We start from the raw sequence: 57,671 nt of genomic DNA, 5'->3' as shown, positions 1-57,671 counted from the left end.
TTCCAGACTGGATGGATGAATTGGGAGTTAAAGAATTAGGCGAGAAAGTTTGGGCAACTGAAATAGCAGCTCAAAACCAACCGGCAAGAGTAATTTTAAGGGTAAATACGCTTAAGACAACAAGAGAAGCGCTACGTGCTATTTTGATGGATTTAAACATTGAAACTGAAACATTAAAGAATCAACCAGACGCTTTAGTGTTAAAAGAAAGAGCCAATGTTTTCTTGACTGATGCTTTCAAACAAGGTTTCTTTGAAGTGCAAGATGCCAACTCACAATTAGTGGCGGCTTTCCTTGATGTAAAACCAGGAATGCGTGTTGTTGATACGTGTGCCGGTGCAGGTGGAAAAACACTTCACATTGCTTCTTTGATGGAAAACAAAGGGCAATTAATCGCTATGGATTTGTATGAAAGCAAATTGAAGCAATTAAAAATCAGAGCCAAAAGAGACGGTGCTTTCAATATTGAATACCGCATTATTGACTCAACAAAAATCATCAAAAAACTACACGAAAAAGCAGACCGTGTTTTAATTGATGCACCATGTAGCGGTTTAGGAGTTCTAAAAAGAAACCCAGATGCGAAGTGGAAATTGAAACCGGAATTTATTGACAACATCCGTAAAGTACAATCGGAAGTTTTAGAAAGCTATTCTAAAATTGTAAAACCGGGAGGGAAATTAGTGTACGCTACTTGTTCTATATTACCATCTGAAAATCAAGAACAGGTAAAACGCTTTTTGACAACTGACATTGGTAAACAATTCAATTTTATTAAAGACCAAAAAATCTTGGCTTCAGAGTCTGGTTTTGATGGATTTTATATGGCTTTGTTAGAACGAAAAGAAGCTGTAGAAAAAGCTGAAAAACCTGCAAAGGCGATTAAAACTGAAGAATCTTAAGGTTTCAAACCATAAATATAATTCACAAAAAAGTCCTCGAAAATCGAGGACTTTTTTTTATATCATTATTTTTTTAGCTCAATGTTTTTTTCCAATTTTAAACCTTAAACTAAAAAAAATTAAATTTTTTGGTTAATCATTCATTGAAATTAAAAACTCTTCATTATTCTTCGTTTTCTTGAAACGATCATTAATGAAATCCATTGCTTCCACCGGGTTCATATCCGAAAGGTATTTTCTCATAATCCACATGCGTTGCAATGTTTTTTGATCTAATAACATATCGTCACGTCTTGTACTTGAAGAAGTCAAATCGATAGCCGGGAAAATACGTTTGTTAGCAATTTTTCTGTCCAATTGCAATTCCATATTTCCTGTACCTTTAAATTCTTCGAAAATAACTTCGTCCATTTTTGAACCAGTTTCAGTCAATGCGGTAGCTATAATACTTAATGAACCTCCATTTTCTACATTACGGGCAGCACCAAAGAAACGTTTCGGTTTTTGCAATGCATTCGCATCCACACCACCACTTAATACTTTACCTGAAGCAGGCTGAACTGTATTATATGCTCTGGCCAAACGTGTAATGGAATCCAATAGAATCACTACATCGTGACCACATTCTACCAATCGTTTTGCTTTTTCAAGAACGATATTTGCAATTTTCACATGCTCTTGCGGTTCTCTGTCAAATGTAGAAGCAATTACTTCACCACGCACACTGCGTTGCATATCTGTAACCTCTTCCGGACGCTCATCAATCAATAAAACAATCAAATATACTTCAGGATGATTTGCCGCAATAGCATTGGCAATTTCCTTAAGCAACATCGTTTTACCTGTTTTAGGTTGCGCCACAATCATTCCACGTTGTCCTTTTCCTATTGGTGAAAACAAATCGATAATTCTAGTTGAAATCGTGCTTTGTTTTTCGGCCAATTTAAATTTTTCTGATGGAAAAACAGGCGTCAAATGTTCGAATGAAACTCTATCACGAACCACTTGAGGATCGTGTCCGTTTATTTTTAAAACTCTAACTAATGGAAAAAATTTCTCTCCTTCTTTTGGTGGGCGAACCACACCTTTTACGGTATCTCCGGTTTTAAGACCGAACAATCTGATTTGTGAAGTCGATAAATAAATATCATCTGGCGAAGCCAAATAGTTGTAATCAGAAGAACGCAAGAAACCATAACCGTCCGGCATCATTTCAAGAACGCCTTCACTTTCTATAATTCCGTCAAATTCAAAATCAGAAGCAGCAAAATTGCTTTTCTTATTTTTAAAATTTGGATTTTGATTCCCATTTCCATTCCCGTTTTGATTTGGGTTTTGGTTCGGATTCTGATTTGGATTCTGCTTATGTAATTGGTTTGGATTTATCTTTTTTACTGGAGCAACAGGAGCTTCTGTTTTCTCTTCAGTTGCTGTATCTGCAACTATAACATTCTCAGTGCTTGCTTCTTTTACTTCTTCTTTATCCTTTTTTAAAGCAATTTTCTTCTCGTAAGCTGATTTATTAAATTTAATAATTTTACCTACTTTTTTCTCATTCCCTTCAGATTCTGGCTTTGGAGCCGATTCTTCTTCTTTTGAAACAGCTTCAATTGGACGATTATTTTCAACTGGAGCATTTATTTCAGCTGCAACTTCTTCTTTTTCAAAAAGAGAATTTGGTACCGCTTTTTGAATTGCCGCTTTTTTTACAGGAACTATTCTAACTCTTTTAGGTTTATCGTCATCAAGGTTATTTTCTTTTTTTGTATCTGATGCTGAATCAACATTTACCACTTGATGCTCTAATATTTGACTAATTAATGTCTCTTTTTTTACACCGTTAAATTTTATGGTTTTAGCTAATTTAGCTATTTCTTGAAGCTCAGAAAGCTTCATTTCTTTTAATGCAGAAATATCAAACATGAATGTTCTATGAGTTTAATTAATTTTTGGAAAAAATGTAAAAGATAGGTAGTGAACTTTATTTTGAATCAACCGCAGTATGAAGTGCTTACGGTATTATGATGCAATAATACGAATAAAATTTAATCAGACAATAGTATTTATTAAAAAGAAAATATATTTTTGTAAAAGATATTTAACAAATGATACAAAGAATTCAGACCATATATTTACTACTTGCTTTTGTTGTTACAGGCATCTTACTATTTTTTATTCCGTTATGGACAATGAAAGATGGAAAAGACTTTTATTTCATGCAAAGCCAAGTATATACCATAATACTGGGATTGAGTACTACACTGACTTTGTTAAGTATTGTTTCCTATAAAAAAAGACAAAATCAATTTGTTATTGGCAGATTGAATATCATATTAAATTTGATTTTATTAGGATTGTTTGTATATCGTTCACTAAATCTATCTGGAGAAACACCTGCTGTTTCAGAGAAAGGTATTGGGATGTTTCTACCTGTAGTTGCTATCGTGTTATTAGTCTTGGCTAATAAAGCTATCAAAAAGGATGAAGATCTTGTAAAATCTGTGGACAGATTGAGGTAAACCTATAAACTTTAGTTTATTAGTGCGAAGAGAACCCGAATGTAACAATTCGGGTTTTTTTGTGTCTAATCTTTTTTATTTGGATTAAAAAAAGAATAAAAATCTTATAAAATGATATTCTCCTATTTTTTTTATAAATTTGAAAATAGTAATTACGATATGTTACAAAAAATTAGAATTCACCTTGCTGATGACCATCAAATACTTATTGATGGTATTCGTACGTTGCTACATACCCTTCCTGATTTTGAAGTAGTTGGATTCTCTCTCAATGGAGACACCATTTTCAATGAGGTTACCGAAAATAAAGCCGATATTCTTATTTTAGATATTAATATGCCTAAAAAAGATGGAATCGAAGTCATTAAGGAATTTGCCGAAAAAGGATTTCCCTGTAAAATTATTGTTTTATCCAGTTATGATGATTTAAGAATAATAAAGGAAGTAATGAAACTGGGCAGCAGTGGTTATTTGACAAAAAAATGTGCCGGTGAAAACATTGTTGAAGCAATTCAGGCAGTATCCAGAGGCGAAGAATATTTTTGTAAATCAGTACGGGAAAAAATCTTTAGTACCGTTACAAAAGACAATGTGAAATTAATTAAAAATGAGTCTGCCGTAAGTTCTATTTTAACGGATCGTGAGTTAGAAATCATCACCTTAATATCACTTGAATACAGCGGTAAAGAAATTAGTGACCAACTGTTTATCAGTGTGAATACTGTTGAAACCCACCGCAAAAATATAATGAAAAAACTGGACGCAAAAAACTCTATAAGTCTGGTTAAATATGCCATTAAAAACAAATTAATTAAATCCTGATTTGTGAATCACAAATGCGATTTACTTTTAATTAAAAACAACCATAAACAGAAAAATTAAATTATCTATGCCGTACAAACAAATTGTTATAGTATTGATTTTACTACTTAATTTCTCTGGAATCACTGTTTTTGCACATAAAAAATTACCCCAAAAGAAAGAAGTTACACAACTTGCAAAAGAAGCCAATGAGCTTATGAAAGCGGGTAATTTTGAAAAATCATTAGTAAAATCAAGACATGCCCTAACACATGCTATTGCTTTAAAAGACGACAATCTAATTGCTGCAACCTACAACACAATTGCAGCAAATTTTGACCAATTGTCTGAATATGAAAAAGCTTTTTTTTATTACAATAAAGGATTAATCTACGCCAATAAAACAAATAATGATGTTTTAAAAAACTGGTTAAATAATAACTTGGGAAACATTTATTGCTTTGACAAAAAACAATATGAAAAAGGAATTTACTACTACAAAAAATCGTTGCAATACAGCACAAAAATTCATGATTCAGCTCAAATAGTTTTTACTAAACTTAATATTACCTGGGCGTATTTTGACATTGGACGCTATGAAGAGGGTCTTCCCTATTTAAAATACATCAATAAACACCACAAAAAACATGGTGATGAATCAACCATTGTTGCACTGAACATGCTAAATGGAATGTATCATAGCTACAAAAATGACACTCAAAAAGCGTCGTTTTTTTTTCAGAATGCCATCCGATTAGGAAATGAAGGAAATGAAAAATCAGACTTGTCGTATTCACATCATGAGTTTTCTAAATTTTTATTAAAAAATGGAGATTATGAAAATGCATATAAGAATTTGGCACTTTACAATGACCTTACTGTTAAACTAAATAACGAGGAAAAGCTCAACAAAGCAAATGTTGCCGGAATAAATCTTGAGATTGATGAGTATAAAAGAGAAATCGACAAAATAGGAAACGAGTACAAAACCAAAGAATATTTACTTATACAAGAGCAATCCAGAAACAAAAAAATTGTAATTGTAATAATTGTCCTTTTATTATTTTTCTTTTTCCTTTTTTACATTTTCTCAGAAAACTCAAAGCTTAAGCAAAAAAACAGAATTAAAGACATACAAAGTCAACTGCAACAAAATACAATCAACGCATCTATCAACGGACAAGAATTAGAACGAAAAAAAATTGCTTCATTTTTACATGATAATATCAGCGCCTTATTATCCTCAGCAGGATTACACCTCAATGCATTTACCTCTCAAAACCATACTAATGCCGAAGAAATTATAAAAACTAAAGCCATATTAGAAGAAGCACACGATCAAATAAGAGATTTATCCCATGAATTGATGCCGACACTTTTAGCGCGATTTGGTTTATTTTACGCATTAGAAGATTTATGCGAGAAAAATTCAAACTCAGTAATTCAATTTAATTACTCAATTGTTGTACCAACAAAAACACGTTACAATGAGGATTTTGAAATGAAAATGTATTTTATAATAATGGAACTACTCAACAATATCATAAAACACAGTCGTGCCACTCAAGCCAATCTAACTATTCAAGAAAACAATAAATCACTCCAAATCAAAATCGAGGATAACGGTCGAGGATTTGACTCCGATAAATTTTATATCCTGGAAGGTTTTGGAATCAACCAGATTAAAGCCCGAATAAATAATCTAAAAGGAACTATCACAATACATTCAAAGCTTAATTCCGGAACAACTGTGGCTATTGAAGTGCCAATTTCCTATCAGAAAAAAACAACTACACCCGTTTTTCCATCTCAATAATTTCCATATCCTTGATTTTATCTCCCTCAATCACAAAACGCAACATCGTGCGCACTTGGTGAAAGCCACTTTTTCCGGCTGCTCCGGGATTCATGTGCAATAAATTATGTTTTTTATCAAAAATGACTTTCAGGATATGCGAATGCCCACAAATAAATAATTTTGGAGGATTCGATTCCATCTCCGCTTTAATATTAGGATTGTATTTCCCCGGATACCCGCCAATATGTGTAATCCAAACATCGACTCCTTCACACATAAAACGGTTGTGCAACGGAAATTCCAATCGAGCTTTTGCATCATCAATATTACCATAAACACAACGCAACGGTTTTAGCTTTTTAATCGCATCGGTTACAGCCAAATCACCTATATCACCCGCATGCCACACTTCGTCAGCCTGAGCTACATATTTCAAAATCGTATCATCAATGTGACTGTGCGTATCAGAAAGGAGTAGTATTTTTTTCATATTTATGGTATCATTACGAGGTACGAAGGAATCTGGAGCTAGTTCCTGCTATCCGTTACAATCTTTATTGTTTTTGGCAGCAAAAACAATAAAGGATTTTCACTTCTATCAGGGCTAGGATTTTGTGGTAAAAATAAACATTCGAATTCCAAATAAAAAATCAAATTGAAACTTAACAAACTTTGCGCCTTAGCGACTTCGTGGCAAAAAAATTAATAAGTATCTTTGTGGCTTCAAAAAAATTCACTTGAGATATTTCATCAAATTAGCATACAACGGAACCCATTATCACGGCTGGCAATACCAACCCAATGCTGCTTCCGTTCAGGAAACGATGAACAAAGCGTTTTCGGTGCTATTGAATACAACTATCAATCTTATGGGAGCCGGAAGAACGGATACCGGCGTTCACGCCAAAGAAATGTATGCTCATTTTGATTTTGAAACCCCATTTGACATTCCAAGTTTAGTGCATAAACTCAACTCCTATCTTCCAAAAGATATTGTGATTTATGCAATTATTCCGGTTCATGATGAAGCGCACACCCGTTTTGATGCCACAAAAAGAACCTATGAATATCATATCAATACGTTCAAGGATGTTTTCTCGCAAGAGCAAAGTTGGTATTTCCATCAAAAGTTAGATATCGATTTGATGAATGAAGCGGCGCAACTACTTTTCAATCACACTGATTTTCAATGTTTTTCAAAAGTGAATACAGATGTGAATACCTTTGACTGTACAATTTTTGAAGCCTATTGGACTCGAGGAACAGACAAACAAGAAAATGGGAACTTAATTTTTACCATTTCGGCCAATCGTTTTTTACGAAATATGGTTCGTGCCATTGTTGGAACATTGGTAAACATAGGATTACACAAGATTACACTGGCTGATTTTAATGCCATAATAGAAAGTAAAAACCGAGATAAAGCAGGTTTTTCGGTTCCGGCGCATGGTTTGTATTTAACCAAAATAGAATACGATTACATTACGCAATAGCCCTGATAGCAGTGAAAATCCTTTTATGTTTTTGTTGCCAAAAACATAAAAGATTGCAACGAATAGCAGGAATAGCTCCAAAAAATATGAAAGCAAAAGCATTTGATACCAGATTATTCAAACGAATATTAAAATTCACCAAACCCTATCAATGGCGTTTTAACGGTGTGATTATTTTTGCCGTTTCACTGTCGATTTTTGCGGCATTACGTCCGTATTTATTGAAACAAACCGTAGATGGTTACATTGCAACCCAAGACCAAAAGGGCTTATTATTGTATGTAATTCTGATGGGAATTGTACTTTTACTGGAAGTATTCTCGCAGTTTTACTTTGTGTATTGGGCAAACTGGCTCGGTCAGGATATTGTGAAAGACATTCGAACAAAATTATTTCGCCATATTTTAAGTTTCCGAATGAAATATTTTGATCACGTTCCTGTGGGACAATTGGTGACACGTTCGGTTTCAGATATTGAATCCATTGCCCGAATTTTTAGTCAGGGATTGTTTATGATTATCAGTGACTTGATGAAAATGGTTGTGGTACTGGCTTTTATGTTTTACATGAACTGGAAACTGACATGGATTGTGATTGTAGCGATGCCCATTTTAGTTTATTTTACTCGAATTTTCCAAAAGAAAATGCAAGTCGCCTTTGAGGAAGTACGTACCCAAATTGCCAATATGAATTCCTTTGTACAGGAACGCGTGACGGGAATGAAGATTGTCCAACTGTTTAATCGGGAAGAAATTGAATACGAAAAATTCAAAAGCATCAACGACAAGCACAAAAAAGCATGGATAAAAACCATTCTTTATAACTCCATCTTTTTTCCTATTGCCGATATTATTTCATCTTTAACCCTTGGTTTTATTGTCTTGTATGGAGGAATCAAGATATTAAACGGAGATAATTTCACCACTTTTGGAGATTTATTTTCGTACACGATGTTCATCGGGATGTTATTCAATCCATTGCGTCAAATTGCGGATAAATTCAACGAGATGCAACTGGGAATGATTGCCGCGAACCGTGTTTTTGATATTTTAGATACCGAAGATCAAATTCAAGATACTGGAGTTATCGAAGCGCCAATCTTTAAGGGAGACATCAAGTTTAAGAAGGTACGTTTTGGATATATTCCGGATGAAGAAGTGATAAAAGGAATTGATTTAGAGGTTAGTGCGGGGCAAACTATTGCGATTGTAGGCTCTACAGGTGCCGGAAAATCTACAATTATTAATTTGCTGAATCGTTTTTACGAAATCAACAGCGGTTCTATTTATATAGACAATCACAATATTGAGAATTACACATTGAGTTCCTTGCGAAAACAAATTGCAGTAGTATTGCAGGATGTTTTCCTTTTTGCCGATACTATTTTCAACAATATTACCTTGAACAATCCTGAAATTAGTCGCGAACAAGTTTTGGCTGCAGCCAAAAAAATTGGCGTCCATGAATTCATCATGAGTTTACCGGATAATTATGATTTTGATGTGAAGGAACGCGGCGTTATGCTTTCTTCGGGTCAACGCCAATTGATTGCTTTCTTGAGAGCGTATGTCAGTAATCCAAGTATTTTGATTCTGGACGAAGCCACTTCATCGATAGATACATATTCCGAAGAATTGATTCAGCGCGCTACGGAAACGATTACCAAAGGCAGAACATCCATTGTGATTGCGCATCGTTTGGCAACGATTGTCAATGCAGATAAAATTGTGGTAATGGACAAAGGATTGATAGTAGAACAAGGAACGCATCAGGAATTAATAAACCGTGAAAGTGGGTATTACAAAAACTTGTATGATTCCCAGTTTTCGGTAGCGAATTAGTTTTTTTCACAAAGCGACAAAGGCTAAAAAAACACAAATTTGATTTTTACCTTGCAGCAGTTTGTTTAAAACCAAGGTCTTTTTCTGAAAATTTGTTAGTTTGCTACTTTATTACTTTGAAACTTTCTCAAAACAGAATAAATCCTTAAATTCGCCCAATCAATTAAACAAGAAAAACACACAAAATAAAATGAATTTTTACGAATTCATTTTACCAATAAAAAACAAATAAAAAACTTTGAAATGAAATACGATATTATAGTTTTAGGAAGTGGTCCAGGTGGTTATGTTACAGCTATTAGAGCATCACAATTAGGCTTTAAAGTAGCCGTAATAGAAAAAGAAAACTTAGGTGGTGTATGCTTGAACTGGGGTTGTATTCCAACTAAAGCATTACTAAAATCAGCTCAGGTTTTTGATTATCTAAAACACGCTTCTGATTATGGATTGACTGTTTCATCATTTGATAAAGACTTCCCTGCTGTGGTACAACGCAGCCGTTCAGTAGCTGATGGAATGAGCAAAGGTGTTCAATTCTTGATGAAAAAAAATAAAATCGACGTAATTGATGGTTTTGGAAAATTAAAACCAGGAAAGAAAGTTGATGTTACTGACAAAGACAATAAAGTTACTGAATACAGTGCAGATCATATCATTGTAGCGACTGGAGCGCGTTCACGCGAGTTACCAAACTTGCCTCAAGATGGTGTAAAAGTAATTGGTTACAGACAAGCAATGACATTACCAACGCAACCAAAATCGATGATTATTGTTGGTTCCGGAGCAATTGGAATTGAATTTGCACATTTCTACAACTCTATGGGAACTGATGTAACCATCGTAGAATTTATGCCAAATGTAGTTCCTGTTGAAGACGAAGACATTTCGAAACAAATGGAGCGTTCTTTGAAAAAAGCAGGTATCAAAATCATGACTAACTCATCTGTTGAGAGAATTGATACTACTGGAGCAGGTGTTAAAGCATTTGTCAAAACAGCAAAAGGAGAAGAAGTATTAGAAGCTGAAATTTTACTTTCGGCTGTTGGAATCAAAACCAACATTGAAAACATCGGATTAGAAGAAGTAGGAATTGCTACTGACAAAGATAAAATTTTGGTGAATGCTTACAACCAAACGAATATTCCGGGTTATTACGCCATTGGTGATGTTACGCCAGGGCAAGCATTAGCTCACGTAGCTTCTGCTGAAGGAATCAATTGTGTGGAGAAAATTGCAGGATTGCATGTAGAACCTATCGATTACGGAAACGTTCCGGGTTGTACGTATGCTACTCCAGAAATTGCTTCTGTAGGTTTAACTGAAAAACAAGCTAAAGAAAAAGGATACGAATTGAAAATTGGTAAATTCCCATTTTCAGCTTCAGGAAAAGCAAAAGCTGCCGGAACACCGGATGGTTTTGTAAAAGTAATCTTTGATGCTAAATACGGAGAATGGTTAGGATGTCACATGATTGGTGCCGGAGTTACGGATATGATTGCTGAGGCAGTTGTGGCGCGTAAACTGGAAACTACAGGACATGAAATCCTTAAATCAATTCACCCACACCCAACTATGAGCGAAGCCGTTATGGAAGCTGTAGCTGATGCATATGGTGAGGTAATACATTTGTAAATAAATAATCATGCAACGTAGAGACGCACTGCAGTGCGTCTCCATAGAAAAATATAAAATCCGATTTGTGAAAGCAAATCGGATTTTTTTATGAAATCATTTCCAACACAAAGCATCCATTTTGTGGGAATTTAACATATTAACATTTATTTACAAAGCAGCGTTATGAACCTATTCAATTCTGCTTTATATTTGTATTTCAAGCCATTTTACTAACTCCATTTCGATTTTATTCCATCATAAATGAATACTGAAACCATCCGTTTTTCGAATACACTGCATGAAAACCAAAATAAAAATTGGGTAAGAGCCATCGATTCTACCAAAATTATCAATTGGATTGATGATTTATTCAAAATATTATTCCCCGAAAAAGCTTTGGAAACCATTCAAATCGAATTGCTTTTGGACCAAAACAAAGCCAATTTTATTGCTATCCTTTCGGAAATTGTAAAAGACAAATCAGCCAATGAAATTCTGGATGACGCCGAATCTTTTTACACCGTACTTCCTGACCTTTACGGATTCATGCAAAAAGATGCACAAGCCATATTAGATACGGACCCCGCTGCCGATTGTATTCAGGAAATCATCAATTCCTATCCCGGTTTTTTTGCTATAGAAGTCTATCGCATTGCCAATGCTATTGCTTCCCGTACCTCTTGCCTGCTGCCACGAATTCTTACCGAATATGCGCATAGCAAAACCGGAATTGACATTCACCCAAGTGCTACCATCGACGTTCCGTTTATGATAGATCATGGTACCGGAATTGTCATTGGCGAGACCACAACCATAGGAAAACATGTGAGTATTTATCAAGGAGTTACTTTGGGAGCGTTGCAAGTCGAGAAAAACATGCAAGAAAAAAAACGCCATCCTACCGTAGAGGACCATGTCATTATTTATGCCAATGCCACAATTTTGGGCGGAAGCACCATCATAGGAAACCACAGTATTATAGGCGGAAATACGTTTATAACCAAGAGTGTGAATCCGTATTCATTTGTCATGCAATCCAATAAAAATACTGTTTTGAATCAGCAGGAAACAAAAGATATTAATTTTTTCTCCATATAAATTATGACAAAATACAACAACATACTCGAAACAATAGGCAACACGCCACACGTAAAAATCAATCGTTTGTTTGGTGCCAACCATAATGTTTGGATCAAACTGGAACGTGCTAATCCCGGAGCCAGTATCAAGGACAGAATCGCTCTTGCCATGATTGAAGATGCCGAAGCAAAAGGATTATTGGCCGCAGGCGGTACTATTATTGAAGCCACTTCTGGAAATACGGGAATTGGTCTCGCCATGGTTGCTGCCGTAAAAGGCTATAAATTAATACTGGTAATGCCAGAATCCATGTCGATAGAAAGACGCCGACTCATGAGTCTTTATGGTGCCGAATTTGTCTTGACGCCCCGTGAAAAAGGAATGAAAGGCGCACTGGAAAAAGCACAGGAATTAGTAACCGAAATGCCTAATGCCTGGTCACCACTTCAGTTTGAGAATCCTGCCAATATCGAAATTCATAAAACAACCACCGCTCAGGAAATCATAAAAGCATTCCCTGACGGACTGGATTATTTGATAACCGGCGTAGGAACCGGCGGTCACATCACAGGTTGTTCCGAAATATTGAAACAACATTTCCCCAACCTGAAAGTCTACGCTGTAGAACCTGAAGCATCCCCGGTAATCAGTGGTGGTGCACCGGCTCCCCACCCTATTCAAGGAATTGGAGCAGGATTCATCCCCACAAACCTGCATACTGATTTACTGGACGGAACCATTCAAGTGAGCAAAGACGAAGCATTTACTTATGCCCAAAGAGCCGCCAAAGAAGAAGGCATGTTCGTAGGAATATCCTCTGGAGCATCACTCGCAGCAGTGGCCAAAAAACTGCACGAAATTCCTGAAAATGCCAAAGTCTTGACTTTTTGTTACGACACCGGAGAACATTATTTAAGCATCGAAGGCTTATTTGTATAAACGGAAATCCCTTTAAATACGAACCGATTTGTGAAAACAAGTCGGTTTTTTTTGTGGCTTTTTTTGGGCGTGTCCTTGTTGTTGCACTTTCGTATAAATTACTTTGTTTAGTCCTACAACAAGGTCAGGCTGTTTGTTTCCGCTTTTATTATTTTACCCTTCGGGATAAAACAATAAAGAGCTCCACTTCCATCCTTCACGCAAAAGGTGCTAAATAGATTCTCTTGTAAGTCAAAAGTATTCAACAAATTAAAAGCCCTTTTGATGATTTATAAGATAATTATTATACATTTGAAAACAGATAAAGACTGACTTTTATCAGACATATCTACCTCATTTAGGGATGATATGTCTGATGTCGTCAGTAGTATATACTAGTTATGCAACATTATAAAAAACTGCTTTTATGAAACATTTGATTAAAATTCAACTTTTAATGTTACTATTGACTTTCTCAAGTTGCGCACAAAAGAATTCTTCTGAAAGCGGAAAAGTTGACACTTATGAAAATGTAAAAAATCAACTAAAAGGAACAGAAGTTGAAAAACTAAATCCAAAAGCAAACATTGAAGAATTAGAAATGGAAGTTAATAATGGAGGCTTTAATCAATACTTTATAAATTCAGGTCAAAATTGTTATGAAACTTTAAAAGCGTTAAAGAAAAACGCAAAAGTTGAAACTGCCAAACTTCTTGAAAGTGCAATTAACCTAATCAATCCGAATCATATATCTGAAAATGATTTTATAGAAAAGCTAAGAAGAAGAGAAGTTGAAGAATTATATGACGACAAAATAAGCACCAAACTAAACAAACTTGACACCGAGTTTTACAAATATAAAGACGGAAATCTAACAGAAGAATAACGTTGCATAACAGCCACTACAACGGATTTGGGCATTTGGCTTAATGGGAAAATGGTTTTGTATTTGGGATGATTTGGCAAATCCGAAAATAGGGCTTAATTTAGTCCCAAACCCGCTGTAGTGCCAGAGCGTTAGTAGCCATTACCCCGAAAAAAACGTAAATTCAAATGATTAAACAAATCTACTTTCTATTAATAATAAGCTTAATGTTTGGTTGTCAAAAACAAGAAAAAATTGACACTAAAATAATCACTATTAAACTTCCTAAACGGGATAAAAATAATATCATTGGATTTGCTTGCTTCTATGCAGGAACTAAATCTGAACCTGTCAAAAAGATATCTGAAATTTTAAAAAACAAAAACTATACAACACTTAAAGCTAAACTTTACGACGTAAATCCTGCCGAGAAATACCTAGCGACTGTTGCTTGTGAAAAATTAGAAACCAAAAAATTAATAAAACTTACCGAACAGGAGTTTACTCAAATAAAAATAAACAAGGAAAGTGATGAAAAAGTAACTCTTTGCGGAGGTTGCACGAATGAAGAAGAGTTAACTCTGAAAGAGATGTTTACTTCCAAAGAGAATTTTTTAGCAGACTCAGTTGAGGAATGGATAAACGAAATGATAAAGTAACGGCTACTAACAGCCACTACAACGGATTTGGGCATTTGGCTTAATGGAAAAATGGTCTTGTATTTGGGATATTTTGGCAAATCCGAAAGATAACGCTGATTTAATCCCAAACTGCTTGTAGCGCGGGAACGTTAGTGGCTATTAGCACGCAGATGACAAATAAAATGACTGAAACAGAAATAAAAGATATAATTTTAAGAATCTTTAACGAAGAAAGGCAAAAGCCTGATACTGACTTTTCGGAATCTCATTTTCTTGACTTTCTTACATTTCCAGCTCATTCAAAAAATACATTAAAAAATACGTTTAAAGGCGTTAGACGATATTATCGATTTATGGGTAAACTTGAACTCGAGTTTGGAATTTGTTTTTCAATTCCCGATCTAGACAAGTATTATTCTATTGACAGTATTACAAAAAAAGTGATAGAAAGAATAAATAAAAGGCGTGGAAATTTAATGATTTTAAAACGACGTAATGAAGAAAAAGACAAATACGGTTTTGAAATAACAATGACTATATTACTAATTCTAATCTATATTTTGCTTGGATTAAATTTAATGTCAATAACTCTAACTATTTTTACAGGTATTGCTATCTATTGGATATTAAGTAGCAAAATTCACGATAAACAACACAATAAGAAACTAACGAAAAAAATATTAGGAACAGAAGAATAACAGCCACTAACACACGCTACAACGGATTTGGGCAATTGGCTTAATGGAAAGTTGGTTTTGTATTTGTGATAATTTGGCAAATCCGAAGAATGGGCTTAATTTAGTCCCAAACCCGCTGTAGCGCGAGAACGTTAGTGGCAAGGCTACCAAAAATACTCAAAAATGAAAAACATTTGTTCAATTTTAATATTATTAATTTTCACAATTAATTCCTTTGCTCAAGACAAAACTTTTTGCCCAACATATACTTTTGAGGGTTACATAGAAACTGATAAAGGACAAAAGTTAGATATTGATTTTCGCTTTTTAGTTTTATTAGATTCAACTTTAGTTGGCTCTTATTACTATAAGCCAAAAAATGGGGATTTAAAATTAGTTGGACACCTAAATAAAGATAATTCGTTTGAATTAGTTGAAAGGGACAATAACGAAACTATCACAGGATTGCTTAGTGGCAAAGTAAGTAAAAACAAATCAAGCATAGATGGACTTTGGATGTCACCAGAGAAAAATAAAGTTTACAAACTCAAACTTGAAAAAACGAAATCTATTTCATATTGGGATTTTATTAAAAAAAACAGAAGTCTATTTGAATATAAAAATATTAAGCTCGCAATTCAAGAAAGTGAAAAGGTATTGAGTATTGACGTTGATAATCAACGGTTGAAAATAATTCCAAAACAAATTTCGAAATTAGAAAATATTGTTTCATTCAATTTAGGGGGTAACAGTTTTGAAAAATTTCCGAAAGAAATATGCACATTAACATCATTAGATGAACTTTCAATGAGTTCAAGTGAACTTACATATGTAGACAAAGAAATTGGTAATCTTAAAAATTTACGAATTCTTATTCTAAATTTTAATCAAATAAAATCATTACCAAAAGAAATTGGAAAATTGACAAACTTACTTTATTTAGAACTTGGCAGAAATCAATTAACAACCTTGCCAAACGAAATTAAATATTTAACAAACTTACAAGAATTACATATTGAAAATAATAAATTATCAGAAGTAGAAAAAAAACGTATTAAAAGTCTTTTGCCCAATTGTGTAATTCACTTTTAATAGAAAAAGCCCTGCCACTAACAGCCACTACAACGAATTTGGGCAATTGGCTTAATTTAATCCAAAATTATCTAAATTAGTCTTCCTACGAACTATCAAATAAAAATAAATAAGAAACATTTTATACATGAAAAGAATTACTGTCTTTTGTGGATCCAGTTTTGGAAACGAAAAAAATTATGAAATTCAAGCTTTCAAACTGGGACAAATAATGGCCGAAAATAATTATGAACTCGTTTATGGCGGTGCAAAAGTAGGTCTTATGGGAAGTGTTGCAGATGGCGTTTTAAATCATAACGGAAAAGTATTTGGTGTTTTACCAAGCTTTCTGATGAATAAAGAAATCGCACACGATAGATTGACCGAATTATTCATCGTTGAAAGTATGCATGAGAGAAAAACCAAAATGAATGAACTTAGCGATGGCATAATTGCTTTGCCTGGCGGATTTGGAACTCTGGAAGAATTTTTCGAAATGCTGACTTGGGCACAACTTGGGCTCCATAAAAAACCAATCGGAATTTTGAATGTCGATGGTTTTTATGATTTGCTGTTGGAATTTGTTGCAAACATGGTCGATAAAGGTTTTCTAAAACCAACCAATCAGCAAATGATACTGGTGAGCGATAATGCCGCAGATTTGCTTGATAAAATGGAAAATTATGTCGCTCCCGAAGTTGGAAAATGGATTAAAAAAGGAAATGAATAAGTAAGAGAATCAAGACTTTAATTCAACAAATGAATAACAATCAAAACGCGGTTAGCGCATTATTAGCTGAATATCAAAAAGCTATTATTGAATTGCAGCACGTAATTCATGATATTTCAGAGGAGGACTTAACATTTACAGTAGATCATGCGACGACAAATCCGGATTGCAAATCCATTCAAACGATACTTTCTCATGTGGTGAGTTCCGGATATTCTTATTGTGTTTACATTCAGAATTTTAAAAACAAGAATACTGTACGTCCCGAAAAAGTAAATCGGAGTTCCATTGCTGACTATATAAATGATTTAGATAACGTTCTAAAATTCACACAGGAAACATTTGCAACTATTGATGATGATGCACTTGAAGAATGGGATGCTTCAAAGAAAATTATGACTTCTTGGGGACAACTTTATGACATCGAACAATTAATGGAACATGCAATAGTTCATATTTTACGTCACAGAAGACAAATTGAGACATTTAAAACCACAATTAAACAACTACACTAAACCGCAAACAACTGAGCAGTAGTTTGTTTTTATGGTATAAAACAATATATTTACTTAAATTAGCCTTAAAACGAGTAAGACAATTATTCCAAACCAAAAAAACACGAACAATATGAAGTGGACAGCATCTTTTTTTCTTATCCTAATTATCAACATGGCAAGTTATAGTCAAAAGATTGACGAAGCTGCAGTTATAAAAAAACTACTGGAAAAAGAATCCGCAACATGGAGAGCTGCTGATAGTAAAGGTCATGCAGAGTGCTGGTACATTCAACCGTACAGCCGAATATTAATTTCTACTGCTGATGGAGTAACACTTGATATTCCGCCAACTGCTATGATTAACACCAATCCTAGTTCCATGGGAAATGGCGGTTTTTCTGTAAATACAAATTATAAAATGAGTATTAATGGAAATAGCGCCTGGGTAAGCCATGACGAAGAATCTACGGCTAAGGATGGCAAAAAAACTTTCTCCTATGAAATTCGATTATTAGAAAAAATTAAAGGACAATGGAAATTAGTGGGGCAATCCATTCACTTATATAATCCAAAATAATTTTTAAATCTTCAACTTTATTATGTTTACTAATTTACGGTACAACATTACAATCTCTGTTTTAATAGATTTTAAAAAAATTTAATTTTACTCAAAAAAAGAAGCATTATTTATAGATTTTCTTCTTTTATATTATGTCTACAGACAAACTAATAAATAATAGTGATCCTTTGAATCAACAAATCACTAATTATTTATCAATTCTATTAAATAAACGTTTATAAACCAATATTAAATGTTAATAATTTTAACAATTTGTTAATAGTATTCAGTAAATAAGAAAAGTAATATTTATAGTTTTACAGTCCAACAAATTATTAAAACAATTATGAAGCAATTTTACTTAAAGACACAGTTCTTTCTTGTAGCTGTATTTATTTTTTTAAGTTTTATTTCCAATGCTCAAGTTCCTGCTTATTATAACGGAACTAACATTAGCCAAACAGGAAATGCCTTAAAAACAAGCCTGTCAAATTTAATCATTTCAACCCATTCTACTTATTTGACTTATACCCCTGGAGTTTGGGATGCTCTGAAACAAACTGATTTAGATCCTAACGATCCTTCGAAAGTTTTACTGATTTATGGTTATAATGACAGTGATACTGATTTAACAAATGACCGAACCCGCTCCAAAGATAAAAATGGTGGAAACCAAGGGGACTGGAATAGAGAACATGTATTTCCTAGATCATTAGGAAATCCTAATTTAGGAAGTGAAGGCCCAGGAAGTGATGCACATCATTTAAGAGCCTCAGATGTAAATTTTAATGCAACTAGAAACAATTATCCTTTTGGTGCCGGGTCTGGAAATGCTAAATTAGTTAACAATATCTTCTATCCTGGCGATGAATGGAAAGGTGATGTTGCCCGTATGATTATGTACATGTATTTGCATTATGGTACGCAATGTCTTCCTAGTGTAGTTACTGTAAGCTCACAGAACTACAGTACTGACATGACCGATATTCTACTAGAATGGAGTGCAGAAGATCCAGTTTCCCAAGTAGAAATTAATAGAAATACAATATTAGAAGGAGTTCAAGGAAACAGAAACCCTTTTATTGATAATCCTGCTTTTGCGACAGCAATTTGGGGTGGGCCACAAGCTCAAAATAGATTTGATGGCAGTATTCAATTGGATACAGAAATTCCGTCTGTACCCGCTAACTTGGTTGCCACAAATACAACCGCATCAGAAACTACATTAACATGGGTTCAGTCTACAGATAATGTGGGCGTTTTAGGATACCGAATTTATAACGGAACAGTACAAATTGCTTCTTCTTCAACCCCTAGTTATGTTTTATCTGGATTAACAGCTAATACAAATTATACTTTATCCATAAAAGCATTTGATGCGGCTGGAAACATTTCAAACGCTAGTAATAACGTAGCTGTAAAAACTCTAGCTGGTACACCACCACCAACTCCAACTACTTCTGTTGTTTTCATGAACGAAATTCATTATGATAATGCAGGTACTGATGTAGGTGAAGGTGTTGAAATTGCTGGAACAGCTGGAACCGATTTAACGGGTTGGAGCATTATTCCTTATAACGGAAATGGTGGTGCATCTTATACTCCTGCAGGAAGTTTATCAGGTATAATTCCGAATCAGTCTAATGGATTTGGAACTGTTTTTGTATCTATAAATGGATTACAAAATGGAGCACCTGATGGCCTTGCATTAGTAAACAACTTAGGAAATGTAATTCAATTTTTAAGCTATGAAGGAATTTTTGCTGCTACTAATGGTCCAGCAAGCGGAATGACAAGTACGAATATTGGTGTTTCTGAAATTGGAACCGAAGCAGTAGGCTTATCATTACAGTTGAAAGGATCTGGAAATCAATACAGTGATTTTACATGGCAAACATCAGTTGCAAGCACGTATGGAAACATCAATAACGGACAATCATTCGCAATGGTTGCCGAGCCTCTTACTCCACCAACAAATTTAGTGGCAACTAATCTTACTGCAACTACTTCAACTTTATCTTGGACAGCAGGAACATCAAATGCTTCTTTTGAAATTTATAACGGAGGTACATTATTAGCAGCTACAACAGCCACTAGTTTTACTCTTACAGGTTTAACACCAAATACTACTTACGCCTTAACAGTGATTGCATTAGATGCTAATGACAACGCTTCAATAGCTAGTAATGTGGTTAGTATAACTACCTTAAATAATACTACACCTACTCCAGCTGGAGCTGTTTTTATCAACGAAATTCACTATGATAATGCAGGAACAGATGTTGAAGAAGGTGTTGAAATTGCTGGGCTTGCAGGGACCGACTTAACAGGATGGAAAATCATCCCTTACAATGGTAATGGTGGCGCTTCTTATACTCCAATAGGAAATTTATCAGGAACAATTCCAAATCAATTAAACGGATATGGAACAGTATCAGTTGCTATTCTAGGATTACAAAATGGTGCTCCTGACGGAATTGCTTTAGTAGATGCAACGGGAAAAGTCATTCAATTTCTAAGTTACGAAGGTGCTTTTACAGCGAGCAATGGTCCTGCTGCAGGAATGACAAGTACTGATATTGGTATTGCTGAGGCAAGTACTGCAACTGTTGGAAATTCACTGCAGCTTATTGGTAAAGGAACTAAATATGCTGATTTTACATGGGTAGCAGCACCAAGTACTTTTGGAAAACCTAACAAGGGAGAAAAATTTGGTGAATTAGTTTTTATCAATGAAATCCATTATGACAATGCGGGAACTGATACTGGTGAAGCAGTAGAAATTGCTGGTTACTCAGGAACTGATCTAACAGGGTGGAGCATCATTCCTTACAATGGAACAGGAGGAGCTAGCTATACTCCAACAGGAAATTTATCCGGAATTATCCCAGATCAATTAAATGGTTATGGTACTGTATCAGTAAGTATTGCTGGATTACAAAATGGTGCTCCTGACGGAATTGCATTAGTAGATGCTTCTGGAAAAGTTATTCAATTTTTAAGCTACGAAGGTACTTTTACTGCTACTAATGGTCCTGCTGCAGGAATAAAAAGTACGGATATAGGTATTGCTGAAGCAGGTACTGCGGCAATAGGAACTTCATTACAATTAACCGGAGTAGGATTTACTTATGCTGATTTTACTTGGCAAGCAGTCAATAATACTTTTGGAGCTATAAATAAAGGACAGTTTTTTGGTAATGCTTCTGATATACTGGTAGTTATTCCAATTGCTGAAGCTAGAGCAAAAACGGATGGAGAAATTGTAACCGTAACTGGAGTTTTAACCGTTTCTGACCAATTTGCAGGATCAGCTTACCTACAAGATGCTACAGGAGCGATAGCTGTTTTTGACAAATCGGTTCATGGAACTGGACTTTTTAAAATAGGAGATTCTATCACAATTACAGGAACTAGAAGTTCTTTCAGTGAACAAGTACAAATAAGCCCAGTAAGTGCGGTTACCAATAATGGATTACCTAATCAACCTATTGTGCCTCTTACTATCACTTTGAGTGAAATGGCAAACCACCCTGCTGAATTAGTTCGCATTGAAAACACGACTTTTCCTAAGCCTGGCGCCATGATGTTTGGTAATTCAAACACTGCTATTACGGATGCTAGTGGAACAGCTCAATTGAGAATCGATGCAGATGTAAATGATCTTACAGGTTTTGCGCAACCAGAAAATTGTTCAGAAATAATAGGTGTTGTGGGGAATTATTTTGCAACTCAACAACTATTACCTCGAATGAGAACAGACTTACCTTGTGCAAATAAATATGAACAAACTTGTAATGATTTAGCAATTTCAAAAGAAAAAACTTTGGATATCGCTACTTGGAACATCGCTTGGTTTGGTGATGAAACCAATTCGCCTGCAGCAGGAAACACCAACTCTGATGCCATACAAAAAGCGGCTGTCAAAAATGTTTTACAGCAATTAGATGCTGATATTTATGCTGTAGAAGAAATCTCTGATGATGCTTTGCTTGCTCAGATGGTTAGCGAAATGAATGATTACAGTTATGTTTTATCGGAGGCTACGTCATATCCTAATGATTTTAGTAGTCCAAAACAAAAAGTTGGATTTATTTATAAAAATAAAACAGTAACTCCGTTGAATACCAAGGTGCTTTTGAAAACCATTCATCCTTTTTATAATGGTGGCGATGTTTCAGCACTTGCAAATTATCCTGATGCTGATAAATCTAGATTTTTTGCAAGCGGTAGATTGCCATTTATGATGACTGCAAATGTTACAATTGATGGTAATCAAAAACAAATCAATATTATTAATCTTCATGCAAGAGCAAATACCAGTGGTGATGCGCAAAGCAAGTATGATATGCGTAAGTTTGATGTAGAAGTTCTAAAAGACACATTGAGTGCACAATATCCCGATGCAAACTTAGTATTACTAGGAGATTATAACGATGATGTTGACTATACAGTATCTGATGTAACAACTACAGTTTCAACTTATGAAGATTATGTAAATGACAGTTCTAATTTTAATGTACTTACTAAAACATTGAGTGAAGCTGGCTTTAGATCGTATGTTACTTATGAAAACATGATTGATCATATAACAGTTTCTAATGAACTTGCTCATTTATACATCAATGAATCCGCTAGAGTACATTATGAGTTTTACACCAGTGATTATACAAAAACAGCTTCGGATCACTTTCCAGTTTCTGTAAGATTGCAATTAAAAGAATTTACTCTTGACGCTAGCAGTGCAACAAATATTACTTGCAATGGCGAAGCTAATGGTACTGCTACTGTTTCTGTTTCAGGCGGAATTGCACCATACACCTATACTTGGAGTACTGATGAAATTACAAATACAAACTCCGTATATAATCTTGATGCAGGAACTTATACTGTAATTGTAAAAGATGCTTTAAACAATAAATTGACTGCTAATTTCATTATAACTGAGCCTTCATTGATTACTATTCCATCAACAAATGAGGTAAATGTATATTATGGTTACACTAATGCTTCCTGCACGACACTTTCTGCCGGTACAGTAACTGGAGGAGTATTACCTTATACATACCAATGGAGCAATGGAGCAACTACAAGTAGTATTGCAGTTTGTCCTACGGCAACTACTACATATACACTAATTGTGAAAGACGCTAACGGTTGTATATCTGCCACAGAAAAGATTGTCAATGTAATTGATGTGCGTTGTGGTAGTAATTCAAAAAATCCAAAAGTGGAAATATGTCATAACGGAAAAACAATTTGTATTGATGAAAATGCTGTTGCAAGCCATTTAGCCCATGGAGATAGTTTAGGTAATTGTGCATCAATAAATAAAGATTCAGTATCGATAACTGATGTAAATGTATTTCCAAATCCATTCGTAGAAAGTGTAGATGTAAGCATTAACATTTCTGAAAATACAAAGGTTGACTTTTTACTTTATAACTTCAACGGACAGATCGAAAAACAAAGCAGTCAAGAAGTTAAAGCTGGAAAATCAATTACAAAATTAGAATTATCAGAATTGAATAAAGGATACTATTTCTTGAAAATCGCTATAAATGGTAAAGTCAAAGATATCAAATACTTGATTAAACAATAATTTTTTATAAAGAGATAAAAAAATTCTCTCTATCCAATAAATCAACTATAGCCATCAAAAGTAATTTTGATGGCTTTTTTTTTGATCGGCTACAGCTATTATTTACATTTTAATTCTACTCCAACTTTTAAGAAAACAAAAAAGAATTATTTACATAATCTAAAACATTATTTGCAATCAAAAAATATTAGGTATTCTATATTGATTTAAAAAACAACTATCAATGTCCGCTTTTGTATTGAAATGACTAAACAAGATGCGCAAACTTATTATCTTTTTAATCTTAATCAGAAAGCATTTCGGCTTAAACCTATCAGGATTTTATACTTCCAGACTAGTAGGCGTTTCCATGAGAAACAGTAGTTATTCTCATATCCAAATGAAACAATAGCATCACCTTTTTTGCTGATGCAAAAGACAATAAAACAAATAGTACAACCTTAACACAAGAAAACACAAACAACTGTATATTAAATACTTAAAATAAAAAATATCAAAAAAAAGTATGTTTTTTGTACCGATGAAATAATTATTTGTTTAAATTTACAGTATTGGTTTAAACAGGCAGGAACACCTACTACCTCATCTTTTAAACTTGATATGTAAATTTCAAACCTACTTCTGAATTACAAAATTTACTATCCTAATTAACTAAAAAATCCGCCCCAGTAATTTTCTATTGTTTCTAATCTAGCATACCAATAATGGTCTGTTTATACTTAAAAAACATACGAAATGGGGAAGTACAAATACATACTGTTTTTTGACCAAATTGGTATTGATGCCATTGGTAAAGTTGGTGGCAAAAACGCCTCTCTCGGCGAAATGTACAATCAACTCAATCCAATAGGGATTCGTATTCCTAATGGGTTTGCAGTTACTGCTGAAGGATATCGTCTTTTCAGGAAAATGAATAATCTGGAAAAACCATTGAAGGATTTATTATTTTCATTAGATACACAACACTATTCCAATCTTTCTTCCATTGGAGAAAAAGCCAGAAGCCTTATTTTATCAGCTGCCATTCCGGACGAAATTCGGGATGAAATTTACGCTGCCTACCAATCCCTTAGTGAACAATCCAACAGCAATACCCTTGATGTGGCCGTGCGAAGCAGTGCTACCTCTGAAGATTTACCAACTGCGAGTTTTGCAGGCCAAATGCAATCGTTTTTAAACATCAACGGTGCTACACAATTATTGGATGCCGTTCATCGCTGTTTTGTATCCTTGTTTACAGATCGAGCCATCAAGTACCGTCATGACATGGGTTTTGCTGCATTAGACATTGCAATTTCTGTTGGCGTACAGCAAATGGTACGAAGCGATAAAGCTTCGTCCGGCGTAGCGTTTACCATTGATCCCGACAGCGGTTTCGAAAACACCATCATCATCAACGGGTGTTGGGGTTTAGGGGAAAATATTGTTCAGGGAACAGTGACGCCTGATGAATGGATGGTTTTTAAACCTACTTTAGAAAACCTGGATTTGAATCCCATTCTGAAAAGACAGTGCGGGAGAAAAGAATTCACAATGATTTATGCTGAAAAATCAGCAACCTCATCGGCAGAAAATACCATTATCAACACCGATACTTCTTTCGAAAAACAAAATCAGTTTTCGCTAACAAATAAAGAAGTTATTCAACTCTCTCAATGGTGTTCTAAAATTGAAAAACATTATAAAAAACCAATGGATATTGAATGGGCAAAAGACGGTTTGAATAACCAACTCTACATCGTTCAGGCCCGACCGGAAACCGTACATGGAAAAGCCAATAAACAAGTTCGGGAAATTTACAAACTCAAAGAAAAAAGCACGCTTTTGACGCAAGGAATTGCGCTTGGCGATAAAATTGCTTCCGGAAAAGCGCGTATTCTAAACAGTCCACAAGAAGGCAATTTATTGCAAAACGGGGAAATCATAGTAACCGATTTGACTAATCCGGATTGGGATCCCATCATGAAAAGAGCATCGGCAATTATCACCAATAAAGGCGGACGCACCAGCCATGCAGCGATTGTTGCCCGAGAACTAGGAACCGTTGCCGTTGTGGGTTGTGGAAACGCTACTTCTGTTATAAAAAATGGTCAGGAAATCACCGTTTCCTGTGCCGAAGGCAAAGAAGGAAACATCTATGACGGAAAATTGAAATGGGAAGTATCAGAACAGGATTTCAGCAAACTTGAAATGCCAAAAACAGCTCCCATGCTTATTCTTGCTGATCCCGAAAGAGCGTTTGAGTTAAGCCATTATCCCAATCAGGGCGTGGGTTTGATGCGAATGGAATTTGCCATTTCGAATACTATTAAAATTCATCCGTTGGCGTTGTGCGAACCTGAAAAAATAACAGATGAGAAAATTATTTCCGAAATAGCCGCAATGACAAAAGGCTATGAAGATCCTAAAAACTATTTCATTGATAAACTGGCTGAAGCTGTAGCAATTGTTGCCGCCGCTTTTTATCCAAAAGAGGTTATTGTTCGAATGAGTGATTTTAAAAGTAACGAATATGCCAACCTCATCGGAGGAAAATATTACGAGCCCGATGAGGAAAATCCCATGATTGGTTTCCGTGGTGCCTCGCGTTATTACAGTGATTTTTATCGAAAAGGGTTTGCTTTAGAATGCGAAGCCATGAAAAAAGTACGAAACGAAATGGGACTGCACAATGTAAAACTGATGATTCCTTTTTGCAGAACCGTTGAAGAAGGTGAAAATGTACTTACCGAAATGTCTAAAAACGGATTGGTGCAAGGTATTAACGGATTACAGGTATATGTCATGATTGAGATTCCGAGTAATGTATTACTGGCCGATGAATTTGCAAAACTCTTTGACGGATTTTCTATTGGTTCCAATGATTTAACGCAACTCACATTAGGTTTAGACCGCGATTCCGCACTGGTAAGTTATTTGTTCAGCGAAGAAAATCCTGCTGTCAAATCTTTAATTAAAGAAACGATTCGGGTGGCCAAACGTTTTGAAATAAAAGTGGGATTGTGCGGACAAGCTCCGAGCGATCTCCCCCAATTTGCGAAATTTTTAGTGAACGAAGGTATTGACAGTATCTCGTTTAATCCAGATGCTTTAATAAAAGGAATTGAAAATATTTTGGAAGCGGAAAAGAAAACAAAAAGAAAAATTCTAATGTAAATCGATTTAATTATGGAAGCAACATTCAAAAATAAAGTAGCCATCGTGACGGGAGGTTCCTCCGGAATCGGTAAATCTACTGCCTTGGCTTTCGCCCAAAAAGGAGCTAAAGTAGTTGTCGTGGATTGGATAGAAAACAGTGAAACGATGCGGCTTATCAAGGATTTAGGTACCGAAACCATTTTCATCAAATGCGATGTTTCAAAAACCGAAGACGTAAAAGCGATGGTTGAAAAAACTATAGCAACTTTTGGACGTTTGGATTATGCTTATAACAATGCAGGTGTTGAAGGAATATCCGCTATGACACAAGATTGCACCGAAGAAAACTGGGATCGAACCATAGGTATCAATTTAAAAGGAATTTGGCTATGCATGAAATATGAGATTCCCGAAATAGTAAAACAAGGCAAAGGAGCTATTGTGAACTGTGCTTCTGTAGCCGGATTAGTTGGATTCGCTGGTTTACCAGCTTATGTAGCCTCCAAACACGGTGTCATTGGATTATCAAAAACAGCAGCTTTAGAATGTTCTAAACTAGGAATCAGAATAAATGTTGTTTGCCCGGGAGTCATACAAACACCAATGATTGATCGACTTACCGGAAAAACGAAAGAAGGAATAGAACAATTTACAGGTTTAGAGCCAATAGGACGTTTTGGCAAACCCGAAGAGATAGCAAATGCAGTGGTCTGGATATGTTCAGACGAAGCTTCATTTGTAACTGGACATGCAATGGCAGTAGATGGCGGATTTGTCGCACAATAATTTTTGAGTTTTAATACCACTAAAAAATGTATAGAATGTATACTTACGAAGTAAATCTAAAATGGTCCGACAAAAGGAAAGGGATCTTAAGTTCTCCCGTTTTGCTTCAAAATATTGAAGTCGCGACACCTCCTGAATTCCCGAAAGGAATGGATAAAATTTGGTCTCCAGAGCACCTGTTTGTTGCTGCAATAAACAGTTGTCTATTAACTACTTTTCTGTCGATTGCCGAAAATTCAAAACTTCAGTTTATAAGTTTTGAGAGTAAATCGACTTGTATTGTCGATAAAATCAATGGGAAACATACCATAACCGAAATCATTCTTCAACCCAAACTCGTCATCCATTATTCCCAAAAACCAGAACGGGCAAAACATATTTTGGAGTTGAGTGAAAAGGCCTGTTTGATTTCAAATGCCATTAAAACAACCATTCGGTTAGAGCCAGAAATAATTATTGAGTATAATCTTGTTCCACTTGGCAATTCTTTCTAGAATAGTATTCAGAAAATATTTCCAAAAAAAACAGAGCATAATTATCCGTGTACTAGATTTCAATAGTAGCACAAGAGTAAAATAACGAGTCAAAAACTGATTCAAAAAAGATAATTCATGGATGCGAAAAAAGGACTTTTACTTTTATATCAAATGCTGCTCATTCGGCGATTTGAAGAAAAAGCTGCTGAGTTATACACTAAAGCCAAAATCAGAGGATTCCTGCACTTATACATTGGTGAAGAAGCCACAGCAGTAGGAATAATGCAGGCTTTAACTGATAATGATACTGTATTGAGTACCTATCGGGAACATGGTCATGCTTTGGCACGTGGCATTGATCCTGATGTAATTATGGCTGAAATGTATGGAAAAATAGAAGGCTGCAGCCGAGGTCGAGGTGGCTCCATGCACCTTTTTGATGCTTCAAAAAATTTTCACGGAAATAATTCTGTATTGAGTGGCAATCTTTCAATAGCTGTTGGAATGGCATTGGCATCCAAAAAACAAAAGAAAAATAACATTATCTGTTGCTTCTTTAGCGAAGATGACATTACCAAATGTGAATTTCAGGAGGCTCAGAATCTGGCGGCACTCTGGAAAGTTCCTGTTTTATTTGTCTGTGAAAATAACTTGTATGCTAAGGGCAACGCAGTCCGATATTCGCATACTGTAGTAGAATTAGAAAAAAAAGGCATTGCATCTTCAGCCGTTGATGGTATGAATTTAATAAAAGTAATGCAGGCTGCCAATGCAGCTGTAGAAAAAATAAAAAGTACCGGAAAACCCTGTTTACTGATTTGTAACACCTATCGTTTTAGAGCATACTCCATGTTTGATGTCGAATTATACCGTGCTAAAAAGAAAGTGGAGGAATGGAAAAGACGAGATCCGATTCCGCAATTCGAGCAGTTTCTTTTGCAACAACAATGGATTACGGAAAGTGAGATTGTTGGTTTTGAAAGTAAAATAAAAACAAAAATCCAGAAAGCACTGGATTTTGCCGAAGAAAGCGCTCGGGAACCATTAGAGCAATTGACAAAATTTGTTTACACCGAAATTTAAACTATAAACATTAAAATCAAAAAACACCATGAAAAACTTTACACTAAACTCATTGAAAGAAAACAGAATGGAAGACATCCAATTTTGTCAAAGTTGCGGTATGCCTCTTCATGCAGACAAACTAAAAGGAACCGAAAATAACGGTATTAAAAGCAATGACTATTGCAAGTATTGTTATGTAAACAGTGATTTTAAAAATCCGGAAATGAATCTGGACGACATGAAAAATGCTGTACAAACCTATATGGAAAAAAGAAAACTTCCCAGTTATATGATTCAAAAAGCCGTAAATATTTTACCCGCTTTAAAACGTTGGAAAAGCAAACAACAATAATCAATCCTTCTCATGAAAAGCAACATGGCCACACAATCCATCACCTATCGTGAGGCTTTGAATCAAGGCCTTCGCGAAGCATTGCAAAATGATAAACGCGTCTTTTTGATGGGCGAAGATGTGGGCCGCTATGGAGGAGCTTTTGCTGTAAGCAAAGGATTATTGCAGGAATTTGGTGAAGAACGCATTATGGATGTCCCACTTTTAGAAGCTGGTTTTGTTGGAGCCGGAATTGGAGCAGCAATGGCTGGTATGAAACCCATTATTGAAATAATGACAGTCAATTTCAGTTTATTCGCAATGGACCAAATCGTGAACAATGCGGCTACTTTACAGCACATGTCCGGCGGACAATTGAATGTTCCTCTAATTATACGAATGGGAAGCGGTATTGGACGCCAGTTAGGAGCACAACATTCGCATAGTTGGGAACCTTTTTATGCACACATTCCAGGATTAATTGTCCTATCAGTAGGAACGCATGAAGATGCGAGAAGTATGCTGTATGCCGCTCTGCAAAGTCCTGACCCTGTGTTATTGTTTGAATATACGATGCTGCTTAATCTCGAAAAAGAAATAGCGACTGACTTGCCAATTGCCTCTATTGCTAAAGCCAAAGTGTTACGAGAAGGAAAGGACATTTCGATTATCACTTACGGAACCGGAGTGTATAAAAGTTTAGAGGCTGCTGCCGAATTAGCTACCGTTGGGATTGATGCAGAAGTCATTGATTTACGTGTTTTGCGACCATTAGATGAGGCTACTTTCTTGGCTTCGATTGCCAAAACGCATCGGGTATTGATAGTAGAAGATGCTTGGCGCTCTGTGAGTATTTCCTCGGAAGTGAGTGCACGTATTATGGAAAACGGCTTTTATAATTTAAATACTCCTGTACAACGATTGTGTGGTATTGAAGTCCCTATTCCCTACCCTGCACATTTGGAAGAAGCAGCCATTCCTCAAAAAAATGATATCATAAGTGCCGTAAAAAAGATGCTTTATCGGAATTAATTTTTTTGATAAAAAGCACCAATTTGAGAAGCAACATAAGCATCCGTTTGCTCTTTAAAACTACTGATTAAAAACAACTTATAATCATTAAATTTAAAAATAAGAATTGAAATTACTGAAACAAGTTTGCTAAAAATTCACTACCTTAACAAGTATTTTTTTAGAAATGAAAAACAGCAAAAATGAAAGTATTAGTCTATAGCATATTGGGTTTTGATAAGGCTTTCCTTGAAAAAGCAGCGCATGGTAATCACGAATTAGTTTTTACGGAGCAACCTTTGAATGAAAGTACCGCAGCCCTTGCCAAAGGATTTGATGCTGTTTCACTTTTTACTTCGGATGATGCTTCAGAGACAGTATTGCAGAAACTATATACTTGTGGTGTAAAATATATTGCTCTGCGTTCCGTAGGCTATGATCATGTTGATTTGGCCCGAGCAAAATCATTAGCTATGAAAGTGGCAAATGTTCCTGAATATTCGCCTTACGCCATTGCTGAACTCGCCGTAGCCTTGTTAATGGCACTAAACAGAAAACTGGTTTTAGGTCAGACGTTAATGCAAATTGGTGATTATCGTTTGGATCATTTGGTGGGTTTTGATTTGCATGGAAAAACAATAGGTATTGTAGGAACTGGAAAAATAGGAGCTGCATTTGCAAAAATAATGCATGGTTTTGGTTGTAAAATAATAGCCTTTGATATTAAGGAAAACAAGGAACTCATGGATGAAATTCCAATTACTTACGTTTCACTAAAAGATTTATGTGCCACTGCTGATGTGATATCCATTCATTATCTACTCAATGGAACAACAAACCATCTGTTTAATAAAAGCACATTTTCATTAATGAAAAAAGGAGTGATTTTTATTAATACTGCCCGTGGAGGAATTGTAAATACAAAAGACTTATTAGAAGCAATCGAAAATAAAACCATTGGCGCTGCAGGATTAGATGTTTACGAAAAAGAGAAACCAATATTTTTTCAAGATCATACTGATGCTCCAATAAATGATGATTTGTTTTTAAAACTTCGTTCCCATCCTAATGTGATGGTTACCGGACATCAAGGTTTTTTGACAAACGAGGCATTAGAGGGAATTGCACACACTACAATTGCGAATTTGAATTCCTGGGCCTATAATGGTATTTCTGGAAATGAAGTGAACTGATACCCGTTTTGAAATCATTTGTAAACGAATAGAATATTTTATTGTTTGTCTGTTTTTTATAATCATGCTGCGGTTAGCAGTATTAAAAACTCAAAAGATGAAAGGATCCTTTAAACTCGGAAAAGTATCTGGTATTGGAATATTCATACACTGGACATTCACTTTACTTATTCTGTTTATCATTTTCATGAACTACAAATCAGGGCAAAATGTTACTCAAATAATATGGTCTGTGGTGTTTATCTTGTGCATTTTCGTTACTGTTTTATTACACGAACTCGGTCATGCTTTAGCCGCAAAAAATTACAACATAAAAACCAAAGACATCACCCTTTTACCCATTGGCGGATTGGCCAGACTGGAACGATTACCAGAAAAACCATCGGAAGAATTAATAGTCGCTTTTGCGGGACCTTTGGTAAATATTACATTGGCCTTTATCACAGGGATTTTCATTACGATTCCGGATACTTCAGAACAATTAATGGCGGAATTATCTAATGGCGTGAACGCAAATAATTTCTTTCTCAATTTCTTTTTAGTCAATTTCTGGTTGGCACTTTTCAATTTAATCCCCGCATTCCCTATGGATGGCGGCAGGATTTTACGGGCGCTGTTATCGTTCAAGTTACAAAGGCATGTTGCCACAAGAATTTCGGCACGGATAGGACAACTATTGGCAATGGGATTCATTATTTTTGGATTTTTCACTTCCCCGATTTTAGTTTTTATCGGTATTTTTGTCATTATTGGAGCTCAGGTTGAAGCTGATTATACGGAGTCTAAGTTTATCTTAAAAGGCTTTAAAGTGCATGATGTTGTCATGAAACAATATCCGACGATTGATGCAAATGATACTGTAAAAACAGCGGTTGAATTGGTATTGGACAGCCAAAACAAGAATTTCCTGATTACTGAAGAAGGCATTCCGGTAGGAACACTGAATCGGGACCAAATTATTATGGCACTTTCAAAAAAAGGAGATGATGAATTTATTTACAACGTCATGGACCGAAATTTAGTTTACCTCGACAGCGATTCTCTTTTAGAAAAAGTTTTTGAGCTCATTCAACTCAATAAATCAAGATTAATGCTCGTTATGGAAAATAATAAAGTTGTTGGTATTTTGGATGTTGAAAATCTTATGGAATTTCTTTTAATAAACGAAGTGAAAATAAATAAAGCCCATGATAGAAAGTAAAAATAGCCTTATTGCTCCAAAAAATCTGGAACTTGTTTACAGTGGCGAAGATTATTTTTCTCGATTAGAGGCTATTATTCGGAATTCACAGATTGAAATTCACATGCAAATGTATCTTTTTGAAAACGATGCAACCGGAAATAGAATTATTAAAGCATTAAAAGAAGCCGCTTCACGTAAGGTTCAGGTTTATGTCCTTTTGGATGGTTTGGGGTCTTTATCATTTCCCTCAGAAACACTAAAAGAAATGAGACAAAGCGGCATAAACATTCGTTTTTTTGCTCCTTTATTTTCAACCTATACTTTTTACCTAGGCAGAAGACTACACCGAAAAGTTATTGTTGCTGATGCAAAAGTCGTGCTTATTGGCGGTATAAATGTAGCCGATAAATATTGTGGTTCGGATACAGAAGCTCCTTGGCTCGACTATGCTGTTCAATTAAAAGGAGAAATTGCCGAACCACTTCAAAAATTGTGTGCCGATATCTATTTCAAAAAAAGACACTTACACAACAGCAAAATAAAATCTTCTTTTCTTGTTCAGGAAGATGCCATGGTTCGTATTCTTCAGAATGACTGGTTAAAAGGCAAAAATGAGATTTGTGATGGGTATATAAAATCCATTAGAAATGCGAAAAAAGACATCATTATTGTGGGAAGTTATTTTCTGCCTGGGATTCGAATCATTCGAGCCTTGAAAAAAGCATCTAAAAATAAGGTGAAAATTAAATTAATTCTTTCCGGAAAATCAGATTTACCGCTCACAAGGCGCGCTACCTGCTATCTCTATGACAAACTGCTTAACTATAATATTGAATTGTACGAATGGGACCAATCCGTATTACATGGAAAAGTGGCCGTAATAGATGGCAATTGGACTACAATAGGATCGTTTAATCTGAATAATTTAAGTTCGTACGGAAGCCTTGAAATGAATGTTGAAATAAATTCTGATTTATTTTCTAAAATGTTTCAAGCACACCTCATCGAAATTATTGCTCAATGCCAGAGCATAACATCTCAATCACTCAAAACTAAGAACAATCTATTTACAAAATCCATTAACTTTCTTTCGTATTGCGTTACCCGAATAATAGAAATAATTGTCACCTATACTCCCTATAAGCGATTCAATAATTGATTTATAAAATAGAAATCAAGGGTTAAAAGTCTTTTTTTGTGCCAAAACAAAAAATATATTCTGTTTCTAAAATTAAAATCATTGTTGAAAAAATTATCACTAATAGTACTGTTAATAAATTATTTTTAATTAACTTTATATGTGATTTTTAATCATTTAAAACATTAATAATAAGCATTTTATAAATAAATAACAATGGAACCACACCGACTAAAAACTAAAAAAAAAGAGGATTGGATTCAAAAAGATTTGGAGAGTAAAATTCCCAAATTAAGCAGTAAAATAGTGTTTATTCCCAGTCAGGATGAATTATTTTTTTAGTTCATTTCTCAAAGAAATTTGTTAGCCCAGGTTAACATCGGAGCCGTGAGTCACTGCTCTGTAATTGAATGTTCTTTCAAGCACCAGGTTTAAAAGATTCTCCGCAGAGCTCCGAACTTTTAAACCGGTATTCTTAATCGGGGTTAGGGACAGAATAGTCCCTACTCCATTAACGATTTCAACGCTATGGATTTTACTCAATACAAAGAAACCTTTACCGAAAAATCACATAAACTAGGCTATTCGCTGCCTAATATTCAACGTTGTCTGGATTATGCCGAAGTATTATTCTCTCATGACGTACCGGTTATTTACAATCCAACCCATTTATCACTTCTGGTGGGATACAAGAAAGAATACTTAAAAAAAGCGGCTGTTTATCCCCGCTATTTTTACCGTGATTTTGAGATTTCAAAAAAAAATGGCACAAAACGACTTATTTCTGAACCGCTTCCAAGCTTGAAAGAAATCCAACTCTGGATTTTGAGAAATATCCTCAATAAAGTTCCCATTAGCCCTTTTGCGAAAGCATACAAAACCAATGTAAGCCTTATTGAAAACCTGAAATTTCATAAAAATCAGCCTAAAGTATATACATTAGACTTAGAAAATTTCTTCCAATCAATTACCATTGAATTAGTTGAAAAAGAGTTTCATCAATTGGGATATTCTAAAATGGTATCGAGACTCCTCTCCAAATTATGCACCCGAGACAGAACTTTGCCTCAAGGCGCACCCACAAGCCCGTATCTTTCGAATTTAATTTTTAAAGATGCCGATGCTGAGATTGCCGCTTACTGCAAATTGCATAAAATAAGATATACCCGTTATGCTGACGATATGAGTTTTTCGGGGGATTTTGATGAAAATAAACTGCTCCATAAAGTTATTGAAACTGTTGAAAAATTAAACCTTCGCATCAATAAAAACAAGACTAAACTCATGACGGCCAATACGCGCCAAACCGTGACTGGAATTGTTGTGAATGAAAAACCGCAAGTGGCATTCCACAAACGCAATGATTTAAGACAAGCCATGTATTATATCAAGAAATTTGGTTTCGAGGAACACCGCGAATACAAAGAAATTAACCAAAAAAATTATCTCGAACATTTGTTGGGGAAAATAAATTTTGTGCTGCAAATAAATCCAAAAGACATCGAATTTTTAGAGTATAAATCTATATTGAAAGACCTAAAAAAGAAACAGGATTTAAAAGCTATGGAAGATGAATTACTACCAATATAAGAATTGAAAAACATTCTTGGTAAAAAAATGTTTCATAAAAACTCCTTTTAGAGTTTTTTTTTATTTTTATAAACACCTGAAATAAAGCTGTTTATTACTGTTTTATACCTGAAAATTAATTAAATTTGATAGCGCAAAATGTCTAAAAATCACAATCATTTGTGCTGTCTTTTTCATGCAAATTGATATTGATAAAAGTAAGATTACAAACTCCGGACATCTTTATACCCTATCAAATAATTAAAAAATAATACCTCATGAAAAAAATAACAACCATCATCGCAACACTATTTTTATCTACTTTTCTGCTGGCACAAACAACATGGAAAGCAGATCCAATGCACTCAAAACTTACTTTTAGCACCGTACATCATGGTATTTCGGATATAGCAGGATTATTCAAAAAATTTGAGATAACCGCAACAACTAACAAAACGGATTTTAGTGATGCTGTATTTGAACTTTCGACTGATGTTGCCTCTATTGACACCGAAGTGGAAATGCGGGATAATCATTTACGAAGTGCTGATTTCTTTGACGTGGAAAAATATCCTAAAATGACTTTTAAAAGCATCTCCATAAAAAAAATCGGGAAGAATAAATACAAACTTGTAGGAACACTCACATTGCATGGAATCACAAAACCGGCAATAATTACTATGTGGTATAGAGGAACTATAGTGAATGAACAATCAAAAGCAATTACTGCAGGCTTTCAGTTTAGCGGAATTTTAAAACGTTCTGAATTTAATGTAGGATCCAAATTCCCTTCGAAAATGATTAGTGATGACGTACAAATTAAAGCAGATTGTGAGTTTATTAAACAGTAAATACCTTCGATTAAAGTATTAATAAAGCCTACAAATTATATAAAAACAATCCAGATGGCATTTATAGACTATTACAAGATTCTTGAAGTGGACAAAAAAGCAACCGAAGCCGAGATTAAAAAGGCCTATCGAAAACTGGCCCGTAAATACCATCCCGACTTAAATCCCAACGATAAGGAAGCCGAAAGAAAATTCAAGGAAATCAATGAGGCCAATGAAGTATTGAGCCATGCCGAGAATCGTAAAAAATATGATGACTATGGCGAAAACTGGCAACATGCGGAGGAATTTGAAAAATCAAAACAACAGCAGCAGTACCATAGAGGTGGCCAACAAGATGGTTTTGGCGGGTTCAGTGGTGGCGGAGATTTCTCTGATTTTTTTGAGTCTATGTTTGGAGGTCGTTCGTCAGGAAGTGGAGGTCGTCGTAGTGCACAGTTCAAGGGGCAGGATTTTAATGCTGAACTGCATCTTGACCTAAAAGACGTGTACACCACCCATAAACGCACCTTGACAATTAACGGCAAAAACATCCGTATTACTATTCCTGCCGGAGTCGAAAATGGGCAGCAAATAAAAATTAGCGGGCTTGGTGGCGAAGGCGCTGGCGGTGGCCCAAAAGGGGATTTATACATCACTTTCACTATTGAAAACCATACCAACTTTAAATTAGACAAGCACAACCTCTACTCCACTGTTTCTTTAGATTTATATACTGCCATATTGGGAGGCGATATCACCGCAGATACTTTTGACGGAAAAGTAAAACTAACCGTAAAACCCGGAACCCAAAACGGAACAAAAGTAAAACTGAAAGGAAAAGGATTTCCAGTTTATAAAAAGGAAGGAGAATTTGGAGATTTATACATTACCTATCAAGTGCAAATACCCACAAATATTACTGAAAAAGAAAAAGAATTATTTACGGAACTCGCAAAGTTAAGAACGTCATGAACATAGAAAGCCTCATACCGACACCTGCATTATGCATTCATTATAAAGTGGAACTCTCCTTTTTTGACAACCTCAGCGAAATGGGTTTACTCGAAATAAAAACAATACAAGAAACACAATATATCCATCCAGATGCCATCTATGAAATAGAGAAAATGATACGCATCCATCAGGAATTAGATCTTAATACTGAGGGAATTGATGTGGTGTTTAATCTATTACAAAAAATTGATGCTTTGCAAAATGAGCTTGTTTCCACTAAAAACAGATTGCGTTTGTATGAAAGTTGAGATTTGATAATCCCAATATTCTTTTTACTGAATATAAAAAGTAAAAAATATGAACTGGCATTTACTACCGCTATCAGAAATAACACAGTTGCTAAATACAACTCCATCCGGTATTGATGATATTACGGCATCAGAACGCTTGTGCGAACATGGGAAAAATCAAATTGAAGATAAAAAAAAGAAGACAATTCTACAGATGGTGCTTTCTCAACTATCGGATTTTATGATTCTCATCCTTATCGCTGCGGCAATTATCTCAGGCATAATAGGTGATGTTACGGATACAATAATTATTCTTGCCATCATTATTATTAATGCTGTCGTGGGATTTATCCAAGAATATCGGGCTGAAAAAGCAATGGAAGCATTAAAGAATATGGTCGCAAACCATGCCCGTATTTTACGTGAAGGAAAAACAATCGACCTTCCTGCATCGGATATTGTCCCTGGTGATGTAGTGGTACTTGAAGCGGGAAATGTTATTCCTGCTGATGTCCGTTTTTTTGAAACCCATCAAATAAAAGTAGATGAATCAGCACTTACGGGTGAATCAAACAATGTAGAAAAAAATCCTGAGGAACTTCCCGAAGGAAATTATGCGCTTGGTGACCAAACTAATATGGGGTATAAAGGAACTTTTGTGACTAACGGACGCGCACTTGCTTACGTTACAGCAACTGGAATGCATACTGAACTTGGGCACATCGCAAAAATGATCCAAACCGATGAAACCTCAACGCCTTTACAAAAAAGGTTAGCAGCTTTTGGCAAACGATTATCAGTGATTATACTTATTATCTGCGCTATAATTTTCTTAATCGGATGGTTGCGGGGAGAATCTGTTTTGACCATGTTAATTACTTCTATTTCACTCGCTGTTGCCGCAATTCCTGAAGCTTTACCAGCATTAGTTACGATTGCACTTGCCTTTGGTGCTAAAAAATTAGCTAAAAGCAATGCCCTTATTCGAAAATTACCAGCTGTAGAAACTTTGGGTTCCGTGACGTATATCTGTTCTGATAAAACGGGAACTCTTACGTTGAATAAAATGACTCTACAGGAAATTTTTGAAACATCAGATACAGAATATGAGCCTTTTTTTAAAGAAAAAAACACATTGCTGCACGCTATCGCTTTAAATAATGATGTCACAAAAGATGAAAACGGAAAATGGTTGGGCGATTCAACGGAGTTAGCATTGGTACAATATGCATCCGATAAAAATTTGAATCGCTCTGATTTAGAACTAAAATTACCCCGAATTGGAGAATTGCCTTTCGATTCTAAAAGAAAATGCATGACTACAATGCATCAAACCCAAAATTCTAATGGTGAAATAATCGTGATTACAAAAGGGGCTGTCGATGTATTGTTTCACAAACTGAATGACAATCAAAAATCACTTATTCCTGAATTTGAACGTAAAGTCAACGAAATGGCCGAAAAAGGATATCGGGTTTTAGGGTACGCAATGAAAACACTTTCGTCCTTACCGGATACTTCAGATGCTAATTTGATAGAAAATGAGTTAACACTTATTGGGTTTGTAGGCATGATTGACCCACCACGAGAAGAAGCAAAACAGGCAGTTTCTGAATGTAAGGAAGCCGGTATTATTCCGGTAATGATTACGGGTGACCACAAGCTGACCGCCAAAGCAATTGCCGAAAAGCTAGGCATTATTGTCACGGATGACGACCTAGTTTTAACAGGTTCAGAACTAACTGCATTAACACAGAGTGAATTTATACAAATTGTAGAAAAGGTAAAAGTATATGCCCGTGTAAATCCTGAACAAAAACTAAGAATCATTAATGCTTTACAATCCAAAAATCATTTTGTGGCAATGACTGGCGATGGTGTAAATGATGCTCCGGCACTTAAAAATGCTGATATTGGTATTGCTATGGGAATCAACGGAACCGAAGTTTCTAAAGAAGCCTCGCACATGATTTTATTGGATGATAATTTTGCTACCATTATTATTGCTGTTAAACACGGCAGAAAAATATTTGACAACATCCTAAAATTTATCAAATACATTATGACAGGAAACTCAGGCGAAATATGGGCTATTTTTTTAGCTCCATTTTTTGGGTTACCCATTCCGCTACTGGCAATTCACATCCTATGGATTAATCTGGTAACGGATGGTTTACCCGGATTAGCACTAGCCTCAGAACCATCTGAAGCAAATATCATGAAACGTTCCCCCAGAAATCCGAAGAAAAATATTTTTTCAAACGGGATGGCTTTACACATTTTATGGATTGGTTTTTTAATGGGCTGCGTCACCATAGGAATGCAAGCTTACGCGATATATAACGCCAATACACATTGGCAAACGATGGCTTTTACGGTGCTTTGTTTTAGCCAGTTGGGACATGTAATGGTCATTCGTTCCGGGCGTGAATCTATATTCAAAATTGGATTTTTTTCTAACAAACCTATGGTTGGTGCCCTATTGATAACCATTGTCCTTCAATTTATGATTATTTACATGCCTTTCTTTAACGAAATTTTTAAGACCCAACCTTTATCTTTATATGAACTAGGACTAACCTTAGCGATATCAAGTATTGTATTTTGGGCCGGAGAAATAGAGAAATGGATTAAAAACAGACGAGTTATTGACTTCCATGTTCTGTTTTAAAATAATTTATGAGCAAAAAAACACCGCAAAAAATGTTAATATTCAAAATGCCAACTTTTGATTGAATCAAAATTAATCGGGTCTTAAAGAGCCTGTTTACAGTGTTAAAAGCCATATTTTTTTATATAAATTTAGTAAGATTATTCAAACGTTAATTATTCTAATTTTTAGAATTAACACTAAAAATTGCCTTAATTTTACAATTCTAATTTATATAATATGACAACAATTACAAATTATTGGTGGGTACTGGTATTGATTATATGCCTGATTCTTTACAAATTCGTTTTACGTGTTTTCTTCGGAATGGTAATCGTTCCTGAAGATAAAATTGGTTTAGTGACCAAGAAATTTGTCCTCTTTGGATCCGAAAAATCCTTACCAGACGGTAGAATTATAGCTACCAAAGGGGAAGCTGGTTTTCAGGCAAAAACACTTGCTCCAGGGTTATATTGGGCCATGTGGCCTTGGCAATTTTCTGTTGAAATGGCTCCATTTACCATTATTCCTGAAGGTAATATTGGTTTGCTTTTAAGTAAAGATGGTGCCGAAATACCAACGGGTAGAATTTTGGCACAAAAAGTGAACTCCGACAATTTTCAGGACGCTACCTTATTTCTGAATAATGGCGGGCAAAAAGGACGTCAATCCGCCTTTATAACTACAGGATCTTACAGGATTAATACCTTTTTATTTGAAGTGGTAATGTCTCCTCAAATTGTGATTTCAGAGAATATGGTCGGAATTGTAACTGCTATGGATGGTGAGCCAATTCCTATTGGTCAAATTGCAGGTAAATTTGTTGAAAATCATAATAACTTTCAAGATTTTGATCAATTTCTAAAAAATGGCGGAAATCGTGGATTGCAACCACAGGTTATGCTTGCCGGATCCTATTATATCAATACTTGGGCGATACAAATAGAGCAAACTCCTATGACAGATGTGCCTATAGGGTATGTTGGGGTTGTGATCTCTTATATTGGCGAAGACGGACAAGATGTAACAGGTGATACTTTCAAACATGGAAATATTGTTTCAAAAGGGCAACGTGGTGTATGGATGGAGCCGCTGGGTCCCGGAAAATATGCCTTAAATAAATACACTACTAAATTAGAGCCTGTTCCTACAACAAATCTAGTATTGAACTGGGCAGATGCACGCAGTGAATCCCATAATTTAGACCAAAATTTATCCACAATTACGGTTCGTTCAAAAGATGGTTTCCCTTTTAATCTGGATGTGTCCCAAATTATTCATGTTCCCGCGAATGAAGCTCCAAAAGTAATTGCCCGTTTTGGGAGTATGAATAATCTTGTTTCACAGGTTTTAGAACCTACAATAGGGAATTATTTTAGAAACTCCGCTCAGGAAAGTGATGTAATATCCTTTTTATCAACAAGAAAAGAACGTCAGGAATCTGCTAAAAATCATATCAAAGTGGTTCTTGATGAATACAATGTAAATGCAGTTGACACACTAATAGGAGATATTGTACCTCCAGAATCCTTAATGAAAACTCTGACTGACAGGAAGATTGCCGAAGAAGAGCAAAAAACTTATCAGACACAAAGAATGGCTCAGGAACAACGTCAGGGAATGGAAAAAGAAACCGCTATTGCGGATATGCAAAAAGAAATCGTAAAAGCATCTCAAAGTGTTGAAATTGCCCAACGTACTGCTGATGCAACAGTTAAAAAAGCAGAAGGAGATGCAACTAGTTTAAAATTAAATGTAAATGCAGAGGCAGAAGCTACAAAAATGCGTGCTAATGCCGAAGCGGAAGCTACTAAAGCAAGAGCTGGAGCACAAGCAGAAGCGACAAAACTAACTGCAAGTGCCGAAGCTGAAAGAATTTCTAAAACGGGTCTTGCCGAAGCTGAAAAAATTATGGCTATTGGTAAATCAACTGCAGAAGCCTATCAATTACAAGTTTCTGCAATGGGTGGTGATAACTTCACGAAATACAAAATAACTGAGGAGATTGGCAAAGGAAAAATCAAAGTAATTCCTGATGTTTTAATCTCTGGAAATAATGGATCTGACGGACCAATCAGCGGTCTTCTTGGAATGAAACTAATGGAAATGATGGATACAAAAAGTGAGAAGGAATAAACAGTAATACAATAGTTTTTTATAAAATGTTCAACAAACGCCATTCAAAATTTGAATGGCGTTTGTTTTTATAATTTCTCAAAAAAACAGCTAAAGAACACCCTTAAATACTGATAATCAGGTAAATAATTGTATATTTGAATAACTTTTTTTATTAAAAATTAATTCATTTGCTAATGAATAGTATTTTTAAAATAATCGAATTGTTTAAAACTTTTTTACTTGAAGTTGGCGAGCTCTCTTATTTTGCCGGGCGTTTTTTTAAAGAAGCTTTTAAAAGCCCTTCGGAATTCAAAGAGTTCCTTAGACAATGCTTTTATATGGGAAATCGTTCCTTGTTGCTTGTTGCAGTTACAGGATTTATCATTGGTTTAGTATTCACTTTACAGTCACGACCCACATTGCAGGAATTCGGAGCCGTTTCCTGGATGCCGTCCATGGTGAGTATTTCGCTTATCAGAGAAATTGGCCCCATCATTACCGCTTTAATTTGTGCTGGTCGTATTGGTTCCGGTATTGGTGCTGAATTAGGTTCTATGAGAGTTACAGAGCAAATTGACGCCATGGAAGTTTCCGGTACAAATCCTTTCAAATATTTAGTGGTAACCCGCATATTAGCAACTACTTTCATGCTTCCTATTTTGGTTTTTTTTGGAGATGCCATTGCCATTTTTGGTTCATTTTTAGTAGAAAATATAAAAGGCAATGTTTCTTTTTTATTGTATTACAATCAGGTTTTTGATGCGTTAGAATTTGGGGATTTAATACCGGCAACCATTAAAACGTTCTTTTTTGGTTTTGCCATCGGGTTGGTGGGTTGTTTTAAAGGATATTATTGTAAAAAAGGAACTGCAGGTGTAGGTTTAGCTGCTAATTCTGCGGTGGTTTTCACCTCGATGTTATTGTTTATTATTGATTTTATTGCTGTTTTTATCACTGATATTTTTTATGATTTATAACTGATTATGAATACATCTATACTAAATCAAAAGGCCATAATAGAAATCAAAGACTTAAAAAAAAGCTATGGTGATAATCATGTTTTGGATGGTTTTAATATGGTTTTGAATGAAGGGGAAAATCTGGTAATCATGGGGAAATCAGGTTCTGGAAAATCTGTTATGATAAAATGCCTCATTGGATTAGAAGAACATGACAGTGGGACTGTTGTAATAATGGGAAAGGATATAAGCGAACTAAGCCGGGAAGAACTGGATGATCTTCGGACTGAAGTAGGTTTTCTTTTTCAGGGAAGCGCACTCTATGACTCAATGACCGTCAGGGAAAATTTAGAATTTCCTTTGCGCCGTCACAAAAAAAAATTTGGAAAAATAACCGATACCACGCCACTGGTTATGGAAGCTTTAGAAAATGTGGGGCTGGCTCATACCATAAATTTAATGCCCGAAGAGCTTTCGGGAGGAATGAAACGAAGAATTGCTTTGGCCAGAACTTTAATTCTGCAGCCAAGAATAATTCTTTATGATGAACCAACAACTGGTTTAGATCCTATTACGGCAAAGGAAATTTTGCTACTAATGATGTCTATCCAAAAAAAATACAACACTTCGGCAATAATAATTACACACGATGTGGATTGCGCCAGAGTGATTTCGAACCGAATGATTTTATTGGTTGACGGTATCAATTATATCGAAGGAACTTTTGAGGAATTATCAACCTCAACAGATCCTAAAGTACAAGCTTTCTTTAAATAAGAATACATATGGAAAAAACGACATCACAAAAACTGCGCCTTGGACTTTTTGTAATCATCGGATTAACGCTATTTGTACTGGCAGTGTATTTCATTGGCGATAAGCAAAAAATGTTTGGAAAAACCAATCATCTTAAAGCGGTTTTCAACAATGTAAGCGGCTTACAATTAGGCAATAATGTACGGTATTCAGGAATAAATGTAGGCACTGTACGAGGAATGGAAATGATCAATGACTCCACCATCAAAGTCGATATGCTCATAGATAAAACCATTTTTCCCCACATCAGAAAAAATGCTATTGCCACCATTGGCTCTGATGGTTTGGTAGGCAATATGATTATAAATATTATCCCAGGTAAAGGGATGGAAGCCGCTGTGAGTCCCGGCGATGAGATTAAATCCTTAAGCCGAATCCGTACCGATGATTTACTAAATACCCTTGGTGTGACCAATAAAAATGCGGCACTTCTTACGGCTGATTTACTAAAAATTACACAGGAAATCAATCAAGGTAAAGGAACAGTGGGTTTGTTGATTAAAGATTCCACTGTAGCCAATAACCTAAAAGAAACCATGCTGTACTTAAAAATTACCGGAAAAGGAACTTCCGAATCTGTGACAAAATTAAACCGACTCATTTCTTCTTTAGAAAACAAAGATAATGTGATAGGCTTTTTGAAAGATACGGCTGTTGCCAATGATATGAAAGCAGTCGTTCGCAATTTAGACAAATCCAGCACTGAAATAAACAAAGTAGTAACCAATCTCAATGCGACAATTGCAAACATTAAAGATGGAAAAGGAGCTATAAATTACTTGTCGAATAATCCGGCATTAGTTCGAAAAATAGACTCTACTATGACAAATATTAACGAAGCGAGTTTGCGTTTGAATGAAAATATGGAAGCCTTGAAACACAATTTTTTATTTCGGGGTTATTTTAAAAAACAGGAAAAAGCAAGAAATAAAGATCCAAAGAAAGAAGAAGTGGATAAAAAATATTGAACAGCAAAAAAGATGGAATCATGGTTACAATAGAGAAATTAGGAATAATTCTAAGTCCTACTGACAATACATTTGAAAATAACGGTGTATTCAATCCCGGTATTTATCAGGATGGAAATACCATTCATATTTTATACCGAGCGGTAGAACACGGAAATTTTTCAACCATAGGTTATGCAAAAATGGATGGCCCACTTAAAGTAACGGAAAGGCATGAAAAACCATTGATAACCCGTGATTTTGATTACGAAAAACACGGCGTAGAAGATCCCCGAATTGTAAAAATTGAGGATACTTATTATATCACCTATACTGCTTATGATGGCGTCAATGCAATGGGAGCACTAGCTACGTCAAAGGATTTGATTCATTTTGAGAAACATGGAATCATAACTCCGCATGTAAATTACCAAGAATATGAAAATTTTGTAACTTTTTGTGACATCAATAAAAACAAGTTAAATCCAAAATACCATCAATATTATAACCTTTTTGCTCAAATAGGATTAGTTGAAGATGAACACAGATTACTCAGAGATAAAGATGTGGTTTTATTTCCAAGGAAAATAAACGGAAAATTTGTGTTATTGCACCGCATTTGGCCTGGAATTCAGATTGTGCAATTTGATGATTGGAAGGATTTAACCGAATCTTTTTGGGCAGATTATCTTAAAAATCTTGTCAATCATATCGTACTTGATCCAAAAGATATCTTTGAAGTAAACTACATTGGTGCCGGCGGACCGCCTATAGAAACTGAATTTGGCTGGTTGATAATCTATCATGGTGTTCAGGAAACTACAACAGGGAAAATATATCATGCCAAAGCCGCATTACTGCAATTAGACAAACCCGAAATTGAAATTTCCAGATTACTTTATCCGCTATTTTCCCCTACCAAGGAATGGGAAATAGAAGGCGAAGTTAGAAACATAGTATTCCCAACCGGCCATGCTTTATTTGGAAATGACCTTTACCTCTATTATGGTGTAGCGGATAAGCATGTTGCAGTAGCAAAATTAGACATTAATGAATTGCTACTTGAATTGAGAAAGCAATCTTAGAAAAAGCGCCATGAAACTCCAAAAAGGAATAAAAATGTTACTTGTAAGTTCGTATCCACCAAGAGAATGTGGTATAGCAACTTTTTCAAATGATATTGTAAATGCAGTGAAAATTGTTTTTGGAGATACATTGCCGGTTGAAGTATGCGCTTTGCAAAATAGTGAGCAACACTTTGATTATAATAATGAAGTAAGCTTTATTTTACCCGTTGATTCATTGGAACATTACCGAATGGTTGCCGAAAAAATAAATGAACGAAACGATATAGGACTTGTGTGCATTCAACATGAATTTGGTTTATTCAGGGGAGAATATGGGGATTATATACTCTCTTTTATATTAGCTTTAAACAAACCAATTGTTACTGTTTTTCATACCGTGCTACCGAATCCAGATGAAAAAAGAAAGAAAATAGTTCATGCAATAGCTGATTTATCTGATCGTATCATTGTGCTCACTAAAAACTCACAGACAATTTTGACTACTAATTACAGTGTTGAAAAAACCAAAACTATTGTAATTCCGCATGGCAATCACAATGTATTATGGGAACAAAAAAACATTTTGAAGAACACTTATGGTTTCTCGGATAAAATAGTGATGGCTACATTTGGTTTAATCAGCCAAAATAAAGGCATCGAAACCGTATTACAAGCGTTACCTGAAATTGTTAAAAAAAATCCCGAAGTAGTTTTTTTGGTGATTGGAAAAACACATCCTGAAATAATTCGTCAAGACGGAGAAATGTACCGAAACAGTCTTATCAATATTGTACAAGAACTTCATCTGGAAAACAATGTCATTTTCATTAATGAATACCTGCAATTGTCGCAATTACTGGAATATTTAACTTTATCAGACATCTATTTATTCTCCTCCAAAGATCCTAATCAAGCCGTAAGCGGGACATTTGCTTATGCCATGAGTTGTGGTTGCACTGTAGTTTCTACTCCAATTCCGCACGCCGTTGAAGAATTGGTAAATGGCAACGGAATACTTTTGAATAGTTTTGAAAGCTCAGAAGAATTCAAAAACGCAATAGTATACTTGATTGAAAATAAAGAAGAACGAATAGCGATGGGCAAAAATGCCTTTTCATTGTCACACGCCACTAACTGGGAAAATATTGCTATTCAATATCGATTGCTTTTTGACCAATTAACCAATCGAGAAGAAGATTTAAGGTTCAATTTTCCTCCTATAAAACTAGACCATATCAAGAAACTCACTACTGATTTTGGAATACTTCAGTTTTCAAAATTCAGCCAGCCCGATCCTAAATCGGGTTACACATTAGATGATAATGCCAGAGCATTGATCAATATGGTTCTGTATAATAAAGCTTTTCCGGATAAAAACACCTTAAAACTAGCAAATACATATCTGAATTTCATAGAAGGTATCCAGCAAAACAACGGTTGGTTTGACAACTACAAAGATTTTGACCATCAATTAACCAAACAAAACAAAGAAGTAAATCTTGAAGATGCTAACGGAAGGGCATTATGGAGTTTAGGAACCGTAATTTCCCACAGGGACACTTTACCCTTAGAAATGATTTGCCAAGCGGTAAAATGTTGGGATAAAGCCATCAAAAGAATTGATGATATCAAATCTCCAAGAGCAATAGCGTATGCGTTGAAAGGGCTATATTTATATCATTCTATTTATAAAGATGAAGAGATAAAGACCCATATAGAGAAACTTGCCGATGAACTTTTGCGCCATTATAATATCAATTCAGCCGAAAATTGGTGCTGGTACGAGGATTATATGACCTATGCCAATAACGTTTTGCCGGAAGCGATGATGTACAGTTATTTAGTAACCAAAAATCCTAAGTACAAAAAAATTGCGGCAATCACATTTGATTTTCTGCTTTCTCATTATTTTATGAAAGGACAATTGAAAGTAATCTCAAACAGAGGTTGGTTTAAGAAAGAAAATGAAAGGATTTTCTACGGAGAACAACCTATAGAAGTGGCAACTACCATTATTGCATTGGATTTATTCTATGAAGTTACCCGAAATAAAAAATACAAAGACCAACTTAAACTGGCTTTCATCTGGTTTTTAGGAAATAATCATTTGAAACAAATCATGTACAATCCAGAAAATGGGGCGTCCTATGATGGACTGGAAGACAAACACATTAACATCAATCAAGGAGCCGAATCGACTTTATGCTATTTTAAAGCCCGATTAATAATGGAAAAATATACCTGAAATTAAACGTATAATTTTCACTAATCTAGTTTATCCGTACATAAATTAACATTCATTATGATTATTCTTTTTTAGATACTTTTCAATGCTTCAATAAGTAAATCAACATCCTCTTTTGTATTGAAATGACTAAACGATATGCGCAAACTCGGTTTCTTCAAATCTTCTTCAGAAAGCATTTCGGCTAAAACATGCGAAGGCTTTACACTTCCTGACTGACAGGCGCTTCCGCGGGAAACTGCAATTCCTTTCATGTCCAAATGGAATAATATCATCGCTGTTTTTGCTGCTGCAAAAGGCAATAAAACATTCAAAACGGTATAAAAACCATCCGGATTTCCATTGATTTTAAATTCCGGAAATTCAATTTTGAGTTGGTCAATCAAATAACTTTTCAACTCCGCAATATGCTTTTGTTCAGTTTCTAAGTTGGTATAGGAAACGTCCAATGCTTTTGCCATACCAGCGATTTGGTGCAATGCTTCGGTTCCGGCGCGCAATCCTTTTTCCTGTTCGCCACCAAAAAACAAGGGTTGCAACCCTGAATTTTTTCGAATAAAAGCAAAACCAACGCCTTTAGGTCCATGAAATTTATGGGCACTTGCCACAATAAAATCAACAGGAATCGTTTGCAAATCAATCGTTGCTTTTCCAATGGATTGTACCGTATCCGAATGAAATAAAACATTATGTTCTTGACAGATGCGACCTATTCGTTCCAAATCCAGAACATTCCCCGTTTCATTATTCACGTGCATCAGGCTGACCAATGTTTTCTTTTCTTCCGAAAAAGCATTTAAGTTTTGGTTGTCAGGAACCCACTTTTTTATTTCATCGGAAGAAAATTCTTTTTTGATGTGGGTTTCCTGCGAAAGCAACTCTACTAAATGGGTTATATCGATTTCTCCATTTGGTTTCACATTCACATAATCAATTTGAATATCGTACTCTTTTTCTAAAACCAGAGCCGTGTATAAAACCGCATGATGCTCTATTTTACTGGTAATAATTCGTTTTACCTGTAAATCTTTGACCGCAGAACGAAGAATCCAATTGTTAGCTTCGGTACCACAAGATGTAAAGATAATTTCCTGTGCAGTCGCATTTAGATTCTTGGCAATCGATTTTCTAGAAAGTTCCAATATACTTTTGGCGGCACGACCCAAACTATGCGTTGACGATGGATTCCCATAATCTTCCGTCATTACTTTGGTCATTTCCTGGATTACTTCGGTACGAATAGCGGTTGTAGAAGCGTTATCGAGATATACTTTTTTCATTTTTTGAAAATTATAAATTATTTTAAACCCTCTATTTCTGCTGGAATACTTTTCGATTTTCTAGAAAAAATAAGCTTTTCATTAAAAACAACTATCGAAATCATAATCAGGAAATAGGAAAATAACTGAAGTGAACTAACGTTTTCATCATAATAAAATATCGCTAATACAAACCCAATAATCGGATTAATATAAATCATAATCCCAACTGCAGACGAATTAATTCCTTTTAAAGCGTACAAGTTTAAAAACAACGGAATAATCGTAAAAAAGACTACGATTACCAGTAAACATCCATAAAATAAGGGTTCTGTGGGCAAATCTCCGCTATAATTAGGATAAAAAGGAAGCAGAATTATTGCAGTAAAAACTAATTGAATTGTCAAAACAAGGAATTTATCCAATTCACTATTTTTTCGTTGACTCACTAAATACATTGCATACGTGGCTGCCGTAATAAGGCTGTAAAAAATGTCTTCAAAATGATTCAATGATAATAAAACACAGCTAAAGGCGCTTATCAAAACGGCAACCCATTGCCATTTACTCAGTTTCTCTTTTAATATAAAAAAAGCCAATATGGTTGTTAAAATTGGGCAAATCATATACGCTAATGAAGCCGCTTTTACACTAACATGATTCATAACATAAATAAAAACAAACCAGTTTGAGGATAGAAATACGCCGCCGCCAAGTGTCAACGAGATAACACTTTGCTTTTGTTTTGCTGTCATCGATTTGAAATGATTCCAATTTTGCAGCATGATATTGCGTCGAAAAACGACATTGATAATTACCATCAGCGCAACACTAAAAAAAACACGGTAAAATAAAATGTCTAAAGAAGGATAATTATGTAATGGTTTTAACGCTAAACTAAAAAAACCCCAGATAAAAAAGGCAGAGAAAGCAGCTAAATAATATTTGTTAGGTCTCATTATAGTGTAAAATTTGCGCAAAGATAATGATTTCTATTCGCTTTGAATTCATCCAATAGCAGCAATACAATAAAGCACATGCTATTGTATTGCTCTCACTATTTGAAATTTAAAAACCCAATATCCTGTTAAATAATCTATTTTTAAAGGGGAATGCAATTGGAACAAATTAAAAATTCTATTTTTGTTACAAATATTATAAAAATGAAAAGAGTTGTAAGCCTACTGGTTTTTGCGTTACTGTTAAACGGTTGTGATGATGGAGATTTGATTCAAGAAGACATTAGTTTTGAAGATGTTGCCGCACAAAATTGTACTACAAATGATATTATCTACAAACTAAAAGATAGCGAAGCCCTTATTCTTGAAGTTCTGGGATTTACTTTCCCTACTGAAACTATATCGCAGGAATTAGACATTAATGCTTCAAATCGTGTGCTATATCGCTTTTACAATGGCGCCGTAACTTCCTCAACCATTTGCGAAACTATACCGCCGGCAACACCTATAGTTATGGATCAATGGACCACTTCAGGTGGAAAAATAGTTATAAATACTACCGCTATCAAAACTACAAATACCACTGATAACAGTACTAAAATTACAGGTTACAATCATAATATTACCTTTAAAAACATCACATTTGTAAAAAGTAACGGAACACAAGTTTACGAAACATTCCCTTTTGGGGACTATATAATTAGTGCTACTCCTTTACCTTTTGCATTCAATAAAACGCTTGAACAATGCAGTTCTTCAAAACAATTGTATGATTACAATAGTAGTGAAGCACTTATTTTAGACATTGATCCCGCTTTAATTGTTAATGAAGCGACACCGCTAAACGCTCCAAGAACCGGATTAATCAGTGACACAAAAAACAAACTTACGTATCGATTATTCTCCGGTTTACTTACGGGTGCTTATTTTTGCAACACTACTTTTCCGGCTACTCCTGCAGTAAGTGAAGAATGGATTGCAGTGGCTGGAGTGGCAAACGAAAGCGGAATTGTAGAGGTAACAACTGCTACTTTGGGAGCTGGTTTCAAACATACCGTTGTCCTTAAAAAAGCAAAAATGAAGAAGGGAAGCAGTGATTTTATTTTGGGTGATAATTACATTTATGGTGAATTATTGACTACAAATTAATCCCAAATAAGAAGCAAAAATAGAGGCAAAAATAGAGGCAAAAAACAACTGTTTTTAGTCCCAAAAAAAGGTCCGATTTTTAAGCTGTTTTCATTAGAAAATTTGCTTGAAAATGGGACCTTTTTTTTGAGATTTTAAAAACTAAAACAAAACTTACATGGCACTTTGCTTGATAAAAACTTCTGTTGCACCTTGACCATATTTTTGATAATTCCCTTCTTGAAAAGCAATGTTATCATAGCGACCCAATAAAAAATCCAGCTCTGCTTTTAGAACTCCTTCACCCACGCCGTGAATAAAAACAATCTTTGGAATGCGATTCCGGATGGCAAATTCTATGTGTCGTTTTGCCGTATCAGTCTGCAAAGTCAGAATATCATAATTCGACATTCCGCGTTTATTTGGCACCAGTTTTTCGATGTGCAAATCAAACTCCGGAGCGGGAATTTCGTGCTTTGATTTCTTTTCTTTCACAAAACTTCGTGGTTTTGGTATCTCTTTTTCTTTTGAAACCTCACTTACATTAATTCTTCTGATAGAATCAAGTAAGTTACTGGAATCGTTTATTTTAATCAACTCATTGACAAAAAATGTCATCATGAATCCATCCTCTGTTTCAATCGTAACTTGCTTCTCGTTGACTGACAACACTACTCCATTGATGGCTTCATCGAGTACTGAAACCTTATCTCCTTTGTTAAACATTTTCGTCTTCTTTATCTTGATTTTTACTTGGCGTCTTGGCACTCAATTGCATCATTCCCATCATGAAAACCACAATTGCAATTACCATTATATACACATTTTTTTCGGCACTCACCTGCTCGTATAAAGCAACAGTTATCGCCACAACCATTATTGGAATTATAAACTTTCTCATTTTTTTAAATATCAGTTTTCAAAAGTAATGAATTTAAAATTGCATCAATTATTATCGCAACCGTTTCTTATTTTTTCGTAAAATTGTAAAAAGAAAAACCATTGGATTTAGAAAAATATATGCTCCCTTGTTTAAGCAAAACACTCTTTGGAATAGAGTGTTTGGGCTGTGGTTTTCAGAGGAGTTTTTTGTTGCTTTTGAATGGCAATTTTGAAGGTGCTTTTAAGATGTATCCAGCCATTTTTACCACCCTGTTATTTCTAGGAATTCTAGGTTTTAATTTTATCGACAAAAACAGGAATTACAAAAAAATCATCATTGGCTCAGCAATCTTAAATGGCATTTTTATGATTGTGGGTTATTATTTTAAGCACTACTAAAAAGTTCTTTTTTTGATTTTTTTAGAACAAAAATATTATTTGATTCGAGTCAAAATATCATTCATCATTTCGATTTGGACTTTTTGAATTTCTATTAATTCTTCTTGTTGGTGCATAATTAAATGATCCAGTTTTTCATGAAGCATTCTAATTTCAAGTTCTGATTTCAAATTTATCATATAATCTTTTTTGGCTCTTTCCCTGTCTTTTTCTTCCTGACGATTTTGACTCATCATAATTACTGGAGCTTGAAGTGCGGCAAGACAAGACAAAATTAAATTCAGCAAAATAAATGGGTACGGATCAAATCCTTTATTCAAGAAAACATAAATATTAATCAGAATCCAAAAAAGAATAAATACTCCAAAAAGGATTATAAATTTCCAGCTTCCGCCAAAAGCCGCTACTTTATCCGCTACTTTTTGCCCCACTGTACGAACACCAATTTCATCCTCTACAATACTCACTAATGATTTATCTTCGTTCAAGGAACCGATAACTCTGGTTTCCAGATTTGACAACTCCCCAATTTCGACCAATAAATAATTAGAAATGTATTTCTCCCGATACATATTCAACTCCCCAATTGAGAGGAATTTGTCCTCATCAAAATCAGGGTAATCATTTTGAATAAGCGCCAATATTGGGTTTCGAATGGTTTTGGCAGCAATTTTATCCGCTATTGGAAATTCTTTTTGGGAAATATCGCTTATAAAAGTAGTCTTGGATTTCATGGATTGTTATTTATTGGCTAATTTAAAAAAACACTTTCATCAAAACTAATAATTCAGCTCCTATACATTGAAAATAAAACAGATACGACCCAACTTTTTATCTTAAAAAGCTAAAACAGTAATTCCCACTGCATTTACTATCCATTTATTTAACAAAAGTGTCTAAATAAACAAGATAGCTTTATGTTTAAGAAAGAAATAATTCGAAATAGTTCAATATCTTTGCGATTCGTTTTAAAACCCATGAAAATGTCACTGAACTACAAAAATATTCCTTTCTGCTATTGTTGTTGCTGTTTTTAAAATCCCCCTTTAAAAAACATTGTTCAAAAACGAATACTAATTGTAATCAACTTAAAATCTGATTATTACAATTTAAGACATCAAACAGCATGAAATCACAAAAAATATTAGACCTTATTGGAAACACGCCTTTAGTAGAAACTACTAATTTGATAAAAAATAAAAATGTAAAACTTTTGCTAAAACTCGAAGGAGACAATCCCGGTGGCAGTGTAAAAGATCGGGCAGCCTACAACATGATAGCTTCTGCACTGGAAAGAGGAGAAATCAAAAAAGGAGACAAACTCATTGAAGCAACCAGCGGAAATACGGGAATTGCTTTGGCGATGATTGCCCAATTATTCAATATCGAAATCGAATTGGTGCTTCCAGAAGATTCCACCAAAGAACGCACCCAAACCATGCGTGCTTATGGCGCAACCGTAATTTTGACACCTGCAGATACCGGAATAATAGGCTCCAGAGATTATGCTGATAAAAAAGTAGCCGAAGGCGGTTACATCATGCTCAATCAGTTTGCAAATGACGACAACTGGAAAGCACATTATAAAACCACAGGCCCAGAAATATGGAATGATACAGAAGGAACCGTAACCCATTTTGTTTCTGCTATGGGAACAACAGGGACAATTATAGGTACTTCAACTTACTTAAAAGAAAAGAATCCTGCGATTCAAATTGTAGGTGCACAACCCAGCGATGGATCTCAAATTCCGGGAATCAGAAAATGGCCTGAAGAATATTTGCCTAAAATTTTTGACGCCAAGAAAGTAGACACAATCATTGAAGTCTCTGAAGACGAAGCACGAGCCATGACCAAACGTTTGGCGCTGGAAGAAGGCATTTTTGCAGGAATGAGCAGTGGCGGTTCAGTTGCAGCTGCAATAAAAATGGCTGAAGAATTAGAATCAGGAGTTATAGTAGCCATTATCTGTGACCGTGGCGATCGCTATTTATCTTCGGATTTGTTTGATTAAATTACTTTTACTTTATAAAAACAACCTTCCTTTTCTGTATCTTTCGGATATAAAAAGGAAGGTTGTTTCGATTTTAAGCAAGAACAATTTCTATTTTAATCAATACACTATTAACTGATTCAAACTTTATAATCTGGTTACAAATGAAAAACACACCATTAATTTACTGCATTCTATTTTTATCAATCATTATGGGAGGAAAAGTACAGGCTCAAGACTGGCCAAATTTAAATAAATACCAAAATGAAAATGCAAATCTGAAACCGGTAACGCCCGGACAAAAAAGAATTGTATTTATGGGAGATTCCATAACTGAATTTTGGAGTATAACCGACCCCGAATATTTTGCCGGAAAACCATACGTTAATCGCGGTATTAGCGGTCAAACTACGCCTCAGATGCTAATACGCTTCAGAGCTGATGTTATCGCTTTAAAACCCGCCGCTGTGCTTATTTTGGCTGGAATAAATGATATTGCCGGCAATACCGGTCCTGCAACATTGGATATGATTGCAAATAATATTTTTTCGATGTCCGAATTGGCAAAAGCAAACCAGATTAAAGTCATTCTTTGTTCTGTATTGCCCGCTTATGATTTCTCTTGGAAGCCCAATCAAAATCCTGCTGAAAAAGTAATGGCTCTCAATAAAATGATAAAAAATTACGCTGACGCCAATGGCATTCTATATCTTGATTACTTTTCGGCTATGGCAGATGAACGAAAAGGTTTGCCTGCTTCGTACTCTAATGATGAAGTACACCCCAATAAAACAGGATATCAAGTAATGGCACCACTTGCGGAAAAAGCAATTACCAAAGTCTTATCACAAAAATAAATTATTACTTTAAAAAGAAGCAAAAAATGAACTATCGCAGACTGGGTAAAACAGATTTTGAAATTTCAGAAATATCACTTGGCACATGGCAGGTAGGCGGAAAATGGGGTTCTGCTTTCAATGATAAAACCGCAGATGAATTAATCAATACTGCAATTGACAATGGCGTAAATTTTATTGACACTGCCGATGTTTATGAAAACGGATTGAGTGAAACTGCTGTAGGTCGAGTGGTTCGTTCCCGTTCTGAACGAATTTATGTGGCTACAAAATGCGGTCGTCACATTAATCCGCACGTAAATGAAGGTTATCAGCCCAAAGTGCTACAACAATTTGTGGAAGATAGTTTGAGAAGAACTGGTCTTGAAACACTGGATTTAATACAATTGCATTGTCCTCCGACTGAAGTATTTTATCGTCCGGAAATATTTGAAATGTTTGACCGTTTGAAAGAGCAAGGGAAAATTTTAAATCTTGGCGTTAGCGTCGAAAAAGTGGAAGAAGGACTAAAAGCGATTGAATTTCCAAATGTAACTTCGGTTCAGATTATTTTTAATCTTTTCCGTCAGCGTCCATCCGAACTGTTTTTCAAAGAAGCAACAAAACATGATGTTGGTATTATTGCTAGAGTTCCACTTGCGAGTGGGCTTCTGACAGGGAAATTCAATGCTAAAACTACTTTTGACACTCAAGATCATCGTAATTTTAATCGAAATGGCGAAGCTTTCGACAAAGGCGAAACATTCTCCGGCATTAATTACGAACTAGGCTTAAAAGCAGTAGAAGAATTGAAAGCATTATTCCCCGAAGCAACAAACTTGGCTCCTATTGCTTTACAATGGATTTTGGGCTTTGATGAAGTTAGCTGTATAATTCCTGGCGCTTCCAATGAAAGTCATGTGCTGTCTAATTTATCAGTTTATGATTTACCTAAATTGACTTATGAAAAAATTGCAGCAATGAATGAAATTTATGAGCGTTATATAAAACCCGAAGTGCACCAACTTTGGTAATCCATTTTATCACATAAAAAAAGGCTCGATTTAAATTAAATCGAGCCTTTTTTTTTATGTGAATCTTATTTTTATGCTAAAGTAGCCGTAGTAGAAATTGCAGCATTCAATAGTTTAGAAATAGGACAATTTTTCTCAGCCTTAGTAACTAACTGTTGAAAAACATCATCTGTTATAGCATTTACTTTTGCATTCACGGTTAAGTGTGACGTTATAATTGTTCCATCTACCAAGTCGATATCGCATTTGGTTTCGATACTTTCAATTTCAAAACCGGCTTCAGTGATGTAAGCCGAAAGTTGCATGGTAAAACAGCCTGAGTGCGCCGCTGCAACTAATTCTTCCGGATTAGTCCCTACTCCTTCTTCAAAACGAGATTTGAACGAATATTGTGTATCTTTTAATGTGGTACTTTGTGTGGTAAGTTTCCCGGCTCCTTCTTTAAGTGAACCATTCCAAACTGCGGTTGCATTTCTTTTCATAATTATAAATTTTTATGTTTTCTCAAATTTAGTTCATTTGTAAAAAAACGCTTTCGGAAATAGGATTTTTTAACGAAAATTTAAAGTTCGTGTATTTTCTATGATGCGCTAAAAAACAATAGAAAAAGTAGCTCCTTTATTAATTCCGTCGCTTTCTGCTAAAATTTGTCCGTCGTGTCTTTCTATTATTTTTTTACATAAATACAATCCAATTCCTGTTGAAGGCTCATTTGATGTTCCTAACTTACTCATTTTAGTAAATTTTTTGAACAGTTCGTGACTTTGCTTTTGATCAAAACCTATACCTTCATCTGTTATTGTA

At 35.1% G+C, this 57,671-nt stretch carries 51 protein-coding genes (2 of these 51 running past the window's edge); 42 read left to right on the top strand and 9 right to left on the bottom strand.

Annotated features, from left to right (window positions below; genetic code table 11):
- Positions 1 to 902, top strand: partial view of an RsmB/NOP family class I SAM-dependent RNA methyltransferase gene (locus tag CLV00_RS09275; protein ID WP_099714849.1) — the 3' portion only. 364 nt of this gene lie to the left of the window's left edge; the window shows 902 of its 1,266 coding nt (coding positions 365–1,266); its start codon lies off the left edge, out of view; its stop codon occupies positions 900 to 902.
- Positions 903 to 1,034: 132 nt separating this feature from the next.
- Here the strand turns inward: CLV00_RS09275 and rho are convergent, their stop codons facing one another.
- A complete protein-coding gene (rho, locus tag CLV00_RS09270) occupies positions 1,035 to 2,825 on the bottom strand; it encodes a transcription termination factor Rho (protein WP_099714848.1) in 1,791 nt (596 codons plus the stop codon).
- 182 nt (positions 2,826 to 3,007) lie between these two features.
- Between rho and CLV00_RS09265 the strand changes: the two genes are divergently transcribed.
- The 3 genes from CLV00_RS09265 to CLV00_RS09255 all read left to right on the top strand — a co-directional run bounded on the left by CLV00_RS09265 (position 3,008) and on the right by CLV00_RS09255 (position 6,038).
- Positions 3,008 to 3,421, top strand: coding sequence for a DUF4293 domain-containing protein (locus CLV00_RS09265; protein WP_099714847.1), 414 nt, complete (start codon positions 3,008 to 3,010; stop codon positions 3,419 to 3,421).
- 159 nt (positions 3,422 to 3,580) lie between these two features.
- Positions 3,581 to 4,243 (top strand): response regulator transcription factor, encoded by a 663-nt coding sequence (locus CLV00_RS09260; protein WP_099714846.1) that lies wholly within the window; start codon positions 3,581 to 3,583, stop codon positions 4,241 to 4,243.
- Between the two features lie 67 nt (positions 4,244 to 4,310).
- Entirely contained in the window at positions 4,311 to 6,038 is a 1,728-nt protein-coding gene (locus CLV00_RS09255) for a tetratricopeptide repeat-containing sensor histidine kinase (RefSeq protein ID WP_099714845.1), read from the top strand.
- Here CLV00_RS09255 and CLV00_RS09250 read toward each other — a convergent pair.
- Entirely contained in the window at positions 6,013 to 6,510 is a 498-nt protein-coding gene (locus CLV00_RS09250; protein WP_099714844.1) for a metallophosphoesterase, read from the bottom strand. The two genes, CLV00_RS09255 and CLV00_RS09250, sit on opposite strands and share 26 nt — an antisense overlap.
- Positions 6,511 to 6,757: 247 nt before the next feature.
- On the opposite strand from CLV00_RS09250, the gene truA reads away from it, so the two are divergent.
- The 33 genes from truA (at position 6,758) to CLV00_RS09085 (ending at position 48,377) form a co-directional block, all read left to right on the top strand.
- Positions 6,758 to 7,513, top strand: coding sequence for a tRNA pseudouridine(38-40) synthase TruA (gene truA / locus CLV00_RS09245; RefSeq protein ID WP_099714843.1), 756 nt, complete (start codon positions 6,758 to 6,760; stop codon positions 7,511 to 7,513).
- 86 nt (positions 7,514 to 7,599) lie between these two features.
- Positions 7,600 to 9,354 carry an ABC transporter ATP-binding protein gene (locus CLV00_RS09240; RefSeq protein ID WP_099716297.1) on the top strand — a complete coding sequence of 585 codons (1,755 nt, stop codon included), beginning with the start codon at positions 7,600 to 7,602 and terminating at the stop codon, positions 9,352 to 9,354.
- 243 nt (positions 9,355 to 9,597) lie between these two features.
- Positions 9,598 to 10,986, top strand: a complete 1,389-nt coding sequence (gene lpdA, locus CLV00_RS09235) for a dihydrolipoyl dehydrogenase (RefSeq protein WP_099714842.1) — start codon at positions 9,598 to 9,600, stop codon at positions 10,984 to 10,986.
- A gap of 243 nt (positions 10,987 to 11,229) precedes the next feature.
- Entirely contained in the window at positions 11,230 to 12,066 is an 837-nt protein-coding gene (locus CLV00_RS09230) for a serine O-acetyltransferase (protein ID WP_143394887.1), read from the top strand.
- Positions 12,067 to 12,069: 3 nt separating this feature from the next.
- Positions 12,070 to 12,987, top strand: coding sequence for a cysteine synthase A (cysK, locus tag CLV00_RS09225; protein WP_099714841.1), 918 nt, complete (start codon positions 12,070 to 12,072; stop codon positions 12,985 to 12,987).
- A 406-nt stretch (positions 12,988 to 13,393) separates the two neighbouring features.
- Positions 13,394 to 13,852 (top strand): DUF4375 domain-containing protein, encoded by a 459-nt coding sequence (locus CLV00_RS09220; protein ID WP_099714840.1) that lies wholly within the window; start codon positions 13,394 to 13,396, stop codon positions 13,850 to 13,852.
- Positions 13,853 to 14,019: 167 nt separating this feature from the next.
- Entirely contained in the window at positions 14,020 to 14,490 is a 471-nt protein-coding gene (locus CLV00_RS09215; RefSeq protein ID WP_143394886.1) for a hypothetical protein, read from the top strand.
- 164 nt (positions 14,491 to 14,654) lie between these two features.
- Complete coding sequence (locus CLV00_RS09210) at positions 14,655 to 15,170, top strand: hypothetical protein (RefSeq protein WP_143394885.1); 516 nt, start codon at positions 14,655 to 14,657, stop codon at positions 15,168 to 15,170.
- A gap of 162 nt (positions 15,171 to 15,332) precedes the next feature.
- Positions 15,333 to 16,241 (top strand): leucine-rich repeat domain-containing protein, encoded by a 909-nt coding sequence (locus CLV00_RS09205; protein ID WP_099714837.1) that lies wholly within the window; start codon positions 15,333 to 15,335, stop codon positions 16,239 to 16,241.
- Positions 16,242 to 16,368: 127 nt separating this feature from the next.
- A complete protein-coding gene (locus tag CLV00_RS09200; protein ID WP_099714836.1) occupies positions 16,369 to 16,950 on the top strand; it encodes a TIGR00730 family Rossman fold protein in 582 nt (193 codons plus the stop codon).
- A gap of 29 nt (positions 16,951 to 16,979) precedes the next feature.
- Positions 16,980 to 17,465 carry a DinB family protein gene (locus tag CLV00_RS09195; protein WP_099714835.1) on the top strand — a complete coding sequence of 162 codons (486 nt, stop codon included), beginning with the start codon at positions 16,980 to 16,982 and terminating at the stop codon, positions 17,463 to 17,465.
- Between the two features lie 112 nt (positions 17,466 to 17,577).
- Positions 17,578 to 18,024, top strand: coding sequence for an endo-arabinase (locus CLV00_RS09190; RefSeq protein WP_099714834.1), 447 nt, complete (start codon positions 17,578 to 17,580; stop codon positions 18,022 to 18,024).
- 328 nt (positions 18,025 to 18,352) lie between these two features.
- Positions 18,353 to 23,608, top strand: a complete 5,256-nt coding sequence (locus tag CLV00_RS09185; RefSeq protein WP_099714833.1) for an endonuclease — start codon at positions 18,353 to 18,355, stop codon at positions 23,606 to 23,608.
- Between the two features lie 735 nt (positions 23,609 to 24,343).
- Positions 24,344 to 26,764 (top strand): phosphoenolpyruvate synthase, encoded by a 2,421-nt coding sequence (ppsA, locus tag CLV00_RS09180; RefSeq protein ID WP_099714832.1) that lies wholly within the window; start codon positions 24,344 to 24,346, stop codon positions 26,762 to 26,764.
- 12 nt (positions 26,765 to 26,776) lie between these two features.
- Positions 26,777 to 27,532: an SDR family oxidoreductase gene (locus CLV00_RS09175; protein ID WP_099714831.1), complete on the top strand. Its 756-nt coding sequence runs from the start codon at positions 26,777 to 26,779 to the stop codon at positions 27,530 to 27,532.
- A 35-nt stretch (positions 27,533 to 27,567) separates the two neighbouring features.
- Positions 27,568 to 28,026: an OsmC family protein gene (locus CLV00_RS09170; protein WP_233206876.1), complete on the top strand. Its 459-nt coding sequence runs from the start codon at positions 27,568 to 27,570 to the stop codon at positions 28,024 to 28,026.
- 117 nt (positions 28,027 to 28,143) lie between these two features.
- Positions 28,144 to 29,091, top strand: coding sequence for a thiamine pyrophosphate-dependent enzyme (locus CLV00_RS09165; RefSeq protein ID WP_099714829.1), 948 nt, complete (start codon positions 28,144 to 28,146; stop codon positions 29,089 to 29,091).
- A gap of 28 nt (positions 29,092 to 29,119) precedes the next feature.
- A complete protein-coding gene (locus tag CLV00_RS09160; protein WP_199074777.1) occupies positions 29,120 to 29,425 on the top strand; it encodes a zinc ribbon domain-containing protein in 306 nt (101 codons plus the stop codon).
- Positions 29,426 to 29,437: 12 nt separating this feature from the next.
- A complete protein-coding gene (locus CLV00_RS09155; protein ID WP_233206875.1) occupies positions 29,438 to 30,436 on the top strand; it encodes an alpha-ketoacid dehydrogenase subunit beta in 999 nt (332 codons plus the stop codon).
- A gap of 182 nt (positions 30,437 to 30,618) precedes the next feature.
- The gene (locus CLV00_RS09150; RefSeq protein ID WP_099714828.1) at positions 30,619 to 31,608 is read left to right on the top strand and encodes a 2-hydroxyacid dehydrogenase; all 990 of its coding nucleotides are present in this window, start codon (positions 30,619 to 30,621) and stop codon (positions 31,606 to 31,608) included.
- A 97-nt stretch (positions 31,609 to 31,705) separates the two neighbouring features.
- The gene (locus tag CLV00_RS09145; protein WP_158234593.1) at positions 31,706 to 32,809 is read left to right on the top strand and encodes a site-2 protease family protein; all 1,104 of its coding nucleotides are present in this window, start codon (positions 31,706 to 31,708) and stop codon (positions 32,807 to 32,809) included.
- Positions 32,796 to 33,950 (top strand): phosphatidylserine/phosphatidylglycerophosphate/cardiolipin synthase family protein, encoded by a 1,155-nt coding sequence (locus CLV00_RS09140; protein ID WP_099714826.1) that lies wholly within the window; start codon positions 32,796 to 32,798, stop codon positions 33,948 to 33,950. Before CLV00_RS09145 ends, CLV00_RS09140 begins: the two co-directional genes overlap by 14 nt.
- 507 nt (positions 33,951 to 34,457) lie before the next feature.
- On the top strand, positions 34,458 to 35,519 hold the full coding sequence (locus CLV00_RS09135; protein WP_099714825.1) for a reverse transcriptase domain-containing protein: 1,062 nt from the start codon (positions 34,458 to 34,460) through the stop codon (positions 35,517 to 35,519).
- 257 nt (positions 35,520 to 35,776) lie between these two features.
- On the top strand, positions 35,777 to 36,349 hold the full coding sequence (locus tag CLV00_RS09130) for a YceI family protein (RefSeq protein WP_099714824.1): 573 nt from the start codon (positions 35,777 to 35,779) through the stop codon (positions 36,347 to 36,349).
- Positions 36,350 to 36,403: 54 nt separating this feature from the next.
- Positions 36,404 to 37,303, top strand: coding sequence for a DnaJ C-terminal domain-containing protein (locus CLV00_RS09125; protein ID WP_099714823.1), 900 nt, complete (start codon positions 36,404 to 36,406; stop codon positions 37,301 to 37,303).
- Positions 37,300 to 37,593 (top strand): chaperone modulator CbpM, encoded by a 294-nt coding sequence (locus tag CLV00_RS09120; RefSeq protein WP_099714822.1) that lies wholly within the window; start codon positions 37,300 to 37,302, stop codon positions 37,591 to 37,593. The genes CLV00_RS09125 and CLV00_RS09120 overlap by 4 nt, the downstream gene beginning before the upstream one ends.
- A 49-nt stretch (positions 37,594 to 37,642) precedes the next feature.
- Positions 37,643 to 40,246, top strand: a complete 2,604-nt coding sequence (locus CLV00_RS09115) for a cation-translocating P-type ATPase (protein ID WP_099714821.1) — start codon at positions 37,643 to 37,645, stop codon at positions 40,244 to 40,246.
- 219 nt (positions 40,247 to 40,465) lie between these two features.
- Positions 40,466 to 42,361 (top strand): SPFH domain-containing protein, encoded by a 1,896-nt coding sequence (locus CLV00_RS09110; RefSeq protein WP_099714820.1) that lies wholly within the window; start codon positions 40,466 to 40,468, stop codon positions 42,359 to 42,361.
- 176 nt (positions 42,362 to 42,537) lie between these two features.
- Positions 42,538 to 43,320: an ABC transporter permease gene (locus CLV00_RS09105; protein WP_099714819.1), complete on the top strand. Its 783-nt coding sequence runs from the start codon at positions 42,538 to 42,540 to the stop codon at positions 43,318 to 43,320.
- A 6-nt stretch (positions 43,321 to 43,326) separates the two neighbouring features.
- Positions 43,327 to 44,079 (top strand): ABC transporter ATP-binding protein, encoded by a 753-nt coding sequence (locus tag CLV00_RS09100; protein ID WP_099714818.1) that lies wholly within the window; start codon positions 43,327 to 43,329, stop codon positions 44,077 to 44,079.
- A gap of 8 nt (positions 44,080 to 44,087) precedes the next feature.
- On the top strand, positions 44,088 to 45,086 hold the full coding sequence (locus CLV00_RS09095; protein ID WP_099714817.1) for an MlaD family protein: 999 nt from the start codon (positions 44,088 to 44,090) through the stop codon (positions 45,084 to 45,086).
- A gap of 20 nt (positions 45,087 to 45,106) precedes the next feature.
- On the top strand, positions 45,107 to 46,150 hold the full coding sequence (locus tag CLV00_RS09090) for a pesticidal protein Cry7Aa (protein ID WP_099714816.1): 1,044 nt from the start codon (positions 45,107 to 45,109) through the stop codon (positions 46,148 to 46,150).
- Positions 46,151 to 46,160: 10 nt separating this feature from the next.
- Positions 46,161 to 48,377 (top strand): glycosyltransferase, encoded by a 2,217-nt coding sequence (locus CLV00_RS09085; protein ID WP_099714815.1) that lies wholly within the window; start codon positions 46,161 to 46,163, stop codon positions 48,375 to 48,377.
- Positions 48,378 to 48,448: 71 nt separating this feature from the next.
- On the opposite strand, the gene CLV00_RS09080 is transcribed toward CLV00_RS09085, so the two are convergent.
- Both CLV00_RS09080 and CLV00_RS09075 read right to left on the bottom strand, forming a co-directional pair.
- Positions 48,449 to 49,657: a cysteine desulfurase family protein gene (locus CLV00_RS09080; protein ID WP_099714814.1), complete on the bottom strand. Its 1,209-nt coding sequence runs from the start codon at positions 49,655 to 49,657 to the stop codon at positions 48,449 to 48,451.
- Between the two features lie 17 nt (positions 49,658 to 49,674).
- The gene (locus CLV00_RS09075) at positions 49,675 to 50,595 is read right to left on the bottom strand and encodes an EamA family transporter (protein WP_099714813.1); all 921 of its coding nucleotides are present in this window, start codon (positions 50,593 to 50,595) and stop codon (positions 49,675 to 49,677) included.
- A 204-nt stretch (positions 50,596 to 50,799) separates the two neighbouring features.
- Here CLV00_RS09075 and CLV00_RS09070 point away from each other — a divergent pair, with 204 nt between their 5' ends.
- Entirely contained in the window at positions 50,800 to 51,744 is a 945-nt protein-coding gene (locus tag CLV00_RS09070; RefSeq protein ID WP_143394884.1) for a hypothetical protein, read from the top strand.
- A 153-nt stretch (positions 51,745 to 51,897) separates the two neighbouring features.
- On the opposite strand, the gene CLV00_RS09065 is transcribed toward CLV00_RS09070, so the two are convergent.
- Together CLV00_RS09065 and CLV00_RS09060 are read right to left on the bottom strand one after the other, a co-directional pair.
- Positions 51,898 to 52,449, bottom strand: a complete 552-nt coding sequence (locus CLV00_RS09065) for a Smr/MutS family protein (RefSeq protein WP_099714811.1) — start codon at positions 52,447 to 52,449, stop codon at positions 51,898 to 51,900.
- Positions 52,442 to 52,624 (bottom strand): hypothetical protein, encoded by a 183-nt coding sequence (locus CLV00_RS09060; RefSeq protein WP_099714810.1) that lies wholly within the window; start codon positions 52,622 to 52,624, stop codon positions 52,442 to 52,444. Before CLV00_RS09060 ends, CLV00_RS09065 begins: the two co-directional genes overlap by 8 nt.
- 101 nt (positions 52,625 to 52,725) lie before the next feature.
- Here CLV00_RS09060 and CLV00_RS09055 point away from each other — a divergent pair, with 101 nt between their 5' ends.
- On the top strand, positions 52,726 to 53,004 hold the full coding sequence (locus CLV00_RS09055) for a DUF2752 domain-containing protein (RefSeq protein WP_199074775.1): 279 nt from the start codon (positions 52,726 to 52,728) through the stop codon (positions 53,002 to 53,004).
- Between the two features lie 35 nt (positions 53,005 to 53,039).
- Here CLV00_RS09055 and CLV00_RS09050 read toward each other — a convergent pair whose 3' ends face one another.
- Positions 53,040 to 53,738, bottom strand: a complete 699-nt coding sequence (locus CLV00_RS09050) for a DUF1003 domain-containing protein (RefSeq protein ID WP_099714809.1) — start codon at positions 53,736 to 53,738, stop codon at positions 53,040 to 53,042.
- A 392-nt stretch (positions 53,739 to 54,130) separates the two neighbouring features.
- Here CLV00_RS09050 and cysM point away from each other — a divergent pair, with 392 nt between their 5' ends.
- The 3 genes from cysM (at position 54,131) to CLV00_RS09035 (ending at position 56,867) form a co-directional block, all read left to right on the top strand.
- Positions 54,131 to 55,018, top strand: a complete 888-nt coding sequence (cysM, locus tag CLV00_RS09045) for a cysteine synthase CysM (RefSeq protein WP_099714808.1) — start codon at positions 54,131 to 54,133, stop codon at positions 55,016 to 55,018.
- Between the two features lie 143 nt (positions 55,019 to 55,161).
- Complete coding sequence (locus tag CLV00_RS09040; protein WP_233206874.1) at positions 55,162 to 55,854, top strand: SGNH/GDSL hydrolase family protein; 693 nt, start codon at positions 55,162 to 55,164, stop codon at positions 55,852 to 55,854.
- A gap of 26 nt (positions 55,855 to 55,880) precedes the next feature.
- Entirely contained in the window at positions 55,881 to 56,867 is a 987-nt protein-coding gene (locus CLV00_RS09035; RefSeq protein ID WP_099714806.1) for an aldo/keto reductase, read from the top strand.
- A gap of 71 nt (positions 56,868 to 56,938) precedes the next feature.
- Here the strand turns inward: CLV00_RS09035 and CLV00_RS09030 are convergent, their stop codons facing one another.
- Together CLV00_RS09030 and CLV00_RS09025 are read right to left on the bottom strand one after the other, a co-directional pair.
- Positions 56,939 to 57,349, bottom strand: a complete 411-nt coding sequence (locus CLV00_RS09030) for an OsmC family peroxiredoxin (protein WP_099714805.1) — start codon at positions 57,347 to 57,349, stop codon at positions 56,939 to 56,941.
- 108 nt (positions 57,350 to 57,457) lie between these two features.
- Positions 57,458 to 57,671 carry the 3' end of a sensor histidine kinase KdpD gene (locus tag CLV00_RS09025; protein ID WP_099714804.1) on the bottom strand. Its footprint extends 830 nt past the window's final position, so the window shows 214 of its 1,044 coding nt (coding positions 831–1,044); its start codon lies beyond the right edge, outside the window; the stop codon is at positions 57,458 to 57,460.

Origin of the sequence: Flavobacterium sp. 11, from assembly GCF_002754315.1 — a bacterium.
Classification (GTDB): domain Bacteria; phylum Bacteroidota; class Bacteroidia; order Flavobacteriales; family Flavobacteriaceae; genus Flavobacterium; species Flavobacterium algoritolerans.
Note: the sequence above shows the minus strand (reverse complement) of the source record. Positions and strands in the feature narration are given on the sequence as shown.

Bases quoted from the DNA above. Each gene is read 5' to 3' on its own strand.
- rho (WP_099714848.1), bottom strand. From the start codon at position 2,825: ATGTTTGATATTTCTGCATTAAAAGAAATGAAGCTTTCTGAGCTTCAA.
- CLV00_RS09265 (WP_099714847.1), top strand. From the start codon at position 3,008: ATGATACAAAGAATTCAGACCATATATTTACTACTTGCTTTTGTTGTT.
- CLV00_RS09260 (WP_099714846.1), top strand. From the start codon at position 3,581: ATGTTACAAAAAATTAGAATTCACCTTGCTGATGACCATCAAATACTT.
- CLV00_RS09255 (WP_099714845.1), top strand. From the start codon at position 4,311: ATGCCGTACAAACAAATTGTTATAGTATTGATTTTACTACTTAATTTC.
- CLV00_RS09250 (WP_099714844.1), bottom strand. From the start codon at position 6,510: ATGAAAAAAATACTACTCCTTTCTGATACGCACAGTCACATTGATGAT.
- CLV00_RS09240 (WP_099716297.1), top strand. From the start codon at position 7,600: ATGAAAGCAAAAGCATTTGATACCAGATTATTCAAACGAATATTAAAA.
- lpdA (WP_099714842.1), top strand. From the start codon at position 9,598: ATGAAATACGATATTATAGTTTTAGGAAGTGGTCCAGGTGGTTATGTT.
- CLV00_RS09230 (WP_143394887.1), top strand. From the start codon at position 11,230: ATGAATACTGAAACCATCCGTTTTTCGAATACACTGCATGAAAACCAA.
- cysK (WP_099714841.1), top strand. From the start codon at position 12,070: ATGACAAAATACAACAACATACTCGAAACAATAGGCAACACGCCACAC.
- CLV00_RS09220 (WP_099714840.1), top strand. From the start codon at position 13,394: ATGAAACATTTGATTAAAATTCAACTTTTAATGTTACTATTGACTTTC.
- CLV00_RS09215 (WP_143394886.1), top strand. From the start codon at position 14,020: ATGATTAAACAAATCTACTTTCTATTAATAATAAGCTTAATGTTTGGT.
- CLV00_RS09210 (WP_143394885.1), top strand. From the start codon at position 14,655: ATGACTGAAACAGAAATAAAAGATATAATTTTAAGAATCTTTAACGAA.
- CLV00_RS09205 (WP_099714837.1), top strand. From the start codon at position 15,333: ATGAAAAACATTTGTTCAATTTTAATATTATTAATTTTCACAATTAAT.
- CLV00_RS09200 (WP_099714836.1), top strand. From the start codon at position 16,369: ATGAAAAGAATTACTGTCTTTTGTGGATCCAGTTTTGGAAACGAAAAA.
- CLV00_RS09195 (WP_099714835.1), top strand. From the start codon at position 16,980: ATGAATAACAATCAAAACGCGGTTAGCGCATTATTAGCTGAATATCAA.
- CLV00_RS09190 (WP_099714834.1), top strand. From the start codon at position 17,578: ATGAAGTGGACAGCATCTTTTTTTCTTATCCTAATTATCAACATGGCA.
- CLV00_RS09185 (WP_099714833.1), top strand. From the start codon at position 18,353: ATGAAGCAATTTTACTTAAAGACACAGTTCTTTCTTGTAGCTGTATTT.
- ppsA (WP_099714832.1), top strand. From the start codon at position 24,344: ATGGGGAAGTACAAATACATACTGTTTTTTGACCAAATTGGTATTGAT.
- CLV00_RS09175 (WP_099714831.1), top strand. From the start codon at position 26,777: ATGGAAGCAACATTCAAAAATAAAGTAGCCATCGTGACGGGAGGTTCC.
- CLV00_RS09170 (WP_233206876.1), top strand. From the start codon at position 27,568: ATGTATACTTACGAAGTAAATCTAAAATGGTCCGACAAAAGGAAAGGG.
- CLV00_RS09165 (WP_099714829.1), top strand. From the start codon at position 28,144: ATGGATGCGAAAAAAGGACTTTTACTTTTATATCAAATGCTGCTCATT.
- CLV00_RS09160 (WP_199074777.1), top strand. From the start codon at position 29,120: ATGAAAAACTTTACACTAAACTCATTGAAAGAAAACAGAATGGAAGAC.
- CLV00_RS09155 (WP_233206875.1), top strand. From the start codon at position 29,438: ATGAAAAGCAACATGGCCACACAATCCATCACCTATCGTGAGGCTTTG.
- CLV00_RS09150 (WP_099714828.1), top strand. From the start codon at position 30,619: ATGAAAGTATTAGTCTATAGCATATTGGGTTTTGATAAGGCTTTCCTT.
- CLV00_RS09145 (WP_158234593.1), top strand. From the start codon at position 31,706: ATGAAAGGATCCTTTAAACTCGGAAAAGTATCTGGTATTGGAATATTC.
- CLV00_RS09140 (WP_099714826.1), top strand. From the start codon at position 32,796: ATGATAGAAAGTAAAAATAGCCTTATTGCTCCAAAAAATCTGGAACTT.
- CLV00_RS09135 (WP_099714825.1), top strand. From the start codon at position 34,458: ATGGATTTTACTCAATACAAAGAAACCTTTACCGAAAAATCACATAAA.
- CLV00_RS09130 (WP_099714824.1), top strand. From the start codon at position 35,777: ATGAAAAAAATAACAACCATCATCGCAACACTATTTTTATCTACTTTT.
- CLV00_RS09125 (WP_099714823.1), top strand. From the start codon at position 36,404: ATGGCATTTATAGACTATTACAAGATTCTTGAAGTGGACAAAAAAGCA.
- CLV00_RS09120 (WP_099714822.1), top strand. From the start codon at position 37,300: ATGAACATAGAAAGCCTCATACCGACACCTGCATTATGCATTCATTAT.
- CLV00_RS09115 (WP_099714821.1), top strand. From the start codon at position 37,643: ATGAACTGGCATTTACTACCGCTATCAGAAATAACACAGTTGCTAAAT.
- CLV00_RS09110 (WP_099714820.1), top strand. From the start codon at position 40,466: ATGACAACAATTACAAATTATTGGTGGGTACTGGTATTGATTATATGC.
- CLV00_RS09105 (WP_099714819.1), top strand. From the start codon at position 42,538: ATGAATAGTATTTTTAAAATAATCGAATTGTTTAAAACTTTTTTACTT.
- CLV00_RS09100 (WP_099714818.1), top strand. From the start codon at position 43,327: ATGAATACATCTATACTAAATCAAAAGGCCATAATAGAAATCAAAGAC.
- CLV00_RS09095 (WP_099714817.1), top strand. From the start codon at position 44,088: ATGGAAAAAACGACATCACAAAAACTGCGCCTTGGACTTTTTGTAATC.
- CLV00_RS09090 (WP_099714816.1), top strand. From the start codon at position 45,107: ATGGTTACAATAGAGAAATTAGGAATAATTCTAAGTCCTACTGACAAT.
- CLV00_RS09085 (WP_099714815.1), top strand. From the start codon at position 46,161: ATGAAACTCCAAAAAGGAATAAAAATGTTACTTGTAAGTTCGTATCCA.
- CLV00_RS09080 (WP_099714814.1), bottom strand. From the start codon at position 49,657: ATGAAAAAAGTATATCTCGATAACGCTTCTACAACCGCTATTCGTACC.
- CLV00_RS09075 (WP_099714813.1), bottom strand. From the start codon at position 50,595: ATGAGACCTAACAAATATTATTTAGCTGCTTTCTCTGCCTTTTTTATC.
- CLV00_RS09070 (WP_143394884.1), top strand. From the start codon at position 50,800: ATGAAAAGAGTTGTAAGCCTACTGGTTTTTGCGTTACTGTTAAACGGT.
- CLV00_RS09065 (WP_099714811.1), bottom strand. From the start codon at position 52,449: ATGTTTAACAAAGGAGATAAGGTTTCAGTACTCGATGAAGCCATCAAT.
- CLV00_RS09060 (WP_099714810.1), bottom strand. From the start codon at position 52,624: ATGAGAAAGTTTATAATTCCAATAATGGTTGTGGCGATAACTGTTGCT.
- CLV00_RS09050 (WP_099714809.1), bottom strand. From the start codon at position 53,738: ATGAAATCCAAGACTACTTTTATAAGCGATATTTCCCAAAAAGAATTT.
- cysM (WP_099714808.1), top strand. From the start codon at position 54,131: ATGAAATCACAAAAAATATTAGACCTTATTGGAAACACGCCTTTAGTA.
- CLV00_RS09040 (WP_233206874.1), top strand. From the start codon at position 55,162: ATGAAAAACACACCATTAATTTACTGCATTCTATTTTTATCAATCATT.
- CLV00_RS09035 (WP_099714806.1), top strand. From the start codon at position 55,881: ATGAACTATCGCAGACTGGGTAAAACAGATTTTGAAATTTCAGAAATA.
- CLV00_RS09030 (WP_099714805.1), bottom strand. From the start codon at position 57,349: ATGAAAAGAAATGCAACCGCAGTTTGGAATGGTTCACTTAAAGAAGGA.